Source organism: Pseudomonas sp. Sample_11 (genome assembly GCF_004307505.1).
Taxonomy (GTDB): Bacteria; Pseudomonadota; Gammaproteobacteria; order Pseudomonadales; family Pseudomonadaceae; genus Aquipseudomonas; species Aquipseudomonas atacamensis.
In genome coordinates, this window is record NZ_RCOD01000078.1 from 55,398 (window position 1) to 104,186 (window position 48,789).

45 protein-coding genes are annotated in these 48,789 nt (G+C 60.9%); 20 read left to right on the forward strand and 25 right to left on the reverse strand.

Annotated elements, in window-relative coordinates:
- Window positions 1-152: 152 nt before the first annotated feature.
- The gene (locus D8U60_RS21380) at window positions 153-707 is read left to right on the forward strand and encodes a tetratricopeptide repeat protein (protein ID WP_016773046.1); all 555 of its coding nucleotides are present in this window, start codon (window positions 153-155) and stop codon (window positions 705-707) included.
- A 190-nt stretch (window positions 708-897) separates the two neighbouring features.
- On the opposite strand, the gene D8U60_RS21385 is transcribed toward D8U60_RS21380, so the two are convergent.
- Window positions 898-1,227 (reverse strand): DUF1820 family protein, encoded by a 330-nt coding sequence (locus D8U60_RS21385; RefSeq protein ID WP_130900869.1) that lies wholly within the window; start codon window positions 1,225-1,227, stop codon window positions 898-900.
- A gap of 132 nt (window positions 1,228-1,359) precedes the next feature.
- On the opposite strand from D8U60_RS21385, the gene miaB reads away from it, so the two are divergent.
- The 5 genes from miaB to lnt all read left to right on the forward strand — a co-directional run bounded on the left by miaB (window position 1,360) and on the right by lnt (window position 6,731).
- On the forward strand, window positions 1,360-2,688 hold the full coding sequence (gene miaB, locus D8U60_RS21390) for a tRNA (N6-isopentenyl adenosine(37)-C2)-methylthiotransferase MiaB (RefSeq protein ID WP_016773044.1): 1,329 nt from the start codon (window positions 1,360-1,362) through the stop codon (window positions 2,686-2,688).
- 180 nt (window positions 2,689-2,868) lie between these two features.
- On the forward strand, window positions 2,869-3,861 hold the full coding sequence (locus D8U60_RS21395) for a PhoH family protein (RefSeq protein ID WP_130900870.1): 993 nt from the start codon (window positions 2,869-2,871) through the stop codon (window positions 3,859-3,861).
- Entirely contained in the window at window positions 3,854-4,348 is a 495-nt protein-coding gene (gene ybeY / locus D8U60_RS21400) for an rRNA maturation RNase YbeY (RefSeq protein WP_016773042.1), read from the forward strand. Before D8U60_RS21395 ends, ybeY begins: the two co-directional genes overlap by 8 nt.
- 5 nt (window positions 4,349-4,353) lie before the next feature.
- A complete protein-coding gene (locus D8U60_RS21405; RefSeq protein WP_024014438.1) occupies window positions 4,354-5,193 on the forward strand; it encodes an HlyC/CorC family transporter in 840 nt (279 codons plus the stop codon).
- Between the two features lie 14 nt (window positions 5,194-5,207).
- Window positions 5,208-6,731: an apolipoprotein N-acyltransferase gene (gene lnt / locus D8U60_RS21410; RefSeq protein WP_123443278.1), complete on the forward strand. Its 1,524-nt coding sequence runs from the start codon at window positions 5,208-5,210 to the stop codon at window positions 6,729-6,731.
- Between the two features lie 116 nt (window positions 6,732-6,847).
- Here lnt and D8U60_RS21415 read toward each other — a convergent pair whose 3' ends face one another.
- Window positions 6,848-7,609, reverse strand: a complete 762-nt coding sequence (locus tag D8U60_RS21415) for a YdcF family protein (RefSeq protein ID WP_122610972.1) — start codon at window positions 7,607-7,609, stop codon at window positions 6,848-6,850.
- Between the two features lie 104 nt (window positions 7,610-7,713).
- Complete coding sequence (locus D8U60_RS21420; protein ID WP_024014441.1) at window positions 7,714-8,037, reverse strand: hypothetical protein; 324 nt, start codon at window positions 8,035-8,037, stop codon at window positions 7,714-7,716.
- Between the two features lie 255 nt (window positions 8,038-8,292).
- On the opposite strand from D8U60_RS21420, the gene leuS reads away from it, so the two are divergent.
- The 5 genes from leuS to D8U60_RS21445 all read left to right on the forward strand — a co-directional run bounded on the left by leuS (window position 8,293) and on the right by D8U60_RS21445 (window position 14,400).
- Entirely contained in the window at window positions 8,293-10,899 is a 2,607-nt protein-coding gene (gene leuS / locus D8U60_RS21425; RefSeq protein ID WP_130900871.1) for a leucine--tRNA ligase, read from the forward strand.
- A gap of 88 nt (window positions 10,900-10,987) precedes the next feature.
- Window positions 10,988-11,593, forward strand: a complete 606-nt coding sequence (lptE, locus tag D8U60_RS21430) for an LPS assembly lipoprotein LptE (protein WP_016773037.1) — start codon at window positions 10,988-10,990, stop codon at window positions 11,591-11,593.
- 39 nt (window positions 11,594-11,632) lie between these two features.
- The gene (holA, locus tag D8U60_RS21435) at window positions 11,633-12,670 is read left to right on the forward strand and encodes a DNA polymerase III subunit delta (RefSeq protein ID WP_016773036.1); all 1,038 of its coding nucleotides are present in this window, start codon (window positions 11,633-11,635) and stop codon (window positions 12,668-12,670) included.
- 182 nt (window positions 12,671-12,852) lie between these two features.
- Window positions 12,853-13,017: an alternative ribosome rescue factor ArfA gene (gene arfA, locus D8U60_RS21440; RefSeq protein ID WP_016773035.1), complete on the forward strand. Its 165-nt coding sequence runs from the start codon at window positions 12,853-12,855 to the stop codon at window positions 13,015-13,017.
- A gap of 60 nt (window positions 13,018-13,077) precedes the next feature.
- On the forward strand, window positions 13,078-14,400 hold the full coding sequence (locus D8U60_RS21445; RefSeq protein WP_016773034.1) for a lytic murein transglycosylase: 1,323 nt from the start codon (window positions 13,078-13,080) through the stop codon (window positions 14,398-14,400).
- A 96-nt stretch (window positions 14,401-14,496) separates the two neighbouring features.
- Here the strand turns inward: D8U60_RS21445 and D8U60_RS21450 are convergent, their stop codons facing one another.
- From D8U60_RS21450 to D8U60_RS21510, 13 genes are all read right to left on the reverse strand, one after another.
- Complete coding sequence (locus D8U60_RS21450) at window positions 14,497-15,444, reverse strand: LD-carboxypeptidase (RefSeq protein WP_130900872.1); 948 nt, start codon at window positions 15,442-15,444, stop codon at window positions 14,497-14,499.
- A gap of 132 nt (window positions 15,445-15,576) precedes the next feature.
- On the reverse strand, window positions 15,577-16,575 hold the full coding sequence (gene lipA / locus D8U60_RS21455) for a lipoyl synthase (RefSeq protein ID WP_160768663.1): 999 nt from the start codon (window positions 16,573-16,575) through the stop codon (window positions 15,577-15,579).
- Window positions 16,576-16,600: 25 nt separating this feature from the next.
- A complete protein-coding gene (gene lipB, locus D8U60_RS21460; protein ID WP_024014445.1) occupies window positions 16,601-17,248 on the reverse strand; it encodes a lipoyl(octanoyl) transferase LipB in 648 nt (215 codons plus the stop codon).
- Entirely contained in the window at window positions 17,248-17,523 is a 276-nt protein-coding gene (locus D8U60_RS21465) for a DUF493 domain-containing protein (RefSeq protein WP_122881748.1), read from the reverse strand. Before D8U60_RS21465 ends, lipB begins: the two co-directional genes overlap by 1 nt.
- Window positions 17,524-17,609: 86 nt before the next feature.
- Window positions 17,610-18,767 carry a D-alanyl-D-alanine carboxypeptidase family protein gene (locus tag D8U60_RS21470; protein WP_016773028.1) on the reverse strand — a complete coding sequence of 386 codons (1,158 nt, stop codon included), beginning with the start codon at window positions 18,765-18,767 and terminating at the stop codon, window positions 17,610-17,612.
- A 187-nt stretch (window positions 18,768-18,954) separates the two neighbouring features.
- Complete coding sequence (locus tag D8U60_RS21475) at window positions 18,955-19,965, reverse strand: septal ring lytic transglycosylase RlpA family protein (RefSeq protein ID WP_016773027.1); 1,011 nt, start codon at window positions 19,963-19,965, stop codon at window positions 18,955-18,957.
- A complete protein-coding gene (mltB, locus tag D8U60_RS21480) occupies window positions 19,965-20,975 on the reverse strand; it encodes a lytic murein transglycosylase B (protein WP_110602899.1) in 1,011 nt (336 codons plus the stop codon). The genes D8U60_RS21475 and mltB overlap by 1 nt, the downstream gene beginning before the upstream one ends.
- A gap of 17 nt (window positions 20,976-20,992) precedes the next feature.
- Complete coding sequence (gene rodA, locus D8U60_RS21485; RefSeq protein ID WP_050977864.1) at window positions 20,993-22,096, reverse strand: rod shape-determining protein RodA; 1,104 nt, start codon at window positions 22,094-22,096, stop codon at window positions 20,993-20,995.
- Window positions 22,097-22,127: 31 nt separating this feature from the next.
- On the reverse strand, window positions 22,128-24,023 hold the full coding sequence (mrdA, locus tag D8U60_RS21490) for a penicillin-binding protein 2 (protein WP_071173699.1): 1,896 nt from the start codon (window positions 24,021-24,023) through the stop codon (window positions 22,128-22,130).
- 10 nt (window positions 24,024-24,033) lie between these two features.
- On the reverse strand, window positions 24,034-24,501 hold the full coding sequence (gene rlmH, locus D8U60_RS21495) for a 23S rRNA (pseudouridine(1915)-N(3))-methyltransferase RlmH (RefSeq protein WP_011063671.1): 468 nt from the start codon (window positions 24,499-24,501) through the stop codon (window positions 24,034-24,036).
- A gap of 9 nt (window positions 24,502-24,510) precedes the next feature.
- On the reverse strand, window positions 24,511-25,005 hold the full coding sequence (gene rsfS / locus D8U60_RS21500; RefSeq protein WP_016773024.1) for a ribosome silencing factor: 495 nt from the start codon (window positions 25,003-25,005) through the stop codon (window positions 24,511-24,513).
- 72 nt (window positions 25,006-25,077) lie between these two features.
- On the reverse strand, window positions 25,078-25,767 hold the full coding sequence (gene nadD, locus D8U60_RS21505) for a nicotinate-nucleotide adenylyltransferase (RefSeq protein ID WP_016773023.1): 690 nt from the start codon (window positions 25,765-25,767) through the stop codon (window positions 25,078-25,080).
- 1 nt (window position 25,768) lies between these two features.
- Window positions 25,769-27,040 carry a glutamate-5-semialdehyde dehydrogenase gene (locus D8U60_RS21510; protein ID WP_130900873.1) on the reverse strand — a complete coding sequence of 424 codons (1,272 nt, stop codon included), beginning with the start codon at window positions 27,038-27,040 and terminating at the stop codon, window positions 25,769-25,771.
- 177 nt (window positions 27,041-27,217) lie between these two features.
- Between D8U60_RS21510 and D8U60_RS21515 the strand changes: the two genes are divergently transcribed.
- The 5 genes from D8U60_RS21515 to D8U60_RS21540 all read left to right on the forward strand — a co-directional run bounded on the left by D8U60_RS21515 (window position 27,218) and on the right by D8U60_RS21540 (window position 37,247).
- Window positions 27,218-27,913 (forward strand): DNA-3-methyladenine glycosylase, encoded by a 696-nt coding sequence (locus D8U60_RS21515; RefSeq protein WP_024014453.1) that lies wholly within the window; start codon window positions 27,218-27,220, stop codon window positions 27,911-27,913.
- 126 nt (window positions 27,914-28,039) lie between these two features.
- On the forward strand, window positions 28,040-29,356 hold the full coding sequence (locus tag D8U60_RS21525; RefSeq protein WP_016773020.1) for a bifunctional DedA family/phosphatase PAP2 family protein: 1,317 nt from the start codon (window positions 28,040-28,042) through the stop codon (window positions 29,354-29,356).
- A 402-nt stretch (window positions 29,357-29,758) separates the two neighbouring features.
- Window positions 29,759-31,651: a hypothetical protein gene (locus tag D8U60_RS21530; protein WP_241663563.1), complete on the forward strand. Its 1,893-nt coding sequence runs from the start codon at window positions 29,759-29,761 to the stop codon at window positions 31,649-31,651.
- A 181-nt stretch (window positions 31,652-31,832) separates the two neighbouring features.
- The gene (locus D8U60_RS21535) at window positions 31,833-35,183 is read left to right on the forward strand and encodes a calcium-binding protein (protein WP_241663564.1); all 3,351 of its coding nucleotides are present in this window, start codon (window positions 31,833-31,835) and stop codon (window positions 35,181-35,183) included.
- Between the two features lie 108 nt (window positions 35,184-35,291).
- The gene (locus D8U60_RS21540) at window positions 35,292-37,247 is read left to right on the forward strand and encodes a hypothetical protein (RefSeq protein WP_130900876.1); all 1,956 of its coding nucleotides are present in this window, start codon (window positions 35,292-35,294) and stop codon (window positions 37,245-37,247) included.
- A gap of 55 nt (window positions 37,248-37,302) precedes the next feature.
- Here the strand turns inward: D8U60_RS21540 and D8U60_RS21545 are convergent, their stop codons facing one another.
- From D8U60_RS21545 to D8U60_RS21565, 5 genes are all read right to left on the reverse strand, one after another.
- The gene (locus D8U60_RS21545) at window positions 37,303-37,863 is read right to left on the reverse strand and encodes a hypothetical protein (protein ID WP_122610982.1); all 561 of its coding nucleotides are present in this window, start codon (window positions 37,861-37,863) and stop codon (window positions 37,303-37,305) included.
- Between the two features lie 72 nt (window positions 37,864-37,935).
- Entirely contained in the window at window positions 37,936-38,151 is a 216-nt protein-coding gene (locus D8U60_RS21550) for a hypothetical protein (protein ID WP_130900877.1), read from the reverse strand.
- Window positions 38,152-38,263: 112 nt separating this feature from the next.
- Window positions 38,264-38,854: an LON peptidase substrate-binding domain-containing protein gene (locus tag D8U60_RS21555; RefSeq protein WP_016773014.1), complete on the reverse strand. Its 591-nt coding sequence runs from the start codon at window positions 38,852-38,854 to the stop codon at window positions 38,264-38,266.
- 10 nt (window positions 38,855-38,864) lie between these two features.
- Window positions 38,865-39,581 (reverse strand): LrgB family protein, encoded by a 717-nt coding sequence (locus D8U60_RS21560; RefSeq protein ID WP_016773013.1) that lies wholly within the window; start codon window positions 39,579-39,581, stop codon window positions 38,865-38,867.
- Complete coding sequence (locus D8U60_RS21565) at window positions 39,581-39,943, reverse strand: CidA/LrgA family protein (RefSeq protein WP_130900878.1); 363 nt, start codon at window positions 39,941-39,943, stop codon at window positions 39,581-39,583. The genes D8U60_RS21560 and D8U60_RS21565 overlap by 1 nt, the downstream gene beginning before the upstream one ends.
- 194 nt (window positions 39,944-40,137) lie before the next feature.
- On the opposite strand from D8U60_RS21565, the gene D8U60_RS21570 reads away from it, so the two are divergent.
- The 3 genes from D8U60_RS21570 (at window position 40,138) to D8U60_RS21580 (ending at window position 43,092) form a co-directional block, all read left to right on the forward strand.
- On the forward strand, window positions 40,138-40,593 hold the full coding sequence (locus D8U60_RS21570; RefSeq protein ID WP_016773011.1) for a MaoC family dehydratase: 456 nt from the start codon (window positions 40,138-40,140) through the stop codon (window positions 40,591-40,593).
- A gap of 102 nt (window positions 40,594-40,695) precedes the next feature.
- Window positions 40,696-42,423, forward strand: a complete 1,728-nt coding sequence (locus D8U60_RS21575; protein WP_071173707.1) for a C13 family peptidase — start codon at window positions 40,696-40,698, stop codon at window positions 42,421-42,423.
- A 27-nt stretch (window positions 42,424-42,450) separates the two neighbouring features.
- A complete protein-coding gene (locus D8U60_RS21580; protein WP_016773010.1) occupies window positions 42,451-43,092 on the forward strand; it encodes an oxidoreductase in 642 nt (213 codons plus the stop codon).
- Window positions 43,093-43,251: 159 nt separating this feature from the next.
- Here the strand turns inward: D8U60_RS21580 and D8U60_RS21585 are convergent, their stop codons facing one another.
- The 4 genes from D8U60_RS21585 to D8U60_RS21600 form a co-directional block, all read right to left on the reverse strand.
- The gene (locus D8U60_RS21585; RefSeq protein ID WP_122700423.1) at window positions 43,252-43,536 is read right to left on the reverse strand and encodes a YceK/YidQ family lipoprotein; all 285 of its coding nucleotides are present in this window, start codon (window positions 43,534-43,536) and stop codon (window positions 43,252-43,254) included.
- Window positions 43,529-44,176 carry a flavin prenyltransferase UbiX gene (gene ubiX / locus D8U60_RS21590; protein WP_016773008.1) on the reverse strand — a complete coding sequence of 216 codons (648 nt, stop codon included), beginning with the start codon at window positions 44,174-44,176 and terminating at the stop codon, window positions 43,529-43,531. The genes D8U60_RS21585 and ubiX overlap by 8 nt, the downstream gene beginning before the upstream one ends.
- The gene (gene mpl, locus D8U60_RS21595; protein ID WP_016773007.1) at window positions 44,173-45,522 is read right to left on the reverse strand and encodes a UDP-N-acetylmuramate:L-alanyl-gamma-D-glutamyl-meso-diaminopimelate ligase; all 1,350 of its coding nucleotides are present in this window, start codon (window positions 45,520-45,522) and stop codon (window positions 44,173-44,175) included. The genes ubiX and mpl overlap by 4 nt, the downstream gene beginning before the upstream one ends.
- A gap of 197 nt (window positions 45,523-45,719) precedes the next feature.
- Window positions 45,720-47,630: a sigma-54-dependent Fis family transcriptional regulator gene (locus tag D8U60_RS21600; protein ID WP_130900879.1), complete on the reverse strand. Its 1,911-nt coding sequence runs from the start codon at window positions 47,628-47,630 to the stop codon at window positions 45,720-45,722.
- A gap of 389 nt (window positions 47,631-48,019) precedes the next feature.
- Between D8U60_RS21600 and D8U60_RS21610 the strand changes: the two genes are divergently transcribed.
- Window positions 48,020-48,789: aldehyde dehydrogenase family protein (locus D8U60_RS21610; RefSeq protein WP_130900880.1), on the forward strand; the 770-nt coding region annotated here is incomplete at its 3' end.

Sequence of the window (48,789 nt, forward strand, 5' to 3'; positions counted from 1 at the left end):
CTGCGAAAATCCTGCCTGAATCGGGCGATATATTCCCCACGCAGCAGAAAAACGAGTAAAGACTTTGTAAGGTTGGCCCTGCTTATTTCATAATGCGCGCTTATTGGATCCCTCGACGGGTCCGCGTGCCCTTCAGAGGTAAGTCGATTCCCATGAACCGCACCGGCCGCACCCTTGCATTGGGCTGCCTGTTGCTCCTTCAGCCCCTGCTCGCGCATGCACAAGCAGGCGGCAACTCGTTGTTGATCCCGGCGATGGGTCGTTGCACCCTCAATACTCAGCCGCAAGACGTCACGCAGGCATTGGCCGCCTGCCAGAAAGCGGCGGACGAAGGGGACGCGCAAGCGCAATACGAGTTGGGTGAGTTCTACTACGACGGCAAGAACGCCCCGCGCGACCTCAATCAAGCCCTGAGCTATTTCGAAAAGGCCTCGCTGCAAGGCCACGCCCAGGCGCAATTCAAGCTCGGCAGCATGTTCTTCCACGGTGAGGGCGTGCAGGCCAACAATATCCAGGCCTACATCGTGCTGAAGATGGCAGCGGTCAACGGTGCTGAAGAGGCATTGGACACGGCTGACGAAGTCTCGGAAAAAATGTCCCGCGAAGATCTCGAAACCGCCACACAGGTGCTCGGGCAGATTTTCCGCAAATACCTGATGGAATTGCAGAACGCCGACGGGCGCACGCCATTCTCCCCACTGCCCTAAAGGCTGTGGAGATGACCTGTGGCGAGGGGATTCATCCCCGTTGGGCTGCGAAGCAGCCCCAAACCCTGCAACCCGGTTCTGTCTGACACATATTGCTGGATGGATTGCGACTGCTTCGCAGCCGAGCGGGGCGGTGCGACGTTTCGCTAAATCCCCTCGCCACAACATCATTCCAAATCCAAAGCTGTGCTTACTTCTCAGGCATCGGCATCGGAAACGGCATGACATTGCCGACCGCGCCCTGGGCCTCGCTGATTTTCGGCGTGCCCAGACGCTCCACTTCGTCGATGCGCACGATCGAATGCATCGGTACAAAGCTGCGCACCACGCCTTCGAATTGCGCCTTGAGCTTTTCTTCGCTCGGATCGACGACCATTTGCGTGCGCTCGCCAAAGACGAATTCTTCAACTTCCAGGAAACCCCACAGATCACTTTGATAGATCTGCTTGGCGTACATTTCGAACACCTGGCCCTGGTTGAGGAAAATCACCTTGTAGATTGGAGCTTCGCGTTTGGTCATGGCGGGCGGATAACATCGGGGTAAAAATGAGGGCGCGAACTATAGCATAGCCACCGGACGCACAGCGGTAGGAACCTGACGGCTTGTTCCCTATAATGCGCGGTTCTTTGAATCACGTGACGACCCGAATCCATGGCCAAGAAGCTTTACATCGAAACCCACGGTTGCCAGATGAACGAGTACGACAGCTCGCGCATGGTCGATCTGCTGGGCGAACATCAGGCCCTGGAAGTCACCGCCCGCGCGGAAGACGCCGACGTGATTCTGCTCAACACCTGCTCGATCCGCGAACGCGCGCAAGACCGCGTTTATTCGCAGCTCGGCCGCTGGCGCGAACTGAAGCTGGCCAACCCCGACATGGTCATCGCCGTCGGCGGTTGCGTGGCCAGTCAGGAAGGCGCGGCGATCCGTGATCGCGCTCCGTACGTCGACGTGGTGTTCGGCCCGCAGACCCTGCACCGTCTGCCGGAAATGATCGACGCCGCGCGCAGCAGCAAGCTGCCGCAGGTCGACGTGTCGTTCCCGGAAATCGAAAAATTCGACCACCTGCCGGAGCCGCGTATCGACGGCCCGAGCGCTTATGTGTCAGTGATGGAAGGTTGCAGCAAGTACTGCACGTTCTGCGTGGTGCCGTACACCCGTGGCGAAGAGGTCAGCCGACCGTTCGACGACGTGATCGCGGAAATCATTCACTTGGCCGAACACGGCGTGCGTGAAGTGACCTTGCTGGGGCAGAACGTCAACGGCTATCGCGGCCAGACCCACGACGGTCGCCTGGCCGATCTGGCCGAGCTGATCCGCGTGGTCGCCGCTGTCGATGGCATCGACCGCATCCGCTACACCACCTCGCATCCGCTGGAGTTCTCCGACAGCCTGATCCAGGCCCACGCCGAAGTGCCGGAACTGGTCAAGCACCTGCACCTGCCAGTGCAGTCGGGCTCGGACCGGATTCTCGCGGCGATGAAGCGCAACCACACGGCGCTGGAGTACAAATCCAAGCTGCGCAAATTGCGCGCCGCCGTACCGGGGATCTGCATCAGTTCGGACTTCATCGTCGGCTTCCCGGGCGAAACCGAGAAGGACTTCGAACAGACCATGAAGCTGATTGCCGATGTCGGCTTCGATTTCTCCTACTCGTTCGTCTACAGCCAGCGCCCGGGCACGCCCGCTGCCGACCTGGCCGACGACACCCCGGAAGAACTGAAGAAAGAACGTCTGAACGCGCTGCAACATCGTTTGAATCAGCAGGGCTTCGAAATCAGCCGACAAATGGTCGGTTCGATCCAGCGCATTCTGGTGACCGATTACTCGAAGAAAGACCCGGGCGAGCTGCAAGGGCGTACCGAGAATAACCGTATCGTCAACTTCCGCTGCGACAATCCCACCCTGATCGGTCAGTTCGCCGATGTGCACATCGACGCCGCGCAACCGCACTCGCTGCGTGGTTCGCTGATCCAGTAACACCATCGCATTGTGGATGGGGTTTCTGTGGTGAGGGGATTTATCCCCTCACCACAGAAACCCCGCCAGCCACAGACAATGGGTTGGAAAGCAGCATCGATATTTAAGAGCTTTCGCACCCACGCCACTGGCGTTATCCTTGATTTCATCCTAATTGCCCCAGGGCGGCTAAATACGACCTTGAACGCACCCATCGAACCACATCGTTTTCTCCTCGAGCCTTTTGAGGCTCGCCGCTTCGCCAATCTGTGCGGGCAATTCGACGAGCATTTGCGCTTGATCGAACAGCGCCTGGCCATCGAGATCCGCAATCGCGGAAACCAGTTCGAGTTGATTGGCGATCCAAAACTCACCACGTCAGTGGAAAACCTGTTGTGCCGCCTGTACCGGGAAACCAAGGGTACCGAGCTGTCGCCAGACCTGGTGCACCTGTTCATTCAGGAATCAGCAGATATCGACAACCCGGCCCCCGCCGAACCGACCGTCGCCCTGCGCACCAAGAAAGGCATGATTCGCCCACGCGGCTTGAATCAGCAACGCTACGTGAAGGAAATCCTCGGCAACGACATCAATTTCGGCATCGGCCCGGCCGGTACCGGCAAGACCTATCTGGCCGTGGCCTGCGCGGTAGATGCGCTGGAGCGCGAGCAGATCCGCCGCATCCTGCTGGTGCGTCCGGCGGTCGAAGCGGGGGAAAAACTCGGCTTCCTGCCCGGCGACCTGTCGCAGAAGATCGACCCGTACCTGCGCCCGCTCTACGACGCGCTTTACGAAATGCTCGGTTTCGAATACGTCGCCAAGCTGATCGAGAAACAGGTGATCGAAGTCGCGCCGCTGGCCTACATGCGCGGTCGTACGTTGAACAACAGCTTCATCATTCTCGACGAGAGCCAGAACACCACCGTCGAGCAGATGAAGATGTTCCTCACGCGCATCGGCTTCGGCTCCACCGCCGTGATCACCGGCGACATCACCCAGGTCGACCTGCCGCGCGGCACCAAGTCCGGCCTGCACCATGTGATCGAAGTGCTCAAAGACGTGCCGGGCATCAGCTTCACCCATTTCCAGCCCAAAGACGTCGTGCGCCATCCGTTGGTGCAGCGGATCGTCGAGGCCTACGAGCGCTTCGAGACCCGTGCCGAAGCTGCGAAGGAAGCCTCGCGCGATGCTTGAGCTGGATCTGCAAATCGCCACCGAGGCCAGCGCGCCGAGTGAAGCCGAGTTCCGCCAGTGGTGCGAACTGGCCCTGCGCCAGCGCAGCGCTGATTCGGAAATGACCATTCGTCTGGTCGATGAGGAAGAAGGCCGCGAGCTCAATCACACCTGGCGCCACAAGGACTACGCGACCAATGTGTTGTCGTTCCCGGCGGAAGTGCCAGACGAATTTCTCGATATTCCGCTGCTCGGCGATCTGGTGATCTGCGTGGCCGTGGTCGAACGCGAAGCCGCCGAGCAGGGCAAGGAACTAAAGGCCCACTGGGCACATCTGGTCATTCACGGCTGCTTGCATCTGCTGGGTTACGACCATATAGATGACGACGAAGCCGAAGAAATGGAAGCACTGGAACGCGAGTTGCTTGCTGAACTGGGCTATCCCGATCCGTACGCGGATGACGAAACCGAACACTCCCCCATCGTTACAACAAAGGATTCAGAGTAATCGCTATGAGCGAAGATCGATCGAGCAACGGGCAGAAGTCATGGCTGGGTAAACTGACCCAGGCTTTTGCCCACGAGCCGAAGAACCGTCAGGAGCTCCTTGAGCTGCTGCGTGATGCACATCAGAACAAACTGCTGGACAGCGAAGCGCTGGCCATCGTCGAAGGCGCCATCCAGGTGGCTGACCTGCAAGTGCGCGACATCATGGTGCCGCGCTCGCAGATGGTCAGCATCAAGGCGACCCAGACACCCCGCGAATTCCTCCCCGCCGTGGTCGACTCGGCCCACTCGCGCTATCCGGTCATCGGCGAAAGCCACGACGACGTGATGGGCGTGCTGCTGGCCAAGGATCTGCTGCCGCTGATCCTCAAGGAGAACGGCGACAGCTTCAACATCAAGGACCTGCTGCGCCCGGCCACCTTCGTGCCGGAGTCCAAGCGTCTGAACGTGTTGCTGCGTGAGTTCCGCGCCAACCACAACCACATGGCCATCGTCATCGACGAATACGGCGGTGTGGCCGGTCTGGTGACCATCGAAGACGTGCTCGAGCAGATCGTCGGCGACATCGAGGACGAGCACGACGTCGAAGAAGACAGCTACATCAAGCCGCTGCCCAGCGGTGATTTCCTGATCAAGGCGCTGACGCCGATCGAGAACTTCAATGAGTTCTTCGACAGCGAGTTCTCCGACGACGAGTTCGACACCGTCGGCGGCCTGGTGATGAGCGCGTTCGGGCACTTGCCAAAACGCAACGAAACCACTGAAATCGGCGCTTATCGTTTCCGCATCCTGAACGCCGACAGCCGTCGGATTCACTTGCTGCGACTGACGCCTATCGCTCGTTAATTCTAAGGACTGAAATGCGCTGGACAACCCGCCCCGGCTGGCCCGGTAACCTGCTGGCCGTGGCGGCCGGTGCAATTACCACCTTCGCTCTCGCACCTTTCAACATCTGGCCGCTGGCATTGCTGGCGGTTGGTCTGTTCTATGCCGGTTTGCGTGAGCTGAGCCCGCGTCAGGCGCTCGGCCGTGGCTGGTGCTTCGGCTTCGGCCTGTTCGGTGCCGGCACCAGTTGGATCTATTACAGCATCCACCACTTTGGTGGCGCTTCGGTGTTGCTCGCCGGGTTCCTGATGCTGCTGTTCACCGCGGCGATTGCCTGGTTCTTCGCCCTGCCCGCGTGGCTGTGGGCACGCTGGTTGCGGCGTAACGAAGCACCGCTGGCGGATGCCTTGGCCTTTGCTGCGCTGTGGGTCGGCCAGGAAGCTTTTCGCGGCTGGTTCCTCACCGGTTTCCCATGGCTTTATTCCGGTTACAGCCAGCTCGACGGCCCGCTGGCCGGGCTCGCGCCGGTGGGCGGGATGTGGCTGGTCTCGTTTGTTCTGGCACTTACCGCAGCGCTGATCTACAACGCTCCGCGTTTGTTGCAGGCGCGCCGCAAGGGTTTCATCGCGGCCGGTGTGGTACTGCTGGCGGGGCCTTGGGTGGCGGGCATCGCCCTCAAGGGCCACGCGTGGACCAGCCCGTCCGGCGCACCGCTGACCGTGGCCGCGATTCAGGGCAACGTCGCGCAGAGCATGAAATGGGACCCGGCCGAGCTCAACGCGCAACTGGCGCTGTACCGTGATCTGAGTTTCCGTTCCAAACCGGTCGATCTGCTGATCTGGCCGGAAACCGCCGTGCCGGTATTGAAGGAGTCCGCCGAGGGCTACCTGACGATGATGGGCAACTTCGCCGCCGAGCGTAAATCGGCGTTGATCACCGGTGTGCCGATTCGCCAGACCGTGCATCACGAGCGGCGCTTCTTCAACGGCATCACCGTGGTCGGCGAAGGCGACGGCACTTACCTGAAGCAGAAACTGGTGCCGTTCGGCGAGTACGTGCCGTTGCAGGACGTGTTGCGCGGCTTGATCGCGTTCTTCGACCTGCCGATGTCGGACTTCGCCCGCGGCCCGTCGGATCAAGCGCTCTTGCAAGCCAAGGGTTACCAGATCGCACCGTTCATCTGCTACGAAGTGGTCTATCCGGAATTCGCCGCCGGCCTGTCGGCACGCAGTGATCTGCTGTTGACGATCAGCAACGACACCTGGTTCGGCACGTCCATCGGCCCGCTGCAGCATTTGCAGATGGCGCAGATGCGCGCGCTGGAAGCCGGACGCTGGATGATCCGCGCGACCAACAACGGCGTAACCGGCCTGATCAACCCGTTCGGGCAGATCACCGAACAGATTCCGCAGTTCGAACAAGGCGTGTTGTATGGCGAAGTGGTGCCGATGCACGACCTGACGCCATATCTGCAATGGCGCTCGTGGCCGTTGATCGTGTTGTGCCTGCTGCTGTTTGGCTGGGCGTTGATGGCCAGCCGCATGTCGAAGACCCTCTGAGAAATGTGGCGAGGGGATTTATCCCCGCTGGAGTGCGCAGCAGTCCCCTCTTCTGAAGGCAAGAGAGGGGCCGCTAAGCGCCCCATCGGGGATAAATCCCCTCGCCACAATGATCTTCAGCGGTAAAACAACGAATACCCTACCTGCCCCACCGCCTCGTTGAGCAATTGCCCGCTCTGCCAGATCGACTTGAACTCCGGCAGCCAGCCGCCAAACGGCCGGGCGTTATCGGTACCGAGGAAACCCACCGGTGCCGGCACCACCTCAAAACCTGCCTGCTCAAAGCTCCACACCGCACGCGGCATGTGCCACGCCTGCGTCACCACGACAACCCGCTTGATCCCCTGGGGCAAGAGAATATCTGCCGTCATCTTCGCGTTCTCCCATGTGGTGCGGCTCTCGCCTTCCTGCCAGCGCACGCTCACGTCGAAGTCATCACGCAACGAATCCGCCATCAACTTCGCCTCGGTCGGGGGCGTGCCGTAATGCAGGCCGCCGCTGGTCAGAATCGGCAGGCCCGAGGCCTTGGCCAGGCGTGCGGCGTAACGCTGACGCTCAAGGCCGACGCCGGTCGGCTGGTCTTCGCCCCAGGCGAGGTCACCGCGCTCACGCCCCGAGCCCAGCACCACAATCGCATCGGCGCGTTGCGCCAGCGTTGCCCATTCCTGCCGCGCCAGCGGCGGCTCTCGTTCCAGCGCTTTGGCACTCCACTGCACGACCACCGGCAGGCTCATCAGCCACAGGCCGCCAAAGCCGAGGGCAAAACACACACCCGCCAGACGCGGCCGCGAGCGGCGCAGCCACCAGGCGGCCAGCAACAGCAGCAAAAGAATGCCGGGCGGCAGTAAAAGTTGTTTGATGAAATAGCGAAAGGGCATCGGGCATCTCCAAAGATGCCCGAAGCCTAAGAGTGTTGATTACGCGTTACAACCAGTAGGCCGGATCCGGTTGCAAAAGATCCGTTTCATGACCTGCCATGCGCTTACTTGGCCTGCACAGAACGCACCTTGCCGGTGTCTCTGCGCGGCGCCTTGTCCTTGAGCCAGATGACCTTGGCCGAATGTGCTGCATCGAGCTGCTTCACTGCTTGAGACAGGCATCCCTGCGTTTCACGTTCACTGCGATCCAGATAGGCCTTGACCAGTTTGAACTCGGCGGGACTCAAGCCACGCAATTCCAGTTCCAGGGGGCGCTCGTCGCGCAGCCGGTCAGCGGTTTTCACGGCGTCCAGCGCCATGCCCAGACGATCGATCAACCTTTCATACAACTCGGGTTTCGTTACGTTCTTTTTCCGTTGCTCCACCATCCCTCACCTCATTGAAGATAAGACTCACTCCCCAATTAGAGCTTAGCTTCGCTGCACGAACCGGCTACACGCCGCGACCAACGGCCCTCGTCGCCCAAAAGGTCGGGCAAACAGCTGTAATCAGGGTTTCCCTCGGCCAAGCGCGGTCATGTATGCTACGGCGCTTCCTGTCATTCCACTTCCAGCGCACCCGGGCCATCCCGGATGCCGCCGTCGAAGAGGATTAGGCCACCCCTATCCAGTACAAAAGTAGCCATGCACGAACAATATCAGCCACGTGAGATCGAAGCCGCCGCCCAGTCGTTCTGGGATGAGCAAAAGTCCTTTGAAGTCAGTGAACAGCCAGGCAAGGAAACCTACTACTGCCTGTCGATGTTCCCTTACCCCAGCGGCAAGCTGCACATGGGCCACGTGCGCAACTACACCATCGGCGACGTGATTTCGCGCTACCAGCGCATGCAGGGCAAGAATGTTCTGCAGCCCATGGGTTGGGATGCGTTCGGCATGCCGGCGGAAAACGCCGCAATGAAAAACAACGTAGCGCCCGCCAAGTGGACCTACGAGAACATCGCCTACATGAAGTCGCAGCTGCGCAGCCTCGGCCTCGCGGTGGACTGGTCCCGTGAAGTGACCACCTGCAAGCCGGACTACTACCGCTGGGAACAATGGCTGTTCACCCGCCTGTTCGAAAAAGGCGTGATCTACCGTAAAAACGGCACCGTGAACTGGGACCCGGTCGACCAGACCGTTCTGGCCAACGAGCAAGTCATCGACGGCCGTGGGTGGCGCTCCGGCGCGCTGATCGAAAAGCGCGAAATCCCGATGTACTACTTCAAGATCACCGCTTACGCCGACGAGCTGCTGGAAAGCCTCGACGAACTGACTGGCTGGCCGGAACAGGTCAAGACCATGCAGCGCAACTGGATCGGCAAGTCCCGTGGCATGGAAGTGCAGTTCCCGTACAACGTCGATTCGATCGGCGAAGCCGGCACCCTGAAAGTCTTCACCACTCGTCCGGACACCCTGATGGGCGCGACCTACGTCGCCGTCGCAGCCGAGCACCCGCTGGCCACCCTGGCCGCGCAGAACAATCCCGAGCTGCAAGCGTTCATCGCTGAATGCAAGGGCGGCAGCGTTGCCGAAGCAGACGTCGCCACTCAGGAAAAGAAAGGCCTGCCGACCGGCCTGTTCGTCGAGCACCCGCTGACCGGCGAGAAGCTGCCGGTGTGGGTCGCCAACTACGTGCTGATGCACTACGGCGACGGCGCAGTCATGGCGGTGCCGGCGCACGACGAGCGCGATTTCGAATTCGCTCACAAGTACAACCTGCCGGTGAAATCGGTGGTGCGCACCAGTTCCGGTGACACCAACCCGGCGCCGTGGCTGGACGCCTATGGCGAGCACGGCACGCTGATCAACTCCGGTGAGTTCGACGGCCTCGACTTCGCCGGCGCGTTCGACGCCATGGAAGTGGCCCTGATCAAGAAACAACTCGGCGCCTCGCGCACCCAGTTCCGCCTGCGCGACTGGGGCATCAGCCGCCAGCGCTACTGGGGCTGCCCGATCCCGATCATCCACTGCGCAACGTGCGGCGACGTGCCGGTGCCGGAAGATCAACTGCCTGTCGTTCTGCCGGAAGACGTGGTGCCGGACGGCGCCGGTTCGCCGCTGGCGCGCATGCCCGAGTTCTACGAATGCAGCTGCCCGAAATGCGGCGCGCCGGCCAAACGTGAAACCGACACCATGGACACCTTCGTCGAGTCGTCGTGGTACTACGCCCGCTACGCCTCGCCGCACTTCGAGGGCGGTTTGGTGGAGAAATCCGCAGCCGATCACTGGCTGCCGGTGGATCAGTACATCGGTGGTATCGAACACGCCATTCTGCACCTGCTCTACGCGCGCTTCTTCCACAAACTGATGCGTGACGAAGGTCTGGTCAGCTCCAATGAGCCGTTCAAGAACCTGCTGACCCAGGGCATGGTGATCGCCGAGACCTACTATCGTCGCGAAGCCAACGGTGCCTACACCTGGTTCAACCCGGCAGACGTGGAACTTGAGCGTGACAGCAAAGCCAAGGTCATCAGCGCCAAGCTGAAGTCCGACGGCCTGCCGGTGGAAATCGGCGGTACCGAGAAGATGGCCAAGTCGAAGAACAACGGCGTCGACCCGCAGTCGATGATCGACCAGTTCGGCGCCGACACCTGCCGCCTGTTCATGATGTTCGCCTCGCCGCCTGACATGAGCGCGGAATGGTCCGACTCCGGCGTTGAAGGTTCGCACCGTTTCCTCAAGCGCGTCTGGCGTCTGGCGCAAGCCCACGTCACCCAGGGTCTGCCGGGCAAACTGGATATCGCCACTCTGAACGACGAGCAGAAAACCGTGCGTCGTGCGATTCACCTGGCGATCAAGCAGGCCAGCCATGACGTCGGCCAGAACCACAAATTCAACACGGCCATCGCTCAGGTGATGACGCTGATGAACGTGCTGGAAAAAGCCGCCCAAGGCACCGAACAGGACCGCGCGCTGCTGCACGAAGGCCTGGAAGCGGTGACCCTGCTGCTGGCGCCGATCACCCCGCACATCAGCCACGAACTGTGGAAGCAGTTGGGTCACGCCGATGCGGTGATCGATGCAGGCTGGCCGGCCGTGGACGAAAGTGCCTTGGTGCAGGACAACCTGACCCTGGTCATTCAGGTCAACGGCAAGCTGCGCGGGCAGATCGAAATGCCGGCCAGCGCCACCCGCGAAGAGATCGAAGCCGCTGCACGCATCAACGAAAACGTGCTGCGTTTCGTCGACGGCCTGACCATTCGCAAAGTGATCGTGGTGCCGGGCAAACTGGTCAACATCGTCGCCAGCTAAATTGGATCGGCTGTCAGGCTCGCCTGGCAGCCAGTAAAACCTTTCGGGCCGCAGAGTCGGCTCACCTGGTTTCAAGGGGAGCAACACAATGATCAAACGCAATCTGCTGGTGATGGGCCTCGCCGTTCTGCTGAGCGCCTGCGGTTTCCAGTTGCGTGGTACCGGCACCAACGAACTGTCGATCAAGGAAATCGACCTGAGCGCGCGTAACGCTTATGGCGAAACCGTAAGACAGCTGCGTCAGACGCTGGAGTCCAGCGGCGTCAAGGTCTACACCGGCGCGCCGTACAAGCTGTATCTGGCTGACGAACAGGAAAGCCAGCGCATTCTCAGCTATGCCGGTGCCGGGCGCACAGGCGAGTATCAGGTCAACACTGTGCTGAGCTATGACATCCGCGGCGACAAAGACCTGTCCCTGCTTAGCGACAAGCTCGAAGTGCAGAAGGTGTTCATTCACGACGGCAACAACCTCGTCGGCTCCGATCAGGAAGCCAACGACGCACGTCATGAAATCCGTCGCGAGCTGGTGCAGCGCATGATGCTGCGCCTGTCGCAGCTGACCCCGGGCCAGTTGCAGCAACTGCAGCAAACCGCCAACGACCGCGCCAAGGCTGAAGCCGATGCGCTGGAAGCGGCGCAGAAGGCTGAAGCGGAAACTCCGCGTCAGTCGCCGCTCGAAATCCCGCAGCAGTAAGACGGTCGGGGCGCTCAGGCGCCCCGCTCGCCCTTCTTTATGAAGCTCGCACCCGCGCAACTCGGCAAACACCTGCAAGGCGCACTCGCGCCGGTCTACATCATCAGCGGCGATGATCCGTTGCTGTGTCAGGAAGCCGCCGACGCCATCCGCACCGCTGCTCGCCAGCAAGGTTTCGACGAACGTCAGGTCTTCGCCGCCGACGCCAATTTCGATTGGGGTACGTTGCTGCAGGCCGGCGCAAGCATGTCGCTGTTCGCCGAAAAACGCCTGCTGGAACTGCGCCTGCCGTCCGGTAAACCTGGCGACAAAGGCGCCGCCGCGCTGATCGAATACTGCTCACGCCCCGCTGAAGACACGGTCCTGCTGATCAGCTTGCCGAAGCTCGATGGCAGCGCGCAGAAAACCAAGTGGGGCAAGGCGCTGGTCGAAGGCCAACAGACCCAGTTTGTGCAGATCTGGCCGGTGGATGCCAATCAGCTGCCGAGCTGGATTCGTCAGCGCCTGTCCCAGGCCGGTCTGTCGGCCAGTCAGGACGCGGTCGAATTGATTGCCGCGCGTGTCGAAGGCAACCTGCTCGCCGCCGCCCAGGAAATCGAAAAGCTCAAGTTGATGGCCGAAGGTGGGCAGATCACCGTTGAAACCGTGCAGGCCGCCGTGGCCGACAGTGCCCGGTTTGACGTGTTCGGCCTGACCGACGCGGTGCTCAACGGCGAACCGGCCCACGCCTTGCGCATGCTTGAGGGCCTGCGCGGCGAAGGCGTCGAACCGCCGGTGATCCTCTGGGCACTGGCGCGGGAGTTGCGCCTGCTGGCCAACATTTCCCTGCAATACAGCCAGGGCACGCCACTGGACAAGTGTTTCAGCCAGTCGAAACCGCCGGTCTGGGACAAGCGCAAGCCGCTGATGAGCAAGGCTTTGCAACGCTACTCGGCGCAACGCTGGGCGCAATTGCTGCTTGAAGCGCAGCGTATCGATGCGCAGATCAAGGGCCAGGCGGCGGGTTCGCCGTGGATGAGCTTGAGTCGTCTGGCGTTGTTGATGGCAGGCCAGCGCCTGACACTTCCTGCCGAATAACCTGTTTCCCGCATAACGGCCATTCGCGAGCAAGCTCGCTCCCACATTGAAATGCATTCCAAATGTGGGAGCGAGCTTGCTCGCGAAAGCGCCAGAACATTCCTACACAACAGGCACTGGACAGACGCCCAACATCGGCAGATTATTTGCCGCGCCAAACCCACTCAATCCAGAGAACCCTCATGAGCAAAAAGCCAGCAAAGCATGGCCCCAACAAGGCCAAATCCATCGTCGCCCAGCCATTGTTCCGCAGCCGCCAGGAACGACCAGCCAAGGGCAAAGGCAGCTACCGCCGCGAAGCCTTCCGGTCTGACAACCGGGAGGCTTTTTACTTTCTGGCTGCCTGAAGCGCACTACCCCTCGCTCATGTTAAGGTCTGCACCTGATTCGTTTCCCTGGAACTGTGCATGCCCCCAAGTCTTTCCCGTCGTTGGCCCGTGCGCCAATTGATCGCTGCCTCCAGCTTCATCCTGCTTGTCGCCTGCGCGGAAAAACCCACCGCCGCCGATGCACAACCGCTTCAAGCCGCCCCGGTTACCACGGCCCCAGCGATTATTCCGCCGGTAGTGCCGTCCGCCGACCCGCTCGATATTCAACCGACCCAGACCTTTGCCGAATGGCAGGCGGGTTTCCGCAAGGATGCCCTCGCCGCCGGAATTCGCCCCGAGCTGTTCGATCAGGCATTTGCCAACATCAGCTTCGACGCCAGCGTAATCCGTGCCGATCGCAGTCAGCCGGAGTTTTCCCGCCCGGTGTGGGAATACCTCGATGGTGCGCTGTCGCCATTGCGCGTCCGCAAAGGCCAGGCGTTGATCAATCAGTACGCCGACATTCTGCAAAGCATCGAGCAGCGTTATGGCGTTGATCGCCAGGCGCTGGTGTCGGTGTGGGGCATGGAAAGCAATTTCGGTCAGTTTCAGGGCAGCAAGTCGGTGATCAACTCGCTGGCCACCCTTGCCTACGAAGGCCGTCGTCCTGGCTTTGCTCACGCGCAATTGATTGCCGCCCTGCAGATTCTGCAACAGGGCGATATCACACCGGAGAAAATGCTCGGCTCCTGGGCCGGCGCGATGGGCCAGACCCAGTTCATTCCGACCACTTACAACACCCACGCCGTGGACTTTGATGGTGACGGTCGCCGCGACATCTGGGGCAGCCCGGCCGATGCGCTGGCCTCGACCGCGCATTACCTGCAAAGCTCGGGCTGGCAACGCGGCCAGCCGTGGGGTTTTGAAGTGCAATTGCCGAGCGGCTTCAACTACACCCTGGCCGATGGCGCGATTCGCAAAAGCGTCGCCGAATGGCGGCAACTGGGTGTGAACCTGCCAAACGGCGCGCAGGTGCCAGCCGGATCCGAACAACTGTCCGCCGCCCTGCTGCTGCCGGCCGGTTATCGCGGCCCGGCGTTCCTGATCCTCGACAACTTCCGGGCGATTCTCAAGTACAACAATTCGTCGTCGTATGCGCTGGCGGTGAGCCTGTTGTCCGAGCGCTTTGAAGGCGCGGGCCTGATCAATGGCGACTGGCCAAAAGATGATCTGCCGCTGAGCCGCACCGAGCGCATCGAACTGCAGACGCTATTGAGCGCGCGTAATTATGACGCCGGCACAGCGGACGGGATTATCGGCGCCAATACGCGCAAGGCCATTCGCAGTGCCCAGCAGGCGCTGGGCTGGCCGGCGGATGGCTATCCGACGCACAAGTTGCTTGAGAGCCTGCGCGCCCAATAGAACAAATCAAAAGATCGCAGCCTTCGGCAGCTCCTACAGGACGATCATCAATCCCATGTAGGAGCTGCCGAAGGCTGCGATCTTTTGCCTCCCGAATTATCGGATGACCACATCCTGCTCCAGCAGCAACTCCTGCTTCCCCGCATCCAGGCGCACCAGCGCGCCCAACGGCAGTGTCAGGTTCGGGTCGCAATGGCCACTGCGCCAACCCGACAGCACCGGAATCCGCAACGGCTCAAAGGTTTGCTTGAGCAGGCGATTCAGCGCGTCGACCTCCACCCCGGCGATATCACCGACCAGCACACCGCGCAGTCGGGCCAGCTTGCCGGCCAGACGCATCTGGGTCAGCAGGCGATCAATGCGATACAGCGGCTCGTTGATGTCCTCGATGAACAGAACTGCGCCTTCGACATCAATCTCGTAGGGCGTGCCGAGGGTTGCCGCAATCATTGCCAGGTTGCCGCCGAGCAAACGCCCGTGAGCGATGCCCGCTTCGACGGTGGATAACGGATAAGCCGCCGGATGGCTCAGTACACTCCCTGACTTCATTTGCCCGCGCAGCATGGCGAAGAATGATGTAACGGTCGGCGGCTCCTTGTCGCCGAGCAGGTCGGCATTGAGCAGCGGGCCGTGAAAGGTCACAAACCCGGCGTAGCGACTGATGGCCAGGTGCAGCGCGGTGATGTCGCTATAGCCGACAAACGGCTTGGCATGCCGGCTGAGCAGGTCGTAATCGATTCGGTCGAGCAGACGCGGCGTGCCGTAGCCGCCGCGTAGGCAAATGATCGCGTCGACTTCAGGATCAGCGAATGCCGCGTGCAGATCGCGCAGGCGTACGTCGTCACTGCCGGCCAGATAGCCGTCCTTCTCATAGACACCCGGAAACACCTTCAGCCCATAGCCGCGCGCGCGCATCCATTGCAGCGCTTTTTCAGTATCGAGGGCGCCGGGGCCGGCAGGCGCGATGACGCCAATCGTCCCTTCGGAGGGCAGCGCCGGTACGGCTCGGTGGGCAATCAGGGTGTGGCTCGGTCGAACGGTCATCCTTGGGCTCCAGCGGTAAAGTCATGCACACACAGTAGTCAGCTGAAGAGACAAACAAAAGCCCCTTGTCTCAGGCAAAAAAATGCCCGCCGAGGAACCGTCCTCGGCGGGCATTTTTACATCAGCAGTGAATCAGGAACCCAGCAGCTCGGCCTTGACCAGCTTCGCCTGCTCGTCGGCGTGGTACGAGGAACGTACCAGCGGGCCCGAAGCGACGTTCTTGAAGCCCATCTTGTAACCTTCTTCGGCGAACCAGGCGAAGGTGTCCGGGTGCACGAAACGCTGCACCGGCAAGTGACTGCGCGACGGTTGCAGGTATTGACCGAGGGTCAGCATGTCGATGTCGTGTTCGCGCATGCGCTTCATGACTTCGATGACTTCCTCGTCGGTCTCGCCCAGACCCAGCATCAGGCCCGACTTGGTCGGAATGTGCGGCATCATCTGCTTAAAGCGTTGCAGCAGGGTCAGCGACCACTGGTAATCCGAGCCCGGACGCGCAGCCTTGTACAGGCGCGGCACGGTTTCCAGATTGTGGTTGAACACATCCGGCGGCTCGGCAGCGGTGATTTCCAGGGCGATGTCCATGCGGCCACGGTAGTCCGGGACCAGGGTCTCGAGCTGAACGTTCGGCGACAGTTTGCGGATTTCGCGGATGCAGTCGGCGAAGTGCTGGGCACCGCCGTCACGCAGATCATCGCGGTCCACCGACGTGATCACCACGTATTTGAGCTTGAGGTCGGCGATGGCGATGGCCAGGCTTTCCGGCTCGTTGACGTCCAGTGGCTTCGGACGACCGTGGCCAACGTCGCAGAACGGGCAGCGACGGGTGCAGATGTCGCCCATGATCATGAAGGTTGCGGTGCCGCCGGAGAAGCATTCGCCGAGGTTCGGGCAGGACGCTTCTTCGCAGACACTATGCAGCTTGTGCTTGCGCAGCAGGCTCTTGATGCGGTCGACTTCCGGCGAAACCGGGATGCGCACGCGGATCCAGTCGGGTTTTTTCGGCAGTTCGGTGGTCGGGATGATCTTGACCGGGATGCGTGCAACCTTCTCGGCGCCGCGCAGCTTGACGCCGGCTTCAACCTTGGGACGCGGGGCCGGGCGCTCGGTCACGTCGAGCGTCGGGATCATGGTTTGCACTGCATCAGTAGTCATATCAGTCGATTCCGCCCGTGAGGGTCGTCTGCTCAGCATAGTCGAGGTGTTTGACGAGCTGCGCGCGCAGCCGGGCACTTACCTCGGCAAATTCAATCGATCCTGCGTGATCGCTCAGCTGGGTCATGGCCAGCCCGGCGTAGCCGCAGGGATTAATCCGTCGAAACGGTTCCAGGTTCATATCCACGTTCAGGGCCAGGCCATGAAAGGAACAACCGTGGCGAATGCGCAAACCCAGAGAAGCGATTTTCGCTCCATCGACGTATACGCCGGGAGCATCTGGCTTGGCGGCGGCGGTGACGCCGTAGCTGGCCAGCAGTTCGATCAGGCAGGCTTCCATGCGGCTGACCAGATCACGCACGCCGAAACCCAGCTTGCGTACATCCAGTAACAGATAAGCCACCAGTTGCCCGGGGCCATGATAAGTCACTTGGCCGCCACGATCGACCTGCACCACCGGGATATCTCCCGGCAGCAACAGGTGTTCGGCCTTGCCGGCCTGGCCCTGAGTGAACACCGGCGGGTGTTCGACGAGCCAGATTTCGTCGGCGGCAGCATTGCCGCGTTCGTTGGTAAAGCGCTGCATGGCATGCCAGACCGGCTCGTAAGCCATCTGGCCCAGCTCGCGAAAGCCCAGCGTGCCGTGCATCACAACACCATGTGCACGAAGCTGGTCGCCCGCAGTTCGCTGTTAATGTTGTACAGCTGATCCTGGTCAGTAGCGACGATGTGAAGCTGGATGGTGGTGTATTTGCCGGTGCTGCTCTGACGCTCGTCGATGCGCTCGTCATTGATGGTTGCATGTTTCTTGACGATCTCGATGATCTCGTCCTTGCGGCCGACGCCCGTATCACTAATTACTTTGATCGGATAATCAGTCTGGGGAAATTCGATCTTTGGCGCCTTTACTTCGGTATCGGTCATGGCGTAACGGCCTCTATAGCGCAAGCCGTGGTAACGCACATGGCCCCGCACCGGATCGGGGCGGGGCCATGCAGGTCAACACAAAATCAGTTGAACAAGCCGTAGAAGAATAGACGGATGCTATCCCACATGCGGCGGAAGATACCACCCTCCTCGACGCCATCCAGAGCGATCAGGTCGGCGCTGTGCACTACCTTGTCTTCCAGTTTGACTTCGACTTTACCGATCACGTCGCCCTTGGCGATTGGCGCAACCAGTTGCGGGTTCATGGTCATGCTGGCAGCGAGCTTCTTCAGCTGGCCTTTTGGCAGAGTCATGGTCAGGTCTTGCGCCAGGCCGGCCTTGACCTGGCTGGTGGTGCCTTTCCATACCGGCGCCTGCGCCAGCTCGGTGCCCTTCTGGTAGAAGGTCTGGGTTTCGAAGAAGCGGAAACCGTAGGTCAGCAGCTTCTGGGTTTCAGCCGCGCGGGCCACTTCGCTGTTGGTGCCGAACACCACAGCGATCAGGCGCTGGCCGTCACGTACCGCCGAGGACACCATGCAGTAGCCGGCTTCATCGGTGTGGCCGGTTTTCAGACCGTCAACGGTCTTGTCGCGCCACAGCAGCAGGTTGCGGTTAGGCTGCTTGATGCCGTTCCAGAAAAACTCTTTCTGCGAGTAGATCGCATAGTGAGCCGGGTCTTCGTGGATGATCGCACGGGCCAGAATCGCCATGTCGTGCGCCGACGAGTAGTGCTCAGGGTTTGGCAGACCGGTCGGGTTCATGAAGTGGGTATTGGTCATGCCCAGTTCGGTGACGGTCTTGTTCATCAGGTCGGCGAAGGCGTCTTCGCTGCCGGCGATGTGCTCGGCCAGGGCGACGCTGGCGTCGTTACCCGACTGGATGATGATGCCGTGCAGCAGGTCGCTGACAGTGACCTGCGAACCGACCTTGATGAACATCCGCGAACCGCCGGTGCGCCAGGCGTTTTCGCTGACGGTCACCGGGTCGTTTTCACCGATCTGGCCGCGACGGATTTCCAGGGTCGCGATGTAGGCGGTCATCAGCTTGGTCAGGCTGGCCGGTGGCAGACGCTGGTCGCCGTTGTTCTCGACCAGCACGTTGCCGCTGCTGGCGTCCATCAGAACATAGGCCTTGGCGGCCAGTTGTGGTGGCGACGGCATCATCTCGGCCGCGAAAGCGGCTGGCGAGAGGAGCAGCGGGACTAGCAGACACAGGCGTTTGGCAAAGGTGGTGATGTTCATCCGTCTCTCGAAATCGCTAATGGAAACTTGCCCGAAGGCAAAACTTATTCAGACAGCCTTCTAACGGGCCATCGCGTGTTCAGTTGCTCACTCCAGTCACCCTTGCCGGGCTTTTGTTCTTCGACGAGCCAACAACCTGGTTCACCCCCCGAATACCGCAAGTGAACCGTCAATCAAGGTCTACGTGTTACTCGGTGACCACGCTGGGCGAACCCAGATTGGCCAGCCGCACACTGTTCTGCACCTGGGCGATCTCACCCGGCGAGCCGATCGGCCCCAGGCGTACCCGGTGCAGGGTCTGCTGATTGCGCACGATCGAGCTGATGAACACCGGCGCGCTCACCATCCCGCTGAGCTTCGACCTCAGCAGCTCGGCAGCGTCCGGGTTGGCGAACGCGCCCACCTGCAGATACTGGCCAGACGCTGGTGCAGAAGCGTTTTTTTTTGCATCGATCTGCACGGGCACCACGGCCGCGGCGTGTTGCTGCGGCGGCGGTGTCCATTGCTCGACGGTGCCGGCCGAAGCCGTAATCACTGGCGCGCTATTCTGCGCCACTTGCGGCTCGTTGAGCATCAGCGGCGCCGGACGGCCCTTGGCCGCCCACCACTGCTGCGGATCGATGCCTTCGACCTTGACCCGCGCGGTGCCGGTTTCGGCATAGCCGAGCTTCTTCGCCGCTGCGTAGGACAAGTCGATGATGCGATCGGAGTAGAACGGCCCACGGTCGTTGACGCGCAGGATCACCGTCTTGTTGTTGTCCAGGTTGGTCACCCGAACGTAACTTGGCAGCGGCAAGGTCTTGTGCGCGGCACTCATGCCGTACAGGTCATACACTTCGCCGTTGGCGGTGTTCTGGCCATGAAACTTGGTGCCGTACCAGGACGCCGTGCCCGAAGCCACGTAGGTCTTGGATTCCTGCAACGGAAAATAGGTCTTGCCCAGCACGGTGTAGGGATTGGCCTTGTACGGGCCGGTGTGCAGGGTCGGCGTCGCATCCGGGATGCGCGAAACATCGACATCCCACCACGGCGCGCCGTCTTTGTGCGCGCGGTTGATGTCCAGGCCCGGTTGGGCGCGGACAGCAGTGGACGGGGTTTTCTGCGTCGGCGTGCGGCTGGTCGTGCAACTGGCGACCAGGACTGCCAACGCAGCGAAAGCCACCAGCTTCAGGGGTTTATTGTTAGGCAATGCCTGCATTACTTGACGCCCCGTGCTTGTACCAGCTGTTCAGACAGTTGATGTACGGCCATGGCGTACATCACGCTGCGGTTATAACGCGTGATCGCGTAGAAATTCTGCAGGCCCATCCAGTATTCAGGGCCGTTGTCGCCTTCGAGGCGAAATGCGGTAACCGGCATATCATCGCGCAGCGCATCATGACTTGACCAGCCCAGCGCCCGCAACTCTGCGACCGTCTTCACCGGCTCGATACCGGTGGTCAGGCCTTCATCGGCCTGCTCGCCCCGCACATCGGCGCGGCTGACCACCGGCTCACCGGCAACCCAGCCATGACGCTTGAAGTAACTGGCGACGCTGCCAATGGCATCGTCCGGGTTGTTCCAGATATTGATGTGGCCATCACCGTCGAAGTCCACCGCGTAGGCGCGAAAGCTGCTCGGCATGAACTGCGGCAGGCCCATGGCCCCGGCGTACGAGCCTTTCAGGGTCAGCGGATCGACCTGCTCTTCGCGGGCCAGCAGCAGGAACTCACGCAGTTCCTTGCGGAAAAATTCGGCACGGGGAGGATAGTCGAAGCCGAGGGTCGACAATGCGTCGATCACTCGGAAATTACCGGTATTACGTCCGAAAAAGGTCTCGACGCCGATGATCGACACGATCACTTGTGCCGGCACGCCGTATTCCTGCTCGGCACGGGCCAGGGTCGCCTCGTGCTGACGCCAGAAGTCGACACCACGGGCGATACGCGCGTCAGTAATGAACATCGGGCGATATTCATTCCACTGCTTGACCCGTTCGGCGGGTTTGGAGATGGCGTCGAGAATCGACTGCTTGCGTTGCGCCTCGCGGAACACACCCATCAGTTGTTCACCGGCGAAACCGTAGTCGCGGGTCATTTCGCCGACGAATTCGGCCACCTGCGGCGAGCCTTCATAGTCGCCGGCCAGCGCTTCCTGCACGCTCCCCAGCAGGCCCATCAGGCCAACCAGCGGCGCGCATCGAGTCGCCCAGCCACGCATTACTTGCATTGCACTCTTCACCTTATTCAAACCTGTGCGATCCACTTGCGATGGGTATGGATCGACATCAAAACCCCAAACGCTGACAGCAGCGTCACCAGCGAAGTTCCTCCGTAGCTAATGAACGGCAACGGCACCCCCACGACCGGCAACAGGCCACTGACCATACCGATGTTGACGAAAACGTAAACAAAAAAAGTCATGGTCAACGCGCCGGCGAGCAATTTGCCGAACAGCGTTTGCGCCTGGGCGGTGATCACCAGCCCGCGACCGATCAACAACAGATAGATCAGCAGCAGCGCGCAAATCCCCACCAGACCGAACTCTTCGCCAAGCACGGCAATGATGAAGTCGGTGTGGCTTTCCGGGAGAAAGTCCAAGTGTGACTGGGTGCCGAGCAGCCAGCCTTTGCCGAATACGCCACCGGAACCGATCGCGGCTTTGGACTGGATGATGTTCCAGCCGGTGCCGAGCGGATCGCTTTCCGGGTCGAGGAAAGTCAGGACACGCTGCTTCTGATAGTCGTGCATGACGAAGAACCACATCGCCACCGACACCGGCACCGCCGCCGCCAACACGCTGAGAATCCAGCGCCAGCGCAGGCCGCCCATGAACAGCACGAAGGCGCCACCCGCGAGAATCAGCAACGAGGTACCGAGATCGGGCTGGCGCACGATCAGAATGAACGGCACGCCAATCAGCATCAGGCTGATGCCGACGTGCTTGAGCTGCGGCGGCAAGGTGCGTTTGGACAGATACCAGGCGATGGTCGCCGGCATGAGGATTTTCATGAACTCCGAGGGCTGGAAGCGGATCACCCCGGGGATGTTGATCCAGCGCGTGGCGCCCATGGCGTTGTGGCCCATGATGTCGACGACGATCAGCAATATCACGCCGATCACGTAACCGAGCGGCACCCAGCGCGCCATGAAACGCGGTTCGAACTGGGCGATGACAATCATCGCCACCAGGCCGATGCCGAAGGATGTGGCCTGCTTGCCGAGCAGATCCCAGCTCTTGCCGCTGGCCGAATACAGCACGAACAGGCTGCCGGCGGCGAGGATCAGCAACAGGATCAACAGCGGGCCATCGATATGCAGTCTTTGCAGCAACGTCGCGCGGCGACGCATCACATCCTCGCTGGAGAGCATGCGATCGAAGTTATTCATCACGGGCCGGGGCCTCCGCAGTGATAGGGCTGGCGTACTCGGCTTTCAGGTGGCCGTCCTGGTCGAGCAACCAGGCGTCCATGACCTGGCGCACCACGGGCGCGGCAACGCCGGAACCGGACTCACCGTTCTCGACCATCACCGACACGACGATTTTCGGATCATCGGCCGGGGCGAAGCCGACGAACAGGGCGTGGTCGCGGTGGCGTTCCTGGACCTTGGAGCGGTCGTATTTCTCGCCCTGCTTGATCGCCACCACCTGCGCGGTACCGGACTTGCCGGCGATGCGGTATTGCGCGCCGATCGCCGCTTTGCGTGCGGTGCCACGGGCACCGTGCATCACCTGCTGCATGCCGTGGTTGACCTTGTTCCAGTCGGACGGGTCGCGCAGGACGATATTCGGCATCGGGTTTTCATCCACTGGTTTGACCCCGTCGAGGGACTTGGCCAGGTGCGGACGGTTCCAGATGCCTTTGTTGGCCACCAGCGCCGTGGCCTGGGCCAATTGCAGCGGCGTCGACTGCATGTAGCCCTGGCCGATCCCGAGAATCAGGGTTTCGCCGGGGAACCACGCCTGTTTGCGCGTCGCGCGTTTCCATTCGCGGGACGGCATCAGGCCGGGGGATTCTTCGAACATGTCCAGCGAGACCTTCTGGCCGATGCCGAACTTGTTCATATAGGTCGACAGCCGATCGATGCCGAGCTTGTGCGCCAGGTCATAGAAGTAGGTGTCGTTGGACCGCATGATCGCCGTGTCGAGGTCGACGAAGCCGTCACCGGTACGGTTCCAGTTGCGATACTTGTGGTCGTAGTTGGGCAGCATGTAATAGCCCGGGTCGAACACCCGGCTCGAAGCCGTGACCACGCCAGCGTCAAGACCGGCAATCGCTACCGCCGGTTTGATCGTCGAGCCCGGCGGGTACAGACCACGCAGCACGCGGTTGAACAACGGCCGGTCGATGGAATCACGCAATTCGGCATAGGCCTTGAAGCTGATCCCGGTGACGAACAGGTTCGGGTCGAAACTCGGCTGACTGACCATCGCCAGCACTTCGCCGGTTTTCGGATCAAGCGCCACCACCGCGCCACGTCGCCCGCCCAGCGCGGCCTCGGCGGCTTCCTGTAATTTGATGTCGAGGCTCAGGACGATGTCCTTGCCGGGAATCGGATCGGTGCGCTTGAGCACCCGCAACACGCGGCCACGGGCGTTGGTCTCGACTTCCTCGTAACCGACCTGACCGTGCAATTCCGGCTCGTAGAACCGCTCGATGCCGGTCTTGCCGATGTGGTGGGTGCCGCTGTAGTTGACCGGATCCAGCGATTTCAGCTCTTTCTCGTTGATCCGCCCCATGTAGCCCACCGAGTGCGCAAAATGCGCGCCCTGCGGGTAATGCCGGACCAGTTGCGCGACCACTTCCACCCCGGGCAGGCGGAACTGGTTCACCGCGATCCGGGCGATCTGCTCTTCGGTCAGCTCGAACAGTATTGGCACCGGCTCGAACGGCCGGCGCCCCTGCCGCATGCGTTTTTCGAAGATCACCCGGTCCTCGGGCGTCAGCTCCAGCACCTCGACGATGACATCGAGCACCTGCTGCCAGTCGCCGGAGCGCTCGCGGGTCATGCTCAGGCTGAAGCTCGGCCGGTTGTCGGCCACGACCACGCCGTTGCGGTCGAAAATCAGCCCGCGCGTCGGCGGAATCGGCTGCACGTGGACGCGGTTGTTTTCCGACAGGGTCGAGTGGTACTCGTACTGGATCACCTGCAGGTAATACAGACGCGCGATCAACACACAGATCAGCGCCACGATCACGATCGCACCGAACACGACACGGCTGCGCACCAGACGGGCGTCCTTTTCGTGGTCCTTGATGCGGATCGGCTGAGACATGAGGGCAGGCTTACTTGTGGTAAGGGTGGCCGGACAACACGGTCCAGGCACGGTACAACTGTTCGCCGATCAGGATCCGCACCAGCGGGTGCGGCAAGGTCAGCGGCGACAACGACCAGCGCTGGTCAGCGCGGGCACAGACTTCCGGTGCCAGCCCTTCCGGGCCGCCGACCATGAAGTTGACCGTGCGCGAATCCAGGCGCCAGCGATCGAGTTCGACCGCCAGTTGCTCGGTGCTCCACGGCTTGCCGTGAACCTCCAGCGTGACGATCCGCTCGTTGTGCCCGACCTTGGCCAGCATGGCTTCGCCTTCCTGGCGGATGAAACGGGCCACGTCGGCATTCTTGCCACGGGTATTGAGCGGAATTTCCACCAGTTCCAGCGCCAGCTCGGACGGAAGACGCTTGGCATATTCATGCCAGCCTTCTTCCACCCACTTGGGCATGCGTGAACCGACGGCGATCAGGCGCAGTCGCACAGCGATCCCTTAGAACTGGTCTTTGTTGAGCTTGGTGAAATGCTCGTGGGTGTTTTCCGGGCTGTGGTGCTTGGCATCGGCCGCACGGCTTTGCTCGGCACCTGCCCACAGGCGCTCCAGGTCGTAGAACTGACGCGCCGAGGCAGTCATCATGTGCACGATCACCAGATCGAGGTCGAGCAGAACCCAGTCGCTGTCGCCCTTGCCTTCTTCGCCCAGTGGCTTGGCGCCCTGCTTCTTCACTTCCTCGCGGACCTTGTCCAGCATCGCGTTGATCTGGCGATTGGAGGTACCGGTGGCGATGATCATGTAGTCAGTGATGCTCTGCTTGTCGCGCACATCGATGATCTGGATGTCCTGGGCCTTGACGTCTTCCAGCGCGGCGACGGCAATCTTGACCAGTTCGTCGCCCTTGAGCGGCTCGTTGGTGTTGACGGCTTCCGGCAGTGGTGCGCTCTTGAACGTGCCTTTGCGCTTTACTTTCGGTAGATCTTTATCAGTCATATGTAACTCGTTTTGCTCATGTATTCGGCGGCTTGGGGATACGGTGATTCGTATCAGTGAAGCACGCCTTGTTCAGTTCGACGCACGGTACAGACCGTGCGCATCGATGTAGGCCAGGACCGCGTCGGGCACCAGGAAACGTACCGACTTACCGCTGGCCAGCAGTTGACGGATCTGGGTGGCGGAAACCGCGAGCGGTGTCTGCCAGACGAATGCAATCTGTCCGCTCGGCCCTTTCAGGGCCAGCGGGTCGCTCACCGAACGCGCTGCCAGCAGGTTGCGCAAGGCATCCGGCGGTTCGCTGTCGGCGTCCGGGCGCTGTAGCACCAGGATGTGGCAATGCTGGAGCAACTCTTCCCAGCGGTGCCAAGTGGGCAGGCCGCAAAATGCGTCCCAGCCCAAAAGCAGAAAAACCTGGGTCTCGGCGGGCATCTCTGCGCGCAGCGACTCCAGGGTATCGATGGTCCAGGACGGTTTGTCCCGCTGCAATTCGCGGGCGTCCACCACCAGCGGCGGCAATCCGGCCACCGCGCACTCGACCATCGCCAGCCGATCCTGCGCCGACACCTGCGGCGTCCCGCGATGTGGCGGCCGGGCGTTCGGCATCAGGCGCAACTCGTCCAGCGCCAGCGCTTCGACAACTTCCAGTGCGCCACGCAAATGGCCGATGTGCACCGGGTCGAACGTACCGCCCAGCACGCCAATGCGTTGCGGGCGCGACTCGCTGCCGGTGTGCGGCGCTGTCAGGTCGAGGTCGGTCAAGTCAGACCGTCGCCTGGCCGCGCAACTGGCCATCGCCGACCACGATGTACTTCTCGCAGGTCAGCCCCTCGAGCCCGACCGGGCCGCGGGCGTGCAGCTTATCAGTAGAAATGCCGATCTCGGCACCCAATCCGTATTCAAATCCATCGGCAAAGCAGGTCGGCGTGTTGATCATCACCGAGGCCGAGTCGACTTCCGCCACGAACCGCCGGGTGTCGGCGAGGTTTTCGCTGACGATCGAGTCGGTGTGATGGGAGCCGTAATGGTTGATGTGTTCGATCGCCTGCTCCAGACCGTCGACCACGCGGATCGACAGAATCGGCGCCAGGTACTCGGTGTGCCAGTCGTCTTCGCTGGCCGCGACCGCTTCGATGATCGCCCGGGTGCGCTCGCAACCGCGCAGCTCGATGCCTTTGTCGCGGAACTGCGCGGCCATCGAAGGCAGGAAATTCTTGGCAACAGCCTGATCGACCAGCAGGGTTTCCATCGCGCCGCAGATGCCATAACGGTAGGTCTTGGCGTTGAAAGCGATGCGCTGGGCTTTGGCCAGATCGGCGTGTTCGCTGACGTAAACGTGGCAGATGCCGTCCAGGTGCTTGATCACCGGCACGCGAGCATCGCGGCTGATACGTTCGATCAGGCCACGGCCACCACGGGGCACAATGACGTCGACGTATTCCGGCATGCTGATCAGCGCGCCGACGGCGGCACGGTCAGTGGTTTCGACCACTTGCACCACAGCGGCGGGCAGTTCGGCTTCGGCCAGACCGCGCTGAATGCACGCGGCAATCGCGCGATTGGAATGAATCGCCTCGGAGCCACCGCGCAGGATGGTCGCGTTACCGGATTTCAGGCACAGGCTGGCGGCATCGATGGTCACGTTCGGACGGGATTCGTAGATGATCCCGATCACGCCCAGCGGCACGCGCATCTTGCCGACCTGGATGCCCGACGGACGGAAGCTCATGTCGCGGATCGCGCCGACCGGATCCGCCAGTGCAGCGACCTGACGCAAGCCGACGATCATGCCGTCGATGCGTGCCGGGGTCAGTTCCAGACGCTCCAGCAGCGCCGGCTCCAGACCGCTGGCGCGACCGGCAGCCAGATCCAGCTCATTGGCAGCGGCCAGCTCGGCGCGCGCAGCGTCCAGAGCATTGGCGGCAGCCTGCAAGGCGCGGTTTTTCTGCGCGGTGCTGGCGCGACCGATGACCTTGGAGGCAGCGCGGGCGGCGCGACCCAATCGGGTCATGTAGTCAAGAACGGACTCAGTCATGGTCTGCTGGGGTCTTGGCAAAGAGGAAAGCGGCAGATTATAGCTGCCGCGTCCCGGGACTAACAGCGGTGACGGGCGGATGGTCGAAATGAGCTGCGTTTGCCCGTCGTTCAGACGTAATTAAGCTCAGCGTTGTTATCATCACGACCTCTTGAGCCTGGATAAACCTTGCCCATCATGACCAACGTGCCCCTTTGCCCCGAGTCCGCGCGCCTGCCCGTGGGCCTGCCGGACAGTTTTTTCGACCGCGACGCCCAGGTTCTGGCGCAGGCGCTGCTCGGCAAAGTCATCCGCCATCGCGTCGGTGACCTGTGGCTGAGTGCGCGAATCATCGAGACCGAAGCCTATTACTTCGCGGAAAAAGGCAGTCATGCCTCGCTCGGTTACACAGAAAAGCGTAAGGCTTTGTTTCTGGATGGCGGCCACATCTATATGTACTACGCCCGCGGCGGTGATTCGCTGAACTTCAGTGCGCAAGGTCCGGGCAATGCCGTGCTGATCAAATCCGCCTATCCGTGGGTCGACGAGGTCAGCGGCCCGGCGAGTCTGGCGCAGATGCTGCTGAACAATCCCGATGCCCAGGGCCGACCGCGGCCGACGCAGAAGTTGTGCGCCGGGCAGACGCTGCTGTGCAAGGCACTCGGTTTGAAAGTACCGATGTGGGACGCCAAGCGTTTCGATCATGAATTGTTGCTGGTCGAAGATACGGGGCCGGCACCCTCGCAGATTATTCAAACCACCCGGCTGGGCATTCCGCTGGGCCGTGATGAACACCTGATGTATCGCTTCGTTGACGCTGCGTATGCGCAATGGTGCACGCGGAACCCGCTGCGACGGGGTCAGGTCGAAGGCCGGGATTATTTCCTTCTGTAAACGCTTACCCCTGTAGGAGCTGCCGCAGGCTGCGATCTTTTGATTCTGCTTTAAATAAACAAGATCAAAAGATCGCAGCCTGCGGCAGCTCCTACCGGAATCATCAATAGTCTGGAGTTTTTCTGTATGGGCCCATGGCTCGATAGCATCACCGGATGGCTCGGCGCCAATCCGCAGTGGCTGGCCGCAGCGGTGTTCATCGTGGCGTGCGTGGAATGTCTGGCGATCGCCGGGCTGATCGTGCCGGGCACGGTGTTGCTGTTTGCCGTGGCGGTGCTGGCCGGCAGCGGCGCGCTGTCATTGAGCGAAACGCTGCTGCTGGGCTTTCTTGGCGGCATTCTTGGCGACCTGATTTCCTACTTCCTCGGCCGCCATTTCCACCAGAACATCCGCCGCCTCCCCGGGCTACGCCATCACCCGGAATGGATGGCCGGCGCCGAGTCTTACTTCCAGCGCTATGGCATCGCCAGCCTGCTGGTCGGGCGTTTCATCGGCCCGCTGCGGCCGATGCTGCCGATGGTCGCCGGGATGTGTGACATGCCCTTCCCGCGTTTCTTCGCCGTCAGCCTGCTGGCCGCTGCTGGCTGGAGCCTGGCTTATCTGTTGCCGGGCTGGGCCACGGGCGCAGCGTTCCGCCTGCCATTGCCTGAAGGTTTCTGGCTCGAAGCCGGGATTGTCGCGGCCAGCATTGCGGTGATGGTCGGCCTCAGCGTCAACAGCAGCGTGCGCCGCCATCGTCGCGCGACAATCTGGATCGGCGGCATGAGCCTGTTGATCCTGATCGGGCTGTTTATCGGCTATCCATACCTCACCGCGCTCGACAACGGTGTGATGACTCTGGTGCAGGAACATCGCCAGCCAGCGCTGGACGAAATCGCCGTGACGCTGACCCTGATCGGCGAATTCCGCAACATGCTGCTGTTCAGCGCCCTGCTCGTCATATTGCTGTTGCTGTGCAAGCAATGGCGCCAGGCGGTGTTCGCGGGCGCCACCATGCTGATCACCGCCATGGCCAACACCGGCACCAAGTATTTTTTCGCCCGGGTACGCCCGGAAGTGCTCAGCGATCCATTGACCACCTACAGCATGCCCAGCGGCCATGCTTCTGGCGCATTCGCCCTGTTCCTGACGCTGGGTGTCCTGGCCGGACGCGGGCAGCCGCCACGCATGCGCCTGACGTGGCTGCTGATTGCCTGCATCCCGGCATTCTCCATTGCTTTGTCGCGGGTCTATCTCGGCGCGCACTGGCCAACCGACATATTGGCCGGTGCAATGCTTGCAAGCTGCGTCTGCGCCGCGATGCTGTGGTCAAACCAGCGGCAGGCGCCGCTCAACGCCATGCCTTTCAAGATCTGGTGGCTGATCCTGCCGTCCATGGTCGCGCTGTTCGGATTCTTCGTTATGCGCCACTTGCCACATACATTGTTGCGTTACGCCTACTAAAACAGGCAATTTACAAGCGACATTTCTTATACGCCGCTCCTTCGGAACATTCCGACAAGAGCGGCGCTTGCAACCTACGCAAACTTCCTCCCTCCCGGTTAACTTTCCTGGTTATAAAACCGACATTTCCGCATTCTCGATCGACGCAAAACTAGCGTTACATATTCAAGTTGAAACATGCCTGCTCAGTGTTTCGCGCTTTTGAAAAACCGTTAGATTGATGGGCCCGACTCGGACATTTGCTGGCTATCCATATTTATTCAAACCACGCATTGCAGTTCTGCCGAGTCATACAACAATCCATTTCTTATCGAGTCTTTCATGAGTCCAAAAATACCCCGCAAGACGTCAGTCACAACGACGCATCAAACTGATGCAAACGTGCCAACGCCACATCGGCCCATGTTTGATGTCAGCAGCATTGAAATATCGCCAAGAGCCGGCATCCCCGATCTTGCGCTGCACAGTACCAACTTCGACAGCGCCCTTGCCGATGCGAATCCGCGGTTGCCTGCGGTTGAAATCTTTCAGTTACCGGCACACAGCGCCTATCGCTCGGAACATTCCACTTCAATAAACGATTACTGGTTATCGGAGACCTTTGTGCGTGGAATGCAGCCTGCCGACAATGATGGATTTCGCTGGATCGTTGGCAGAAAGTTCGCAGACGTCGAATATCAGGGAGCTCTGCAAACCACGCATGTGGGTGAGGATGAAACCGGCGCATTACGCAGCAAGTTACTCACCGAGCGCGTTCCCTCCGGACCGCGCCTGTACAAAAACGCAGACAGCCCCACCTGGCGCCTGACTGAACAACCCGCGCCAAAGCGACCGCGCCTCGCCCCCGTGACAACACCCATCAATCAAAGTCGTTACAGCCCATCCTGGCGTTCGCCGGATGCTCAGGGCTATTACGAAATGAATCCGCTATTTGGCTCACGCAAAGACGACATGCTGTTCGCCTTCCGGGATTCATATGGCAATTACATAGCGGTTGATCCTCCAGCGGGTGGATTCGCAGCGTCGCCGCACCACCTCAAACAGTGGACCGATCATGAGATATGGCAGCTATATGGGCTACAGGGCGAGGACATCGCGCGCTTTCGTGTCCAAGCCCAGGCCACCGGCACGCCGCCACAGTGGGCACACCCCACAACCACGGAAAATCCGCGAACCGATCTGCTGCGCGACTCGTTGCGCTGGCTGCACCCGCAGATGGGCTTTGCCGAGCGCGAAGCCTTTCTGCAATCGTTCAATCTGCTGCCCAGGCAACTGTCGCGTTTGCAGCAGGAAATGGCCAGCCATCTGACGCTCCCGGCGTGGGCACTGGCGCACAAGCGCTTGCTGGAGGACGTCAGCAACCCGCAACGCTTCGACCAGTTTGCCGCCGATGCGCTCGGGCAGCTCAATCTCAAGCGCAATGCCCGCCACGACTGGTACGACGCAGAAAGCAGCCTGACCCCCGAGGTGCGCGAAGCGCTGTTGAAACAGCTCGGTTATCTGCGCAACAAGAACAACTGCCTGTACCGCACGGACATTCCGGCGCTGTTTCGCGGTGACGAGCGCACGCCGTTCGAGCTGGCGAACGACGGCACCATGCTGCCGCGCTATCACCACGAACCCGGCGCGACCACACACAAGCCGATCAGCGCGACGTTCAGTCTCCAGGCAGGACAGGGATATGCCCGCACCCCCGATCCCGAATACCTGCGTTTCAACAGCCAGACCCATAAATACCCGGGACGCGACACGGGCGACAGCGGTTCGGAAAGCGGCGCAAGCGACGCCAGTGATACACCGAGTGACTCCTCGTCAGACTGGTCGGATCCTGACAGCCCTGTGGCATGGGATCACGAGCGCGGCTACCGGTCCACGCGCACGCGGCAGACGGAAATGTTTCTCTACGCGCTCGACACGCGCGATCTGGAGGTCGTCCCCCACGAAGAAAACATGATGTTCAATTCCGCTGCGCGTGACACCCCGCCGACCTGGTTCCCCTCCGACGATTTCGAAGGGCTGATCTCGGTCACGCGCAGCGGCGTTTCAGCCGAGCGTGTCTGGTTACTGAACACAGACCTGACCAAGGGCGCCAGGGTCGAAGACATCAAAGAGCAGGCTGGCGCAAACGCTGATCGCATCGAAGCGGCCACCCATGCCGGGCACTCCAACCGGTTCGAATACGACCAGTTGATCGACCAGGTGGAGGCGGCGGACCTGCCGATACTCAGGCTCTCAGGCAACAAGGACGAGTTTGCCCATGACATCGCCTGGCCCGAACTTCAGATGCTCAAGTAAAGCCGCCAGGGAAACCGGCTCCTCATGCACACCATTAAAGGATTAATACGTGTCGAAACTCATCGTTCCCGCGGCTCATGTCGCCCACGTGCGCGCGCTTCAAGTTACCCCCATAGACGCCTCGGCCAATGCCCATACGCCGTCCACATCCATGCCCGATCGAGCGGACGTGCCAGGCGAGGTGCCTGACAGCCCCCCATCCCTTCGCCAGACTCTGAAGGCAATCGACAAACACCTGGGCCCACTGCGTATCGGCGAGGTCGTGATCAGTCGGGTCGAGTTGCAAGCGCTGGGGGCGACCGTCGACGGTCAACCTGTCAGTCCGGCGAATGCCAACATGAAGCGCGTGGATCAGGCTTTTCTGGACGGACTCCATTTCGAGTCCGCAAAGGTGCAGTCCCGCTTGCAAGCCGTGGACTTTCCCGACAATGACATGGCGGCACTGCTGTTCTATGAGATTGCCTGCAAGCGCTCGGTCGATGCCGGCCCATTGTTCGTCAGTGATACGCCGCTGGTTTCGGGCAGCGCCATGGATCGTCTCAACAAATTGGGCAAGGCTGCGCAAAAGCTGGAAATCCACCGGGCGGACGCGATCGAACACGCGCCCGGCTGGATCAACAAGACCAAAAGCTATTTGATGAGCGGCGCAGGAGTCGGCATGCAAGCCTTCGGCATCTACAGCGGCTACATGGCCCTGACCGATGCGATCAAAAAAGGCGAGGCGCTGGAAATGCTCTACTACGGCGGATCCATCGCCGCAGAACTCGGCTCGCTGATCATCGAGCGGGGTCTGGCCAGAACCGGCCAGGCGATGCTGACTCAGGGCAGCAATGTCCTGAGGGGTTTTGCGCTGACCTCGATCGGCAAATACATGAGCCGTGGCGCGGGAATGTTCGCCAGCGCGATCACCTTGCCGTTCGACATTGTCGACGCGATCAAATCGTTCAACGCCGCCGCCGCGTCATCGGGCAAAGAAGCTCAGGACCATTATTTCAGCGCTGCCCTGAGTGTAGCGGGCGCTGGCATCAGCCTGGTGCTGGGCGTCGCCGCGCTGGCCGGTTTCGGCAGTGTTGCCGGCCCGCTCGGCCTCGCGGCTGCCGCACTGCTCATCTCCGGTTCATTGATCTATCAAGCCGCCAGGGTCGTCGACCAGATCGATGATTACATCGAACTGACAACACTCGAGCGTCTGCGCTCGGGATGGTTCGCTTTTACCGGCAAGGAACTGGACGCCGAAGTGATGGATCGCTTCAAGCTGTCCAGGCTTTCCAGTGACTACGAAAAACAGCTCGAACTGTCGGCCAAAGACATGCTTGCCGGCGCTTACAGCGACTCCATCGCCCAAGTGGTCAATGGCGCGTTTCGCGCCGAATTGCGCCCTGTCGAACTATGGCGTTACCAGTGGGACGAAAGCGTCGGGCAGCCGCCGTTCAGACTCGACAGCCAGGCGGTGATCGTTGGCGGCGACGATATCATCGATGCAAGCCATGGATTACCCGACAACCTCAAGGGCGTTGTCAACGGCAGTGCAGGCGAAGGCAAAGGCGTGTTCTGGCGCCTGGGCGATGGCAATGACCGTGTCGCCGGCGTCAAGGCGCAGCCCAACCTGTTTACCTACCGCCAGGGACACAAGGCGCTCAGCGGTGGCGACAAAAACGATGCGTTCTATCAGCAGGTCGCTGACGAGGAACTGGATCGGCTGACCAAACCACCGCACATCAATGTGCTGGATGGCGGCGACGGTAGCGATACCTTTGCGTTCGAAGGCCAGCGGCCGGCCACTGATACACGATACATCGGCCATCGGATTGACCTGCCGAGCGGCAAGGTCACGCTGCGTGGTCTGGACCCGGAAGGCCCAGGCATTGAAGTCGCGCACCTGACATCGTTCGAGAACGTTTCGACGCTGCGCAGAGGCAGCAGCCACGTCATCGGCAGTTCCGAGGCCAACCAGATCTCCGCCCATGGCCATGATCGCGTCAGCGCCGGTGCCGGCAACGACACGATTGCCATCTACGGCCTCGAATGTCACGTGGACGGCGGTAGCGGCGTCGATCGCTATTACATCGCTCACACCAACGCACGCACGACAATCACCGAGGACAGCGCGCATTCGAGCGTGATCGAAATGGGCTGGCCGCACGCGGTGATTCAGCGCTGGCAGATCATCGGCACCTCGCTGGTGATCAATTCCTTGCGCGGCAAGGACGGCGACGACCCAGACCACGTGCTGACCCTGGAAAACGTCTATCGAATGGTCGACGGCCAGCGTCGGTTGCATAACGATCGATGGCTGTTCCGCACCCAGGATGGCTACGAACTGCTGGCTCAGCTCCCTCAGGAACCAGGTCCAGCGCCGAGTCAGGACATCGATGTCGCCGTGACCGTCATTGGTCAGCCCGCCCCTGCCCCGGCGATCGTCAATGGCGGTACGGTGACGATCGACAATCAGAGCCTGGGCCGGCATTTTGTCACCCGTACGCAGCGCGAGGTCGAGTTCGTCATCGCACGCAGCGCCACCAGGCCGCGCAGCGTTTTTCTGGACTACGGCGACGACGAAATCATCGACGTCGAGCTCAGCTATGCCCTCCAGGTGCGCAAAGGCGTTTCGGGCAATACTCACCTGACCTACAAAGACTTCTGCCTGTCGCTGCGGTTGCCGGCAAAAGTGCTGGCATTCAAGGGCGTGATTCAACCGATTGCTGCCGCCACCGGGTACAGCGGGCGCAACAGCCTCAAAGTCACCACGCCGCAACTGGCGCAAGACATCGTTGTGGTCATGCGGGACGGAGTGTCCTATCGCCTGCAACTGCCGCACCTGGACTACGAAGCGGACGCCAACAACCCCGGCGCACGACAGGTCAGCACTCGAAGCTGGCTGAAACGGCGCAACGGCAAATACCCGTTCACCCGGCCCACCATCAGTGAGAAGCCGCTGCTGACCGATCGCCCCAGCAAAATCGTCATCGAATCCCGGGCGCATACCGGCATTTATCTGCTTGAGGGTCACAGCGCCACGTACGACATCTACCTGGCCAGCAACTGCATCGTGCGCCTGGCCACACCTGGGGCTGCAGCAAAAACGGCCAACGCCTCAAGCTGGAATCTGTACACCAGGACAATGGACGAAACCGTCACTCGCGACGAAATCCAATTGCAGGACAACCGCTTGCGCATCGCCAGCGTGACTGTCCAATTGCCGGATATCGGCGATGACACACCGGTGGAATCGGTCAGCGTGGCAACCACCGCCGGTAATCTCTATCAAGTCTCGCTGCTGTTCGAGATGTTGCAGCTGTACGTGATCAATGCCCAAGGCTACGCCAGCGTCGATGCGCTGTTGGCCGAAATCGAGCAACACCGGCAGCGCAACGAGTTGGCAGCGCGGGTCTACGTGACTCACATCGGCTACCAGCCCGACACAGTGGGCACGCTGGTTTACAACTCGGTAAACCGCCACTGGAGCCTGCTGACTGATCGGCAGACACGCGTCAAACGCGAAGACCTGTTCATCCCCGTCAACATCAACTGACCGCGCGCTGCCGGTTTCAACAACGTGCCGGGATGGACCTGAGCTCCATCCCGGCACTTGATCGCCTCGGCCAATGACTGGCCGGGTTCACTACATGGAATGACCTTTATGCGCCAGAAACCCGGGACACTTCGCCCATTACCGACACCGGAAACGCCGGGCACCTCGACCTCCCGCCCGATCAGCCCGGATCGTCCCATCGATCTTGATGCACGCTTGCCTGGCCGCGTCAGGCCGGACGGCTCGCTCACATCGCCGGACATTCTCGCCCGCGGTCCTCACGGCAGTCACGCCAGCCCGGAACCCGTGATAACGGTGAGCCGGATCCTTGATGCGCAGAGGCCTACTCAGCGGTCTGCCATGTCGCCGCTGGAGCCTTACCTGCAAGACATCGACGGGACTCTACGCCCGGATGCAGACGGCCTGAAAGAATACAAGGGGCGCAAGTTCGCAGACATCGCCAACGACGACGGATCGGCCGCAGGGCAGACGGTGATGGTGGCGTACCACGATCTGATCAAAGCCTGGCGCGCCAGATTGCCCAGTGAACGGACGCCATCGGGACCGCCTCTTTATCGAGTCGCGGACACTGATTTGTGGAGTTTGAACAAGCCGATCGAAGAGTACCCGCCCGACCGCTACACCCTGTATGAGTTGGCCAAGCCGCGTTCCGAGCCGGTGCCGAACGAACAAGGTTATTACGCGGTACACGAATGGGCGGAAAATCCCTATGAAGGGCAAGTGAATACTCGGCTGAATGTCGGCTTCGCATTCAAGGGCAAATACGGCCGCCTGATCAAGGCAGACCCGAGCGAAGCACGCGCGGATGCCGCCTTGCCGTTGAAGCTGGTGAACTGGACCGATGGCGAACTATGGGATGTGTACAGCCTGCGCGGCGCAGAAATTCTTGCCTTTCGTACCGAGGCCGAGGCCATCGGGGGCCCGCCGGGCTGGGCAAGACGCAGAGATATCAAAAGTCACTACAAATTCCTTCTGGATTCCATGAAATGGTCCCACCCGCAAAAGACTCGCAGTGAGTGCGCCGAGCTTTTACGCACCTACAATCTCAGCACCGCGCAACAAAAACGCTTGCGTCCGGACATGGAAAACGGCTTTCCCGCATGGGCCGAACAGCACAAAAGCCTGACCCGAAATGTGCAGGATGCCAAACGCTTCGAACCGATTGCCCAAGAGCTTGGACCCTTCAGTCTGAGACTGCGGCAAGAAGGTGAAAGCATCGAGGGTGACTTGCCGCCTGTCCAACAGCGTTACGAAGCAGACTTTTTGCAAAGCTATCTGGAACATGCCGGCTACATGCGCAACAAGCATGATTATCTTTACCGTACGGATATTCCGGCAATGTTCCGCGCCGATTTGCGCACCCCCTTCGAACTGGCGCGGGACAAACGTTTGGTGAAGTTGCGGGGCAACCCTTCCGACTCGACAACCCGGCATGCCTTCAGCTCGACGTTTTCATTGGGCAACGGCATTCAATACCTGCGTTTTGATTACTACTCCAACCCTCGGCACTACAACAGCCAGGCCAATCGCTATCCGGGGCATTTTTCCGACAGTGACTCATCCAGCGGAAATCGACACAGTTCGGGTGAAGAGTCAGACACCTCATTTGAGATGGATAATTCGCGCGATTACCCGTTGCTGCGACGCAAACAGACACATGGTTTCCTGTATGTCATCGACACCCGCGGCATCGAAGTGGTCCCACGGGTGGAAAACGTTTACCTGAACAACAGGGATTTTGATGGCGACAGCCACGAAGGACGTATTTCCATGCCCACGCGAGGCATCAGTGCCGAGCGGATATGGCTGGTGCGCTCGGACCTGAGTCGGGCGGCAAGAGTCGAGGATGTTTTCAGGAAGGCCGGAGGCGATGCCGCGGAGATCGAGGAGCACACTTGGGCTGGGGGCAATCACAACAATTCATACGATCAGTTGATCGATCGCGTAGCTGCCTCCAAGGGCCCCATAGTGAGGTTGCCCAAGGGCAGAAAAACATGTTCCAACGATATAGTCTGGCCCGTTGCTGAACATCACCGGCCGTGAAAGCCAGACGCCATTCGATAACGAATGGCGTCTGTCCTTCAATTGCGGCGTTGCGCTATTTGAGCACGCTGATCACAAACCTTGCGGGTTTTGGATTGAAGGCGTTATGCCCTGTCCCGTTGGGGTTCGCGTCGAGGAATTTGCTCATGCCATCGCTTACCTGACGATACAGCGGCTTATCTTTCGGCTCGCTGTTCAATTCGATATAAGCCGGGCCGGATGCGATATTGCTTAAAGAAGCCTTGGCCACGCCGTAGGTACTGATTGAATAAATTTGTGCCGGAGCGCTGGTGCTGACCAGCAAATTATGTGTCTTGTCTTCGATGAATAATCGCGCACCGTCAAACACGCCCGGATGGATCACTTGGATTGCGTAACAGTTACCTTCAGGAACAAACCTCAACAGCAATGGAGCATCGTCCTCATTGTCAGCCAGGGTGATAAGGGCGGATGTCCGCGAGTCGGCCAACCCCACTTCAGCATCGAGTTTTTCGCCTTGAGTTATGCGCTTGTGGCGCAGGGTCTGTTGCAGGCGTTGCTGATTAAGAACTACCGGAAGACCGTCCAGATAAAGATTGGCACTGAAGCTTTCATTGTTTACTTTTGCCAAAGACATAGAACTACCCATTGGTAAACACTCTGCTGTCATGTTCAAGACAGCGACAGAAAAGTTGAAAAAGGAAAAGGATCAGATAGCGACTGTGGCTGTTGCCGACATCCGCAGAATATCGCCATCCGGAATGTTTTCGGTTTTTCGTTTCCGCCGGGCCATTACCATGCGATCCGCATAAACCGCTGCCGCCTCAATGACGTGGCCAACGTTATGATCAGTACCGGCATGCTTCAAGATATACTTGCCAGCAATATCGTCCCAGAATGCCCGTTCATCTTCATATAAAGTCATGATTTATCCTTGTTGTTTTCAAGTTGTTCGCATCCTGCGAGCAACTTGAAATTAAGACAAAGACAAAAGCGAAACAATACTGGCAGGCAGCGCGAGTTGATTCAAAGTGAAACTAGGCGAACAGTTCGCCCTGCAGTTCATCGAGTAATGCCTGGATCGCATCCAGCCGTTGCTGTGGGTCGTCGAGTTGCAGCAGATCGATCTTGTCCTCTTCGGCAAAAGGCAACAGATAGGCAAGCTGATTGGCCAGCGCCTGTTGCCCGGCGGCTTCGGTGCCCATGTTCAACGCCTCGACCATCGGGTGTTCGGCCAGCGCCTTGAGCAGCGCGACCAGGTCGGCGTCCTCGTCCTGCAACGGTTGCTCGGGCTCGTCATCGAGCCACTCGACGTCGGCCAGAATCAGTTGATCGCGCTGCACTTCGGTGCGCAGCACAGTGAAGCGCCGTCCGCCTTGCACGCGAATGCCGAGCAGGCCGTTGTCCTGTTGCTCGAAATCGGTGATCCGCGCCTCGCAACCGACCATTGCGAAACCTTCTGGTGCCACACCGACTTCGCTGCCCTCAAGGATGCACACCACACCGAAACCGACGCCCTGCTTCATGCATCGGCCGATCATGTCGAGGTAGCGCGCCTCGAAGATCTGCAGATCGAGGTTGCAGCCGGGGAACAGCACCGTGTTCAGCGGAAAAAGCGGCAGACTCATAGACATTTCCTTACACCACCATCGACACCGCCAACGGCAGGAACACCGCCGTGGCCACGCCCATCAGACTCATTGCCAGCGCGGCGAACGCGCCGCACTCATCGTTTTCCTGCATCGCCACCGCCGTGCCGACCGCATGCGCGGTCATGCCCAGCGCCATGCCGCGCGCTTCGGGGCTGTGCACGCCGAGGCGGGTCAGCAGCGCCGGGCCGAAGATCGCGCCAATCACCCCGGTGATCAGCACGAACACCGCGGCCAGCGCCGCCACGCCGCCGATCTGCTCGGCGACCAGCATGGCGATCGGCGAGGTCACCGATTTCGGCGCCATGGTCATCAGGATCATGTGATCGGCACCGAACCACCAGCCCAGCGCCACGCCCATGCCCGTTGCGACCACCCCGCCTATCACCAGCGTAGTAAAAATCGGCCAGAACAATTGGCGGATGCGCCGCAGATTCAAATAGAGCGGCACCGCCAGCGCCACCGTGGCCGGCCCCAGCAGAATGCTGAGGATCTCGGTGCTCTTGCGGTACTCCGCGTAAGTCAGGCCGCAGCCGACCAGCACACCGATCACCAACAACATGGAGACCAGCACCGGTTGCAGAAAGATCCAGCGGGTTTTCTCGAACGCCGCCAGCACCAGTTGATAGGCGCCGAGGGTGATGCCAATGCCGAACAACGGATGATGAATCACCGACGCCCACGCCCCTTGCCAGTCAAACAGCATCAGGACTCCTCCGCCGGCGGCGCGTGACGTTTGACCAGCCGCTGCATGAGCACGCCGGCAAAGGCCATCGACAGGATCAGCGAGACCACCAGCGCGCCGACAATCGCCCAGAAATCCGCAGCAATCGCCGTGGCATACACCATCACGCCCACCGCCGGCGGCACCAGCAGCAACGGCAGATAACGCAGCAGACTGCCCGCTGCCTGATTCAACGGCTCGCCGACTTCACCGCGAATGATCAGGAACGCCAGCAACAGCAGCAGCCCGATGATCGGCCCCGGCAATATCGGCAACAGCAAATGATTGAGCGCGGTGCCAAGCAATTGGAACAGCACCAGCAGGGTCAGGCCACGTAACAACATCCGACATCTCCGTCTTACATTTTCAGCCAGCAGGGGCTCGGCATTATAAGCATGCCGGCGCTATGGACCGGCATTCGCCAAAAGCATGGTCGGTTGACCTGAGCAAATCGCCATGATGATCTACAGTGGTTCGCAGGCCGGTCAAATCCGCCCCCTGAAAAACTATAAAACCGATGAACCCAAGGAGAGTCTCAATGCCCTATGTTCCCGTTGCAGAGCTCAAAGATTATGTCGGCAAGGAACTTGGACGTTCCGAATGGCTCACCATCGATCAGGAGCGCATCAACCTGTTCGCCGAAGCCACCGGTGATTTTCAGTTCATTCACGTCGATCCGGTCAAGGCTGCGCAAACGCCGTTTGGCAGCACGATTGCCCATGGTTTCCTGTCGCTGTCGCTGATGCCAAAACTGATGGAAGACATCCTCGTGCTGCCCGAAGGCGTGAAGATGGTCGTCAACTATGGCCTGGACAGCGTGCGTTTCATCCAGCCGGTCAAGGTCAACTCGAAAGTTCGACTGAAAGTCGACATGGTCGAAGTCACCGAGAAAAAACCCGGCCAGTGGTTGCTCAAGGCTACCGCGACACTGGAGATAGAAGGCTCGGACAAACCGGCCTACATCGCCGAGCCGCTGTCACTCTGCTTCGTCTGATCATCCCGGATGCGAAGCAGCGCACGCTGTTTCGCGTCACGTCTGTATATATACGACGCATAGCTGCGGCATACTCGGTCGCCTAATTGCCCGGATCCCGCTATGCGCTCAATCGCTCGACTTGCACCCCTTGCCCTGACCCTGATGCTCACCGCTTGCGGCGACGGCGAATCGCTGTTGCCGCCGGATGCGCGCCTGCCCGATGGCGGTCGCTATCGCGGTGAACTGGTCGACGGCTTGCTGCAAGGTCAGGGCCGCGTCGACTACCCCAACGGCAGCTGGTACGCCGGAGAGTTCGACAAGGGTCAGTGGCACGGGCAGGGCGAATGGCATGGCAGCAACGGTGAGGTCTATCGCGGCCAGTTTCAGCAAGGTCTGTTCGATGGTCAGGGCAGCCTGAGCACCAACGCCAGCAGTTACACCGGTGGCTTCAAGCAGGGCCGGCGCGATGGCGAAGGTACGCTGAAAGAAAACGGCATGACCTATCGCGGCGAGTTCAAGGCTGACCAGTATTCCGGCCTCGGCCGTCTGGAAATGGACGACGGCAGCTCCTATCAAGGCCAGTTCGCCCACGGCAAACCCAACGGCGAAGGCCAGCGCGGCGATGCCAGCGGCAATTCGTTCAGCGGGCATTTCGTCAACGGCCAACTGGAAGGCAACGGCACTTACAACAGCGCCGACGGCGATATCTACGTCGGCGGTTTCAAGAACAATCAACTGCACGGCAAGGGCCGCTACGAGAACGCCGACGGCGACGTCTGGCTCGGCCAGTTCAAGGAAGGCGCGCTGACCGGCAAGGGCGAACTGATCGGCGCTGATGGCAGCCATTACATCGGTGTGTTCAATGACTGGCGCTTCACCGGCCAGGGCCGTTTGAACCTCGCCGATGGCAGCTTCTACATCGGCGGCTTCGACAACGACAGCTATTCAGGACGCGGCACTTTGGTGCTGACCGATGGCAGCGTGCTCAGCGGCACCTGGATCAATGGCCAGCGCGTGCGCGACGCCGACGGCAAATTGCTCCCCGACACCCTCGAACTCGGTTTGCTCGCCCAAGGTCGGTTGCTGGACGACGCACTGGCGGCGATTCCCGCTTCGACTCCGGCAGTCGAGTTGTACACCCTGACCCTCGGTGGCGACGGCAAGCAAAGCGTGTTCCTGCGTGAATCAGACTATGTCGCCAACATGCTCAATACGCGCTTCGGCGCCTTCGGCCAGATTCGTCTGGTCAATCATCGCGATCATCTCGGTGACCGGCCGATGGCCACCCGCGAAAACCTGCGCCGCGCCGCGCAAGCCCTTGCCGAACGCAGCGGGCCGGAAGACCTGCTGTTCATTTATCTGACCAGCCACGGCACCGCCGAGCACGAACTGGTGCTCGATCAGCCGCGCATGGAACTGGCCGACCTGCCCGCCGATGAGCTCGCCGCCGTGCTCGCGCCGCTGAAGCATCGCGACAAGGTCATCGTGATTTCTTCGTGCTATTCCGGCGGCTTCATCCCGGCGCTGAAAGACGAACGCACGCTGATCATGACCGCCTCGCGCGCCGATCGGGTGTCGTTCGGTTGCTCGGAAGAAGCCAACTTCACTTATTTCGGCGATGCGCTGTTTGCCCAGGCACTGAACCAGACCGACGACCTTGAGCAGGCATTCAAACTGGCCAAGGCCACCGTTGCCGAACGTGAGCTGGCCGACGGCTTCGAAGCCTCGGAGCCGCAGATCTGGGCGCCGAAAACCGTGCTGTCGCACTGGCAGCTGCTGCGAAAACAGCAGGCGCGCAAAGCTTTGCAAAGCAGCGCATTGAACGACGCGGCGAAAAAAGGCAACTAAGCTGAACAGTATCAAGGGAGAGACACTATGTACTTGACGCCTCAGCACGTATTGCTTGCCGGAGCCACCGGACTGACCGGTGAACATCTGCTCGACCGTTTGCTCAACGAGCCAACGATTACCCGTGTCCTCGCCCCTTCACGCCGGCCGCTGGCCGAGCATCCGCATCTGGAAAACCCGGTCGGTGACCCGCAGGCGTTTCTGCCGCAGCTCAGTGGCCGGGTCGATATCGCCTACTGCTGCCTCGGCACGACGATCAAACAGGCCGGCTCCGAAGAAGCCTTTCGCGCAGTGGATCTGGACATGGTTGTGGCGTTTGCCAAGCGCGCGCGGGAGATGGGCGCGCGGCACCTGATCGTGATCAGCGCAATCGGCGCCGATCCGAATTCCTCGGTGTTCTACAACCGGGTCAAGGGTGAAATGGAACAGGCCCTGCGCGCGCAGAACTGGCCGCAGCTGACCATTTGCCGACCTTCGCTGTTACTCGGCGAACGCACCGAACCGCGTCTGGTCGAGCAACTCGCCGGGCCGTTGTCAAAGCTGATTCCGGGCAAATACCACGGCATCGAAGCGTGCCAGTTGGCGCGAGCGATGTGGCGCCTGGCGCTGGAAGAACAGGATGGGGTGCGGGTGATCGAGTCGGATGAACTGCGCAAGTTAGGCAAATAATCCATCCGCCCATGATGATCGTTCCCACGCTCTGCGTGGGAATGCAGCCATGGACGCTCTGCGTCCTAAAAAGCGTGACGCGGAGCGTCACAGGATGCGTTACCACGCAGAGCGTGGGAACGATCAGTCGCTACAATCCACAGAGGTTGTGCGCCCCCCCTACAATCCACCAGTCGCTTGAAAACCTACGCCAATCACGGTGAGCAACGACAACGGCAACAACAGCGTATCGAGCAACGCGCTGGCCGGCAGGTCCACTCCCGGATAGCTCGGCGCCTCGGCACCGAACCGGTCCATGGCGCAGCAGCCGCCATTCAACACATACAAATCCAGGCGCGTCCCGGCGTACACCACCGGTGCGCCGGGTTTGGCCGCATCCAGCGTGCGCACGGTAGCGCATCCAGCCAATTGCAGCGCCAGCACAACTACCAGCAGCTTATTCATCGCTGCTCAGGTGATGCTCGCCCCAACGCGGCAGCATGTCTTGAGGGATGCCGAGCAGATTGAGGATCCGCGCCACAACGAAGTCGATCAGATCATCGATAGTCTGCGGCTGGTGATAGAAGCCCGGCGAGGCCGGCAGAATCGTCACGCCCAGATTCGACAGCTTGAGCATATGCTCCAGATGAATGCTCGAGTACGGCGCCTCGCGCGGCACCAGAATCAACTGACGGCGCTCTTTCAGGGTGACGTCCGCCGCGCGTTCGATCAGGTTGTTGCAGGCGCCGGTGGCAATCGCCGACAGCGTGCCGGTCGAGCACGGCACCACCACCATGGCTGCCGGCGCGCCGGAGCCGGAGGCTACCGGCGACATCCAGTCTTCCTTGCCATACACGCGAATCTGCCCGGCAGCGGCGCCGGTATATTCGGTCAGAAAGGCCTGCATCATCTGCGGCTTGTTCGGCAGGGACACGTCGGTCTCGGTGGCCATTACCAGTTGCGCAGCCTTGGAGATCAGGAAGTGCACTTCGCGATCCTCGCGCACCAGGCAATCGAGCAGGCGCAAGCCGTACTGCGCGCCGGAGGCGCCGGTCATCGCCAGGGTGATGCGCTCCGGGCCGCCGGCCTGGGAAAAAGCGTTCATTGCAGTGCCTCGGCGAGCTTGCCGTGCAGTCCGCCGAAGCCGCCGTTGCTCATGATCACCACGTGAGTACCGGGCTGCGCCTGGCTCTTCACGCGTTCGATGATGCCTTCCAGGGAATCGCTGACAATCGACGGCACCGTGCACAATGCGGCGGTGGCGCCGAGGTCCCAGCCGAGGTTGGCCGGGGCATACCAGATCACCTGATCGGCATCGACCACGCTGTCCGGCAGACCGTCACGGTGGGCGCCGAGCTTCATCGAATTGGAGCGCGGCTCGATGATCGCAATCAGTGGCGCGTCGCCGATGCGTTTGCGCAGGCCGTCGAGGGTGGTAGCGATGGCGGTCGGGTGATGAGCGAAGTCGTCGTAAATGGTGATGCCGCGCACCTCGGCGACTTTCTCCATACGCCGTTTGACGTTCTTGAACGCGCTCAACCCGGCGATGCCCATCGACGGCACCACGCCAACGTGACGCGCTGCGGCCAGAGCAGCCAAGGCGTTGGCGACGTTGTGTTGACCGGTCAATTCCCACTCGACGGTGCCTTGGGACACGCCTTCGAACATCACTTCGAACGCCGACCCGTCCTCGCTCAGTAGTTTGACCTGCCACTGACCGCCGGCACCGGTGGTTTGCACCGGGGTCCAGCAGCCCATTTCAATCACGCGCTGCAGGGCCGGCTCGGTGGTCGGATGGATGACCAACCCTTCGCTCGGAATGGTGCGCACCAAGTGATGAAACTGACGCTCGATTGCTGGTAGATCAGGGAAGATGTCGGCGTGATCGAATTCAAGGTTGTTGAGGATCGCAGTGCGCGGACGGTAGTGGACGAACTTCGAGCGCTTGTCGAAGAAGGCGCTGTCGTATTCGTCAGCCTCGATCACAAAAAACGGCGTACCGCCAAGGCGCGCCGACACCGAGAAATTCTGCGGCACGCCGCCGATGAGGAAACCCGGGCTCATGCCGGCATGTTCCAGCACCCAGGCAAGCATGCTGCTGGTGGTGGTTTTGCCATGCGTACCGGCCACGGCCAATACCCAGCGACCTTGCAGCACGTGGTCAGCCAGCCACTGCGGGCCGGAGACGTACGGCAGGCCTTTGTTCAGCACATATTCCACCGCCGGGTTGCCACGGGACATGGCATTGCCGATCACCACCAGATCCGGCGCCGGATCGAGCTGTGCCGGGTCATAACCCTGCGTCAGCTGAATGCCCTGGGCCTCGAGCTGCGTGCTCATCGGCGGATAGACGTTGGCGTCGGAGCCGGTGACGTGATGGCCCAGCTCTTTGGCCAACACCGCCATCGAGCCCATGAAAGTCCCGCAGATACCCAGAATATGAATGTGCATAGTCGACCTCGTAAAACATGGCCGCAGGTTAGCGTAGGGAGGGGGAAATGGCACTCTTTAGCTGAGGGGCGGGCCTGTTCGACCTGATCGTTCCCACGCTCTGCATGGGAATGCAGCACGGGACGCTCTGCGTCCCAAAGCGGACGCGGAGCGTCCGGGGAGGCGTTACCACGCGGAACGTGGGAACGATCAGGTCGTCAGGCAGAGCGGGCGATGCCGTGCTTGCGAAGCTTTCTGTACAGCGTATTGCGGCTGACGCCCAACTGTTCAGCGGTATGGGTCATATGCCAGCGCGTCTGCTCAAGCGCATTGAGCAATGCGACACGCTCGGCGTCGTCCAATGGCTGCCCGACAATCTGCGCCGCCACCACCGCCGGCCGCGCCTGCCGAATCATCACCGGCAAATCCTCAACGCCGACCCGCCCGCCATCACACAACGCCGCCAGCGTACGCAGGACATTGCGCAACTGCCGCACATTGCCCGGCCAATCGAACGCCAGCAGCGCCTGCCGCGCGGCTTCGTCGATCAGAATCGTTTCGCCTCCCGCCTCCTCCGCCAGGAGAAAATCCAGCAACTGCGATTTATCACTGCGCTCGCGCAACGCCGGCAACGCCACTTCCAGCCCGTTCAAGCGGTAATACAGGTCTTCACGGAAACTGCCGTCCTCGACCCGCTCGAGCAAATTGCGGTGCGTCGCACTGATGATGCGCACGTCTACCGCTTGCGGCTCGCCGCCAATCGGCACCACTTGTCGATCTTCCAGCACACGCAGCAAGCGCGTTTGCAACGCCAGTGGCATGTCGCCGATTTCGTCGAGGAACAAGGTGCCGCCATCGGCCTGTTGCAGCTTGCCGCGCATGCCGTCCTTGCGCGCGCCGGTGAAGCTGCCGCCGCGATAGCCGAACAGTTCGCTCTCGATCAGGCTTTCCGGAATGGCCGCGCAATTGAGTGCGACGAAGGCATTGCCGCAGCGCTGGCTGGCCTGGTGCACAGCCTTGGCGAACGCCTCTTTGCCCGAGCCGGTTTCGCCGTTGATCAACAGCGGCACGTCGCGCTCGAACACGCGCAGGGCTTTGCGAAATTCCGCCTGCAACGCTTCATCGCCGAGGCAGATGCCGGACAGGCGTGGCGCTGGAGCAGCGATTGGCGCTGGAACAATGGCAGTAGGTTTGCGCGATTCGCCGCGCAACACCGCGAACAGATGCCGGCCATCACGGGTGCGCAGCGGCCAACTGGCGCTGGCGTTGGCACTCGCGCGGCCAAGCAGGTCATCCAGCGAACAATCGAAAAACGCTTCCACCGGTTTACCGAGCAAACCACCGCGAATATGCCCGAGCAGGTTCAGCGCACTCTGGTTGACTGCGCTGATCCGCCCTTCGCCGTCAAACGCCAGCAGCCCTTCACTGAACAGGCCGACGGACTCGGCCTGCAGATGGAAACGCAGCAACCACTGATTGTCGAAACAGCGCAGGAAGTAGCAGCTCTCGATCATCTTCGCCGACAGATTGACCAGCGCCATGGTGTGGAACTGGCTCTGCCGCGAGACGTCCGGCCGCGCCGAAGACACATCGAGTACCGCCAGCAACTCACCATGGGGATCGAACACCGGGCTCGCCGAACAGGTCAGCCCGGTGTGGCGGCCGCGGAAATGCTCGTCCTGGTGAATGGTCAGCGCCTGACGCTCCACCAGGCAGGTACCGATGCCGTTGGTGCCTTCGCAGGCTTCGCTCCAGTCGGCGCCGAGCCAGAGACCGGCGCGCTCGAAAATCTTCCGTTCGGCCGGCGCGGTCACGCAATTGAGGATCACCCCACGCGCATCGGTCAGCAGCACCGCGTGGCCGGCGCCGGACAGTTGCTGATGCAGGCTGCTCATCTCGGTGCCGGCGATTTGCAGCACTTGTTGCAGACGTTCGCGACTTTCCAGCACCCGGCCATGCTCGAGCACGGTCGGCGCCATGGTCACAGAAGGATCAAGGTGATAGTCCTCAAGGCAACGCAGCCACGAACGGGCGATCGATGGATCGGCGCCGGGGCCGTGCAGGTGCGGTTTGCCCTGGGTGACGGTGAGAACCTGGCGGGCATGGCGACTCAAATGGTTGTCGTGCATTTCTTATTGTTCTCCCCGAGAGGTCGACGCAATCCCGTGTAGGAGCTGCCGCAGGCTGCGATCTTTTGATCTTGATCTTGAAAAACAAAAGCAAAAGATCGCAGCCTTCGGCAGCTCCTACCGGATTGCTGTTGGCTGAGGATCCCTCAGCCACCCGCGCATTGCAATGCTGGCAAGACCGCCCGGTCACGGGCTGTGCCGCAAGCGGTACAAACTGTCACCCGTGCTGTACCGAAACCGTCACGGCGCCACTCCATTCGTCCGAGACAAACCGGCCAAGCCCTTGATTTGCCTGACCTGCACGGCAGTGGCCCGAGCCTTGCTCTACGCTTATAGCAAGCGCACTTGCGCGTTTCTCTAATAAGTACAAAGCCAAGGAGAACATCATCATGCGTTACGCCCACCCCGGTACTGACGGCGCCAAAGTCTCGTTCAAGAGCAAGTACGGCAACTACATCGGCGGCGAGTTCGTCGCGCCGGTCAAAGGTCAGTACTTCACCAATACCTCGCCAGTCAATGGCCAGCCAATTGCCGAATTCCCCCGCTCCACCGCCGAAGACATCGACAAGGCGCTGGATGCTGCCCACGCCGCCGCCGATGCATGGGGCGCCACTTCGGTGCAGGCGCGCTCACTGATCCTGCTGAAAATCGCCGACCGCATCGAAGAAAACCTCGAACTGCTGGCGATCACCGAAACCTGGGACAACGGCAAAGCCATCCGTGAAACCCTCAACGCCGACATCCCCCTGGCCGCTGACCATTTCCGTTATTTCGCCGGTTGCCTGCGCGCTCAGGAAGGCAGCGCTGCGGAAATCGACGGCAATACCGTGGCTTACCACATTCACGAACCGCTGGGCGTGGTCGGCCAGATCATTCCGTGGAACTTCCCGCTGCTGATGGCCGCGTGGAAACTTGCGCCAGCGCTGGCCGCCGGTAACTGCGTGGTGCTCAAGCCTGCCGAGCAAACCCCGCTGGGCATCTGCGTGCTGATGGAGCTGATCGGCGACCTGCTGCCGCCGGGTGTGCTCAACGTCGTGCAGGGCTTCGGTAAAGAGGCAGGCGAAGCGCTGGCGACCAGCAAGCGCATCGCCAAGATTGCCTTCACCGGCTCGACCCCGGTCGGCTCGCACATCATGAAATGCGCGGCGGAAAACATCAT

Bases quoted from the DNA above. Each gene is read 5' to 3' on its own strand.
- lptE (WP_016773037.1), top strand. From the start codon at position 10,988: ATGATCAAACGCAATCTGCTGGTGATGGGCCTCGCCGTTCTGCTGAGC.
- ubiX (WP_016773008.1), bottom strand. From the start codon at position 44,176: ATGAACGCTTTTTCCCAGGCCGGCGGCCCGGAGCGCATCACCCTGGCG.
- lipB (WP_024014445.1), bottom strand. From the start codon at position 17,248: ATGCACGGCACGCTGGGCTTTCGCGAGCTGGGCCAGATGGCTTACGAG.
- D8U60_RS21420 (WP_024014441.1), bottom strand. From the start codon at position 8,037: ATGGTGGAGCAACGGAAAAAGAACGTAACGAAACCCGAGTTGTATGAA.
- ybeY (WP_016773042.1), top strand. From the start codon at position 3,854: ATGCTTGAGCTGGATCTGCAAATCGCCACCGAGGCCAGCGCGCCGAGT.
- mpl (WP_016773007.1), bottom strand. From the start codon at position 45,522: ATGCACATTCATATTCTGGGTATCTGCGGGACTTTCATGGGCTCGATG.
- leuS (WP_130900871.1), top strand. From the start codon at position 8,293: ATGCACGAACAATATCAGCCACGTGAGATCGAAGCCGCCGCCCAGTCG.
- arfA (WP_016773035.1), top strand. From the start codon at position 12,853: ATGAGCAAAAAGCCAGCAAAGCATGGCCCCAACAAGGCCAAATCCATC.
- D8U60_RS21385 (WP_130900869.1), bottom strand. From the start codon at position 1,227: ATGACCAAACGCGAAGCTCCAATCTACAAGGTGATTTTCCTCAACCAG.
- D8U60_RS21380 (WP_016773046.1), top strand. From the start codon at position 153: ATGAACCGCACCGGCCGCACCCTTGCATTGGGCTGCCTGTTGCTCCTT.
- D8U60_RS21470 (WP_016773028.1), bottom strand. From the start codon at position 18,767: ATGAACATCACCACCTTTGCCAAACGCCTGTGTCTGCTAGTCCCGCTG.
- rodA (WP_050977864.1), bottom strand. From the start codon at position 22,096: ATGCGTCGCCGCGCGACGTTGCTGCAAAGACTGCATATCGATGGCCCG.
- D8U60_RS21475 (WP_016773027.1), bottom strand. From the start codon at position 19,965: ATGCAGGCATTGCCTAACAATAAACCCCTGAAGCTGGTGGCTTTCGCT.
- D8U60_RS21530 (WP_241663563.1), top strand. From the start codon at position 29,759: ATGTTTGATGTCAGCAGCATTGAAATATCGCCAAGAGCCGGCATCCCC.
- D8U60_RS21555 (WP_016773014.1), bottom strand. From the start codon at position 38,854: ATGAGTCTGCCGCTTTTTCCGCTGAACACGGTGCTGTTCCCCGGCTGC.
- D8U60_RS21525 (WP_016773020.1), top strand. From the start codon at position 28,040: ATGGGCCCATGGCTCGATAGCATCACCGGATGGCTCGGCGCCAATCCG.
- D8U60_RS21560 (WP_016773013.1), bottom strand. From the start codon at position 39,581: ATGCTGTTTGACTGGCAAGGGGCGTGGGCGTCGGTGATTCATCATCCG.
- rsfS (WP_016773024.1), bottom strand. From the start codon at position 25,005: ATGACTGATAAAGATCTACCGAAAGTAAAGCGCAAAGGCACGTTCAAG.
- D8U60_RS21580 (WP_016773010.1), top strand. From the start codon at position 42,451: ATGTACTTGACGCCTCAGCACGTATTGCTTGCCGGAGCCACCGGACTG.
- D8U60_RS21575 (WP_071173707.1), top strand. From the start codon at position 40,696: ATGCGCTCAATCGCTCGACTTGCACCCCTTGCCCTGACCCTGATGCTC.
- mltB (WP_110602899.1), bottom strand. From the start codon at position 20,975: ATGCAAGTAATGCGTGGCTGGGCGACTCGATGCGCGCCGCTGGTTGGC.
- holA (WP_016773036.1), top strand. From the start codon at position 11,633: ATGAAGCTCGCACCCGCGCAACTCGGCAAACACCTGCAAGGCGCACTC.
- D8U60_RS21550 (WP_130900877.1), bottom strand. From the start codon at position 38,151: ATGACTTTATATGAAGATGAACGGGCATTCTGGGACGATATTGCTGGC.
- D8U60_RS21415 (WP_122610972.1), bottom strand. From the start codon at position 7,609: ATGCCCTTTCGCTATTTCATCAAACAACTTTTACTGCCGCCCGGCATT.
- lnt (WP_123443278.1), top strand. From the start codon at position 5,208: ATGCGCTGGACAACCCGCCCCGGCTGGCCCGGTAACCTGCTGGCCGTG.
- D8U60_RS21570 (WP_016773011.1), top strand. From the start codon at position 40,138: ATGCCCTATGTTCCCGTTGCAGAGCTCAAAGATTATGTCGGCAAGGAA.
- D8U60_RS21545 (WP_122610982.1), bottom strand. From the start codon at position 37,863: ATGTCTTTGGCAAAAGTAAACAATGAAAGCTTCAGTGCCAATCTTTAT.
- D8U60_RS21585 (WP_122700423.1), bottom strand. From the start codon at position 43,536: ATGAATAAGCTGCTGGTAGTTGTGCTGGCGCTGCAATTGGCTGGATGC.
- D8U60_RS21600 (WP_130900879.1), bottom strand. From the start codon at position 47,630: ATGCACGACAACCATTTGAGTCGCCATGCCCGCCAGGTTCTCACCGTC.
- miaB (WP_016773044.1), top strand. From the start codon at position 1,360: ATGGCCAAGAAGCTTTACATCGAAACCCACGGTTGCCAGATGAACGAG.
- lipA (WP_160768663.1), bottom strand. From the start codon at position 16,575: ATGATCCCGACGCTCGACGTGACCGAGCGCCCGGCCCCGCGTCCCAAG.
- D8U60_RS21510 (WP_130900873.1), bottom strand. From the start codon at position 27,040: ATGACTGAGTCCGTTCTTGACTACATGACCCGATTGGGTCGCGCCGCC.
- mrdA (WP_071173699.1), bottom strand. From the start codon at position 24,023: ATGTCTCAGCCGATCCGCATCAAGGACCACGAAAAGGACGCCCGTCTG.
- D8U60_RS21565 (WP_130900878.1), bottom strand. From the start codon at position 39,943: ATGTTGTTACGTGGCCTGACCCTGCTGGTGCTGTTCCAATTGCTTGGC.
- D8U60_RS21405 (WP_024014438.1), top strand. From the start codon at position 4,354: ATGAGCGAAGATCGATCGAGCAACGGGCAGAAGTCATGGCTGGGTAAA.
- D8U60_RS21465 (WP_122881748.1), bottom strand. From the start codon at position 17,523: ATGACCGATACCGAAGTAAAGGCGCCAAAGATCGAATTTCCCCAGACT.
- D8U60_RS21515 (WP_024014453.1), top strand. From the start codon at position 27,218: ATGACCAACGTGCCCCTTTGCCCCGAGTCCGCGCGCCTGCCCGTGGGC.
- D8U60_RS21540 (WP_130900876.1), top strand. From the start codon at position 35,292: ATGCGCCAGAAACCCGGGACACTTCGCCCATTACCGACACCGGAAACG.
- D8U60_RS21445 (WP_016773034.1), top strand. From the start codon at position 13,078: ATGCCCCCAAGTCTTTCCCGTCGTTGGCCCGTGCGCCAATTGATCGCT.
- D8U60_RS21450 (WP_130900872.1), bottom strand. From the start codon at position 15,444: ATGACCGTTCGACCGAGCCACACCCTGATTGCCCACCGAGCCGTACCG.